Source organism: Arthrobacter glacialis (assembly GCF_002909415.1).
GTDB lineage: Bacteria > Actinomycetota > Actinomycetes > Actinomycetales > Micrococcaceae > Specibacter > Specibacter glacialis.
In genome coordinates, this window is sequence record NZ_PPXB01000009.1 from 115343 (window position 1) to 172594 (window position 57252).

At 60.4% G+C, this 57252-nt stretch carries 57 protein-coding genes (2 of these 57 only partly in view); 26 read left to right on the forward strand and 31 right to left on the reverse strand.

The features are described from left to right. From ftsZ to nrdR, 12 genes are all read left to right on the forward strand, one after another. Positions 1–135 carry the final stretch of a cell division protein FtsZ gene (gene ftsZ, locus CVS28_RS12325; protein ID WP_103466233.1) on the forward strand. It extends 1035 nt beyond the left edge of the window, so only the last 135 of its 1170 coding nucleotides appear in the window; its start codon lies off the left edge, out of view; it ends in the stop codon at positions 133–135. Positions 136–194: 59 nt separating this feature from the next. Beyond that, the gene (locus CVS28_RS12330) at positions 195–992 is read left to right on the forward strand and encodes a laccase domain-containing protein (RefSeq protein ID WP_103481685.1); all 798 of its coding nucleotides are present in this window, start codon (positions 195–197) and stop codon (positions 990–992) included. Further along, on the forward strand, positions 989–1738 hold the full coding sequence (locus tag CVS28_RS12335; protein WP_103481686.1) for a YggS family pyridoxal phosphate-dependent enzyme: 750 nt from the start codon (positions 989–991) through the stop codon (positions 1736–1738). Before CVS28_RS12330 ends, CVS28_RS12335 begins: the two co-directional genes overlap by 4 nt. A gap of 106 nt (positions 1739–1844) precedes the next feature. Next, positions 1845–2372 (forward strand): cell division protein SepF, encoded by a 528-nt coding sequence (locus CVS28_RS12340; RefSeq protein WP_103466230.1) that lies wholly within the window; start codon positions 1845–1847, stop codon positions 2370–2372. A 177-nt stretch (positions 2373–2549) separates the two neighbouring features. Next, on the forward strand, positions 2550–2840 hold the full coding sequence (locus tag CVS28_RS12345) for a YggT family protein (RefSeq protein WP_103466229.1): 291 nt from the start codon (positions 2550–2552) through the stop codon (positions 2838–2840). 145 nt (positions 2841–2985) lie between these two features. Continuing rightward, positions 2986–3663, forward strand: coding sequence for a DivIVA domain-containing protein (locus CVS28_RS12350; protein ID WP_103466228.1), 678 nt, complete (start codon positions 2986–2988; stop codon positions 3661–3663). A gap of 145 nt (positions 3664–3808) precedes the next feature. Further along, the gene (gene lspA, locus CVS28_RS12355; protein ID WP_103466227.1) at positions 3809–4438 is read left to right on the forward strand and encodes a signal peptidase II; all 630 of its coding nucleotides are present in this window, start codon (positions 3809–3811) and stop codon (positions 4436–4438) included. After that, a complete protein-coding gene (locus CVS28_RS12360) occupies positions 4431–5354 on the forward strand; it encodes an RluA family pseudouridine synthase (RefSeq protein ID WP_103481687.1) in 924 nt (307 codons plus the stop codon). Before lspA ends, CVS28_RS12360 begins: the two co-directional genes overlap by 8 nt. Before the next feature lie 80 nt (positions 5355–5434). Beyond that, positions 5435–9001 (forward strand): DNA polymerase III subunit alpha, encoded by a 3567-nt coding sequence (gene dnaE / locus CVS28_RS12365; protein ID WP_103466225.1) that lies wholly within the window; start codon positions 5435–5437, stop codon positions 8999–9001. A 30-nt stretch (positions 9002–9031) separates the two neighbouring features. Then, positions 9032–9709 (forward strand): hypothetical protein, encoded by a 678-nt coding sequence (locus CVS28_RS12370; RefSeq protein ID WP_103481688.1) that lies wholly within the window; start codon positions 9032–9034, stop codon positions 9707–9709. Between the two features lie 45 nt (positions 9710–9754). Then, the gene (gene hisD, locus CVS28_RS12375) at positions 9755–11119 is read left to right on the forward strand and encodes a histidinol dehydrogenase (protein ID WP_103481689.1); all 1365 of its coding nucleotides are present in this window, start codon (positions 9755–9757) and stop codon (positions 11117–11119) included. A gap of 110 nt (positions 11120–11229) precedes the next feature. Beyond that, on the forward strand, positions 11230–11739 hold the full coding sequence (gene nrdR, locus CVS28_RS12380; protein ID WP_103466223.1) for a transcriptional regulator NrdR: 510 nt from the start codon (positions 11230–11232) through the stop codon (positions 11737–11739). Between the two features lie 270 nt (positions 11740–12009). Here the strand turns inward: nrdR and ppgK are convergent, their stop codons facing one another. Together ppgK and map are read right to left on the reverse strand one after the other, a co-directional pair. Continuing rightward, the gene (gene ppgK, locus CVS28_RS12385) at positions 12010–12804 is read right to left on the reverse strand and encodes a polyphosphate--glucose phosphotransferase (protein ID WP_103466222.1); all 795 of its coding nucleotides are present in this window, start codon (positions 12802–12804) and stop codon (positions 12010–12012) included. A gap of 92 nt (positions 12805–12896) precedes the next feature. Further along, the gene (map, locus tag CVS28_RS12390; protein ID WP_103481690.1) at positions 12897–13775 is read right to left on the reverse strand and encodes a type I methionyl aminopeptidase; all 879 of its coding nucleotides are present in this window, start codon (positions 13773–13775) and stop codon (positions 12897–12899) included. Between the two features lie 70 nt (positions 13776–13845). Between map and CVS28_RS12395 the strand changes: the two genes are divergently transcribed. After that, positions 13846–14076, forward strand: coding sequence for an SPOR domain-containing protein (locus CVS28_RS12395; RefSeq protein WP_306418496.1), 231 nt, complete (start codon positions 13846–13848; stop codon positions 14074–14076). Positions 14077–14214: 138 nt separating this feature from the next. Here CVS28_RS12395 and panB read toward each other — a convergent pair whose 3' ends face one another. Then, entirely contained in the window at positions 14215–15120 is a 906-nt protein-coding gene (panB, locus tag CVS28_RS12400; protein WP_103481691.1) for a 3-methyl-2-oxobutanoate hydroxymethyltransferase, read from the reverse strand. A gap of 164 nt (positions 15121–15284) precedes the next feature. Between panB and CVS28_RS12405 the strand changes: the two genes are divergently transcribed. From CVS28_RS12405 to CVS28_RS12420, 4 genes are all read left to right on the forward strand, one after another. After that, on the forward strand, positions 15285–16625 hold the full coding sequence (locus CVS28_RS12405; RefSeq protein ID WP_103481692.1) for a glutamine synthetase family protein: 1341 nt from the start codon (positions 15285–15287) through the stop codon (positions 16623–16625). Positions 16626–16633: 8 nt separating this feature from the next. Beyond that, complete coding sequence (locus CVS28_RS12410) at positions 16634–19708, forward strand: bifunctional [glutamine synthetase] adenylyltransferase/[glutamine synthetase]-adenylyl-L-tyrosine phosphorylase (protein WP_103481693.1); 3075 nt, start codon at positions 16634–16636, stop codon at positions 19706–19708. A 522-nt stretch (positions 19709–20230) separates the two neighbouring features. Further along, a complete protein-coding gene (locus tag CVS28_RS12415) occupies positions 20231–21640 on the forward strand; it encodes a Gfo/Idh/MocA family protein (RefSeq protein ID WP_103481694.1) in 1410 nt (469 codons plus the stop codon). A 30-nt stretch (positions 21641–21670) separates the two neighbouring features. Beyond that, entirely contained in the window at positions 21671–23101 is a 1431-nt protein-coding gene (locus tag CVS28_RS12420) for a hypothetical protein (RefSeq protein ID WP_103481695.1), read from the forward strand. Between the two features lie 128 nt (positions 23102–23229). On the opposite strand, the gene CVS28_RS12425 is transcribed toward CVS28_RS12420, so the two are convergent. Further along, positions 23230–24717 (reverse strand): arylsulfatase, encoded by a 1488-nt coding sequence (locus tag CVS28_RS12425; RefSeq protein ID WP_103481696.1) that lies wholly within the window; start codon positions 24715–24717, stop codon positions 23230–23232. 304 nt (positions 24718–25021) lie between these two features. Here CVS28_RS12425 and CVS28_RS12430 point away from each other — a divergent pair, with 304 nt between their 5' ends. The 5 genes from CVS28_RS12430 to CVS28_RS12450 all read left to right on the forward strand — a co-directional run bounded on the left by CVS28_RS12430 (position 25022) and on the right by CVS28_RS12450 (position 29088). After that, positions 25022–26452: an amino acid ABC transporter substrate-binding protein/permease gene (locus tag CVS28_RS12430; RefSeq protein ID WP_103466321.1), complete on the forward strand. Its 1431-nt coding sequence runs from the start codon at positions 25022–25024 to the stop codon at positions 26450–26452. Then, positions 26449–27201, forward strand: a complete 753-nt coding sequence (locus CVS28_RS12435) for an amino acid ABC transporter ATP-binding protein (RefSeq protein WP_103466213.1) — start codon at positions 26449–26451, stop codon at positions 27199–27201. Before CVS28_RS12430 ends, CVS28_RS12435 begins: the two co-directional genes overlap by 4 nt. A 95-nt stretch (positions 27202–27296) precedes the next feature. Continuing rightward, positions 27297–28208, forward strand: a complete 912-nt coding sequence (locus CVS28_RS12440; protein ID WP_103466212.1) for a glutaminase — start codon at positions 27297–27299, stop codon at positions 28206–28208. A 68-nt stretch (positions 28209–28276) separates the two neighbouring features. Continuing rightward, on the forward strand, positions 28277–28813 hold the full coding sequence (locus tag CVS28_RS12445) for a GNAT family N-acetyltransferase (protein ID WP_103466211.1): 537 nt from the start codon (positions 28277–28279) through the stop codon (positions 28811–28813). 74 nt (positions 28814–28887) lie between these two features. After that, positions 28888–29088 carry a transcriptional regulator gene (locus CVS28_RS12450; protein ID WP_103466210.1) on the forward strand — a complete coding sequence of 67 codons (201 nt, stop codon included), beginning with the start codon at positions 28888–28890 and terminating at the stop codon, positions 29086–29088. A gap of 572 nt (positions 29089–29660) precedes the next feature. Here the strand turns inward: CVS28_RS12450 and CVS28_RS12455 are convergent. Next, complete coding sequence (locus CVS28_RS12455; protein ID WP_103481697.1) at positions 29661–29975, reverse strand: MerR family transcriptional regulator; 315 nt, start codon at positions 29973–29975, stop codon at positions 29661–29663. Positions 29976–30044: 69 nt separating this feature from the next. Here CVS28_RS12455 and CVS28_RS12460 point away from each other — a divergent pair, with 69 nt between their 5' ends. Then, the gene (locus CVS28_RS12460; RefSeq protein ID WP_103481698.1) at positions 30045–30236 is read left to right on the forward strand and encodes a MerR family transcriptional regulator; all 192 of its coding nucleotides are present in this window, start codon (positions 30045–30047) and stop codon (positions 30234–30236) included. Positions 30237–30680: 444 nt separating this feature from the next. On the opposite strand, the gene CVS28_RS20445 is transcribed toward CVS28_RS12460, so the two are convergent. The 3 genes from CVS28_RS20445 to CVS28_RS12480 all read right to left on the reverse strand — a co-directional run bounded on the left by CVS28_RS20445 (position 30681) and on the right by CVS28_RS12480 (position 33514). Beyond that, positions 30681–31307 carry a helicase associated domain-containing protein gene (locus tag CVS28_RS20445; protein ID WP_103481700.1) on the reverse strand — a complete coding sequence of 209 codons (627 nt, stop codon included), beginning with the start codon at positions 31305–31307 and terminating at the stop codon, positions 30681–30683. 63 nt (positions 31308–31370) lie between these two features. Next, complete coding sequence (locus tag CVS28_RS12475; protein ID WP_103481701.1) at positions 31371–33041, reverse strand: hypothetical protein; 1671 nt, start codon at positions 33039–33041, stop codon at positions 31371–31373. 200 nt (positions 33042–33241) lie between these two features. After that, positions 33242–33514 carry a hypothetical protein gene (locus tag CVS28_RS12480; RefSeq protein WP_133159122.1) on the reverse strand — a complete coding sequence of 91 codons (273 nt, stop codon included), beginning with the start codon at positions 33512–33514 and terminating at the stop codon, positions 33242–33244. A 64-nt stretch (positions 33515–33578) separates the two neighbouring features. Between CVS28_RS12480 and CVS28_RS19720 the strand changes: the two genes are divergently transcribed. Both CVS28_RS19720 and CVS28_RS12485 read left to right on the forward strand, forming a co-directional pair. Next, on the forward strand, positions 33579–33728 hold the full coding sequence (locus tag CVS28_RS19720; RefSeq protein ID WP_165788142.1) for a hypothetical protein: 150 nt from the start codon (positions 33579–33581) through the stop codon (positions 33726–33728). 84 nt (positions 33729–33812) lie between these two features. Next, the gene (locus tag CVS28_RS12485; protein ID WP_103481755.1) at positions 33813–33998 is read left to right on the forward strand and encodes a CsbD family protein; all 186 of its coding nucleotides are present in this window, start codon (positions 33813–33815) and stop codon (positions 33996–33998) included. A gap of 295 nt (positions 33999–34293) precedes the next feature. Here CVS28_RS12485 and CVS28_RS12490 read toward each other — a convergent pair whose 3' ends face one another. Then, positions 34294–35700 (reverse strand): CHAP domain-containing protein, encoded by a 1407-nt coding sequence (locus CVS28_RS12490; RefSeq protein ID WP_103481703.1) that lies wholly within the window; start codon positions 35698–35700, stop codon positions 34294–34296. Positions 35701–36198: 498 nt separating this feature from the next. Between CVS28_RS12490 and CVS28_RS12495 the strand changes: the two genes are divergently transcribed. After that, complete coding sequence (locus CVS28_RS12495) at positions 36199–36708, forward strand: HNH endonuclease (protein ID WP_165788143.1); 510 nt, start codon at positions 36199–36201, stop codon at positions 36706–36708. 5 nt (positions 36709–36713) lie between these two features. On the opposite strand, the gene CVS28_RS19940 is transcribed toward CVS28_RS12495, so the two are convergent. From CVS28_RS19940 to CVS28_RS12600, 22 genes are all read right to left on the reverse strand, one after another. Further along, positions 36714–37160, reverse strand: coding sequence for a hypothetical protein (locus CVS28_RS19940; protein WP_207797203.1), 447 nt, complete (start codon positions 37158–37160; stop codon positions 36714–36716). Beyond that, on the reverse strand, positions 37157–38077 hold the full coding sequence (locus tag CVS28_RS12505; protein WP_103481705.1) for a hypothetical protein: 921 nt from the start codon (positions 38075–38077) through the stop codon (positions 37157–37159). Before CVS28_RS12505 ends, CVS28_RS19940 begins: the two co-directional genes overlap by 4 nt. 40 nt (positions 38078–38117) lie before the next feature. After that, positions 38118–38765: a collagen-like domain-containing protein gene (locus CVS28_RS12510; protein ID WP_103481706.1), complete on the reverse strand. Its 648-nt coding sequence runs from the start codon at positions 38763–38765 to the stop codon at positions 38118–38120. Continuing rightward, positions 38752–39012, reverse strand: a complete 261-nt coding sequence (locus CVS28_RS19725) for a hypothetical protein (RefSeq protein WP_103481707.1) — start codon at positions 39010–39012, stop codon at positions 38752–38754. Before CVS28_RS19725 ends, CVS28_RS12510 begins: the two co-directional genes overlap by 14 nt. 40 nt (positions 39013–39052) lie before the next feature. Beyond that, positions 39053–39199 carry a hypothetical protein gene (locus CVS28_RS19730; protein ID WP_165788144.1) on the reverse strand — a complete coding sequence of 49 codons (147 nt, stop codon included), beginning with the start codon at positions 39197–39199 and terminating at the stop codon, positions 39053–39055. A 9-nt stretch (positions 39200–39208) separates the two neighbouring features. Next, a complete protein-coding gene (locus CVS28_RS12520; RefSeq protein ID WP_103481708.1) occupies positions 39209–40726 on the reverse strand; it encodes a phage tail fiber repeat family protein in 1518 nt (505 codons plus the stop codon). Beyond that, a complete protein-coding gene (locus CVS28_RS12525) occupies positions 40719–41699 on the reverse strand; it encodes a hypothetical protein (RefSeq protein ID WP_133159124.1) in 981 nt (326 codons plus the stop codon). Before CVS28_RS12525 ends, CVS28_RS12520 begins: the two co-directional genes overlap by 8 nt. 120 nt (positions 41700–41819) lie before the next feature. Next, the gene (locus CVS28_RS12530) at positions 41820–42881 is read right to left on the reverse strand and encodes a hypothetical protein (RefSeq protein ID WP_103481710.1); all 1062 of its coding nucleotides are present in this window, start codon (positions 42879–42881) and stop codon (positions 41820–41822) included. A 10-nt stretch (positions 42882–42891) separates the two neighbouring features. Continuing rightward, a complete protein-coding gene (locus CVS28_RS12535) occupies positions 42892–43635 on the reverse strand; it encodes a phage tail family protein (protein ID WP_133159125.1) in 744 nt (247 codons plus the stop codon). A gap of 125 nt (positions 43636–43760) precedes the next feature. Beyond that, the gene (locus tag CVS28_RS12540; RefSeq protein ID WP_103481712.1) at positions 43761–49196 is read right to left on the reverse strand and encodes a peptidoglycan DD-metalloendopeptidase family protein; all 5436 of its coding nucleotides are present in this window, start codon (positions 49194–49196) and stop codon (positions 43761–43763) included. Positions 49197–49276: 80 nt separating this feature from the next. After that, a complete protein-coding gene (locus tag CVS28_RS12545) occupies positions 49277–49660 on the reverse strand; it encodes a hypothetical protein (protein WP_103481713.1) in 384 nt (127 codons plus the stop codon). A 32-nt stretch (positions 49661–49692) separates the two neighbouring features. Then, positions 49693–50043, reverse strand: coding sequence for a hypothetical protein (locus tag CVS28_RS12550; protein ID WP_103481714.1), 351 nt, complete (start codon positions 50041–50043; stop codon positions 49693–49695). A gap of 82 nt (positions 50044–50125) precedes the next feature. Beyond that, positions 50126–50293 (reverse strand): hypothetical protein, encoded by a 168-nt coding sequence (locus tag CVS28_RS19735; RefSeq protein WP_207797204.1) that lies wholly within the window; start codon positions 50291–50293, stop codon positions 50126–50128. Between the two features lie 90 nt (positions 50294–50383). Continuing rightward, entirely contained in the window at positions 50384–51043 is a 660-nt protein-coding gene (locus CVS28_RS12555; RefSeq protein ID WP_103481715.1) for a hypothetical protein, read from the reverse strand. Between the two features lie 54 nt (positions 51044–51097). Further along, positions 51098–51523: a hypothetical protein gene (locus tag CVS28_RS12560; protein ID WP_103481716.1), complete on the reverse strand. Its 426-nt coding sequence runs from the start codon at positions 51521–51523 to the stop codon at positions 51098–51100. 633 nt (positions 51524–52156) lie between these two features. Continuing rightward, complete coding sequence (locus CVS28_RS12570; protein ID WP_103481718.1) at positions 52157–52546, reverse strand: hypothetical protein; 390 nt, start codon at positions 52544–52546, stop codon at positions 52157–52159. Positions 52547–52548: 2 nt separating this feature from the next. Then, on the reverse strand, positions 52549–52857 hold the full coding sequence (locus tag CVS28_RS12575; RefSeq protein ID WP_103481719.1) for a hypothetical protein: 309 nt from the start codon (positions 52855–52857) through the stop codon (positions 52549–52551). A 63-nt stretch (positions 52858–52920) separates the two neighbouring features. Beyond that, positions 52921–53940 (reverse strand): major capsid protein, encoded by a 1020-nt coding sequence (locus CVS28_RS12580; RefSeq protein ID WP_103481720.1) that lies wholly within the window; start codon positions 53938–53940, stop codon positions 52921–52923. 11 nt (positions 53941–53951) lie between these two features. Beyond that, positions 53952–54323 carry a head decoration protein gene (locus CVS28_RS12585; RefSeq protein ID WP_103481721.1) on the reverse strand — a complete coding sequence of 124 codons (372 nt, stop codon included), beginning with the start codon at positions 54321–54323 and terminating at the stop codon, positions 53952–53954. Positions 54324–54352: 29 nt separating this feature from the next. Next, the gene (locus tag CVS28_RS12590) at positions 54353–54952 is read right to left on the reverse strand and encodes an FtsB/FtsL family cell division protein (RefSeq protein ID WP_103481722.1); all 600 of its coding nucleotides are present in this window, start codon (positions 54950–54952) and stop codon (positions 54353–54355) included. An 80-nt stretch (positions 54953–55032) separates the two neighbouring features. Continuing rightward, positions 55033–55941 (reverse strand): VG15 protein, encoded by a 909-nt coding sequence (locus CVS28_RS12595; RefSeq protein WP_103481723.1) that lies wholly within the window; start codon positions 55939–55941, stop codon positions 55033–55035. Continuing rightward, on the reverse strand, positions 55941–57252 hold the 3' portion of the coding sequence (locus CVS28_RS12600; protein ID WP_103481724.1) for a phage portal protein. The gene runs 275 nt beyond the window's last position; only the last 1312 of its 1587 coding nucleotides appear in the window; its start codon lies off the right edge, out of view; the stop codon is at positions 55941–55943. The genes CVS28_RS12595 and CVS28_RS12600 overlap by 1 nt, the downstream gene beginning before the upstream one ends.

Sequence of the window (57252 nt, forward strand, 5' to 3'; positions counted from 1 at the left end):
AACCAGTGGGGCCAGCAGTCAGGGTCCCACGTGCCTGCCGACGGTGGCTTTGACGTTGAACTGCCTGCCATTGTGGAGCCGGACCTCACAGGCCACCGTGCCGATGATCTGGATGTTCCGGACTTCTTGAAGTAAATAGCACGCGCGCCTGCTGATCTTCAGCACAGGCACCCTTGAATGGTCAGGTTGACGGTATGTGGTTTTCTGAACAAGTACGCCCCGGAGTATGGGTGGGCTTTACAGACACCACAGCCGGCAATCTGGCCTTTCATGTTGGTGATGACAGTGTTGAGGTGACACGACGCCGGGACGCCCTGGACAGTGAATTGGCTGCCTTGGGCAGTTCCACGGCGAGCCTGCCCCTGGCCTACATGAACCAGGTTCATGGGGCTGTCGTTGCACACCCGACACCACCTCCACTGGGTGAGGCCAATGCTGCGGATACTGTTCCCACGGCTGATGCCATGGTCTCGTTGGACCGGGCCTTGGCCGTGATGGTGGCCGACTGCGTCCCGGTCGTGTTGGTGGGTGAGAAACCCGGAGGGAGTCCCGTGGTGGCCGTGGCCCATGCGGGCCGGCCCGGGGTGGAAAGCGGCGTGATAGCTGCCGTTGTAGCCCAAATGCGCAGTGCCGGTGCCGAAGGAATTGAGGCATGGCTTGGGCCCAGCATTTGCGGGCAATGCTACGAAGTCCCCGATTCCATGCGGGCCGCAGTGTCCGCGGTGGTGCCGGCCGCCTACGCCACCACCTTATGGAACACACCAGCCCTTGACCTGCCCGCTGCAGTGCTCGCCCAGCTGGCCGCCGCGGCAGTGCTGGCCCACCCGGCGGGCGTGTGCACCCTGGAAGACCCCCGGTTCTTCTCTCACCGCCGTGCAGTACGGGACGGGGAGGTGGAGGGCCGCTTCATTGGCTTTGTCACCACAGACGCCACCAAGCAGGGCAAGGCCGCCCCAGCGGACACAGCAGCAAAAAAGGAATCCACAGTATGACCTCGCACGACCCCCGCTTCGAGCAACTCTCAGAACGACTCGACGTGGTTCAGCAGCGCATTGCGGCAGCCGCCGCAGCAAACTCCACGGTGAAGCCCACGCTGATAGTTGTGACCAAGTTTCATCCAGCCGCGGATGTGCTGCGCCTGCGCCAGTTAGGCGTTGGTGACGTTGGTGAAAACCGTGACCAGGAGGCCGCGGCAAAAGCGGCGCAGGTGGCGGATCCGGATCTGCGCTGGCACTTCATTGGACAGCTCCAAAAGAATAAGGCTAAATCTGTGGCCGCCTACGCCCATTCGGTCCACTCGATCGACAGGGCCTCTCTGGTTGGTGCCTTGGGCAACGCCATGGCGCAGCAGCAGGACGCTACCGGCCGAAAGCCCCTGGCCTGTTTCCTGCAGCTGGACCTTTCCTCCGTCTACCCGGCCCTGGCCGCCCCCGATGGCGACGCCAACAGCGGCCGGGGAGGGCTCGCGCCGTCGAACATGGCGGCGCTGGCAGACCTCATTGCCGACACGCCCGGCCTCACGCTCGCTGGATTGATGGCGGTGGCGCCCCTTGGTGTCAGCCCCGAACCGGCCTTTGAGCTGCTGGCCCAGCTTTCCGCCCAGCTCGTGGCGCAGCATCCGGGGGCCACGGGAATTTCCGCAGGCATGAGCCACGATCTTGAGGCTGCCATGGCTGCCGGGGCAACACACCTGCGTGTCGGTTCCGATATACTCGCCCCGCGTCCCGTGGTGCTGTAGCGTTTTGAGTGTTGAAAACAACTGAAGTTTCGCGCACCTGCCTGTGGTGTCCTTGAGTTCAAACGTTCAAATGGTTTAGTGTTTTCCAGACAAATGAGGAGCTACCATGGCTGGCGCTATGCGCAAGACAATGATCTTTCTTGGGCTCGCCGACGGTGACGAGCACTATGACGCTGAGCATGCTCCGTCTGTCCCCAAGGACGAAGAGTATGCCGAGGTGTATGAGCGCGAACCAGCGCCGGCCCCGACTCAAGTAGCAGAATCGCCCGCACCCAAGGCTGGCGACGAAGAATACCGGGCTCCGGTGACCCCCATTAAACGTGCCGCATCAAACCGGGAAGAGGCTGTCAGCTTGCGTCAGATCACCACCGTTCATCCTCGCTCCTACAATGACGCGAAGATCATTGGCGAGAGCTTCCGCGATGGCATTCCGGTCATCATGAACGTGACAGACATGGGTGAGGCTGACGCCAAGCGCCTGGTGGACTTCTCAGCTGGCCTGGTTTTCGGCTTGCGCGGGTCCATTGAACGAGTCACCAACAAGGTGTTTCTTCTCTCGCCGTCATATATCGAAGTCCTTGGCGATGACAAGAAGCTCTCCGACACACAGGCAAGCTTTTTCAACCAGAGCTAAATCACTGCGCAAGCAACGTTTTTTAACGGCCCGGGCACCAAGTGTCCGGGCCGTGCGTTATCTACAGTGCGGGATAAAAAAGTCCCGGCTCCAAAGCTGCCGACCCGGCCGCCTTGGACTGGTTTATTCTTAGATTCAAAGCTCCGGTATTTCTCTACCTAGGGATTGTGTGCACCCGTGTCAATTGTTTTCGTTCTTCTGTACCTGTTGCTGCTGCTGTACTTTCTTACGCTTTTGCTACGCATGGTGTTCGATTGGATACAGGTATTCGCCCGGGATTGGCGGCCCAAGGGTGCGGCCCTGGTGGGCGCCTCGGTCGTCTACCGCTTGACCGACCCGCCGCTGCGCAAGCTCCGCGCCTTGATCCCGCCGCTCCGGATCGGCTCCATGGCGCTGGATATTGGCTTCATATTATTGCTCGTCGGCGTGGGTATTGGGATGAGTGTCACAAAAAGTTTTGTGAATTAGCGCCGCGTCGTTAGTTTTCAGGCACGAAAAGTTATATTGTAAAAAGCGATAGACCCCCAGTGCAGATCGCTAGATTTGTATTCGGTACCGTAGTCGGTAAGGTTTCGGCCGGTTCCAGACTCACTAAGACCAATGAGGTGACTAGATGGCGCTTACGCCAGAAGACGTTGTCAACAAACGGTTCCAGCCGACCAAGTTCCGTGAAGGCTATGACCAGGACGAAGTCGACGATTTTCTTGACGAAATCGTCGTAGAGCTTCGCCGATTGCATCAAGAGAACGACGAACTGCGCAAGCAGCTCGCAGACGGCTCACCAAACACTGCAGCAGCCCCTGCGCAGGCAGCACCGCTGCTGGCCAAGGCTCCTGAGGCAGTGGTTGAAGCCGCTCCTGCTGAGCCTGTTGCCAAGGTGAAGGAGAAGGCCGTTGAGCCGGCACCGGTTGTTGAGGAAGTTGTAGTAGCTGCGCCAGCGCCGGCCGCCACCGCATCCTCTGCCGATGCAGCTTCGGGTGTTATTGCCTTGGCCCAGCGCCTCCACGACGAATACGTCGGTGCAGGCATGGAGCAGCGCGACAAGATCATTGCAGAAGCACAGATCGAGGCCAGCACCTTGGTCAACGATGCCCAGGAGAAGAGCCGCAAGACGCTCGGTGCCCTGGAGCAGCAGCGGTCAGTGCTCGAACGCAAGGTTGAGCAGTTGCGCGGTTTCGAACGCGACTACCGTTCACGCCTGAAGACCTACATTGAAGGTCAGCTGCGTGACTTGGATGCTCGCGGTTCGGTGGCAGCACCGGATTTCTCTGAGAGCAACACCGATTCTTAAAGCACCTAACTAAAAGCCGGTGGCCCAAGGAAACTTGAGCCACCGGCTTTTAGTTCTTTAACGCCCCATGCTTGCTGGGCCGGGCCGGCTGCCAAGCAACCTATGATTGAATCAATCCTTTTGTCCAAGAACAAATGAAAGCGTCATGAGCGAGAACTCTCTGTCTGGCCAGGTGGCCGCCCCCAAACCCTTCCGTAGATCCGCATGGTTGTTGTGGCTCGGCGTTGCCGCCTTCGCTTATGTATGCGACCAGTTGACCAAGTGGTGGGTCACCTCCACCATGGTGGAAGGCCAAACCATCCCCGTCATTGACGGATTGCTGCAGTGGTACTTCATCCGGAACTCCGGGGCTGCGTTCTCCATCGGCGAAGACTTCACGTGGTTCTTCACCCTGATCATGGCAGCTGTTGCTGTGGCCATCATCGTCATGTCACGCCGCATTTCCTCCCTGTGGTGGGCCATCGGCTTGGGCCTGGTCCTGGGTGGGGCCTTGGGTAACCTGACCGACAGGCTGTTCCGCCCGCCGTCGTTCGGTATGGGCCATGTGGTTGACTTTATCTCCTTCCCCAACTTTGCCATCTTCAACATGGCCGACATGGGTGTGGTGGGCGGCGTCATCGTCATCTGCATCCTGACCCTGCTGGGCATTGGCCTGGACGGTTCCCGCACTACGGCCAAGGAAATGGCCGCGAAGGAAACTGAGCAGGCAACCACTGAGCAGACCACTACTGAGCAGACCACCGAGGATCAGGGCAAGGGTGCCAAGAATGACTGAAACTTTTAGCGTCCCCGAGGACGTTGCCGGACGCCGGGCCGACGCCGGATTGGCAGCCCTGCTGGGCATCTCCCGTTCCGCCGCAGCATTGCTGTGCGCCGAGGGCAACGTGTTGCAGGACGGTGCGGTGCTGGGCAAGAGCGAGAAGTTCAAGGCCGGTGCCAGTGTCGAGGTGACCATCCCCGAGCGCCGCGACCCGCTGGAAGTGGTGGTGGAGCCCGTTGAAGGCTTGAACATTTTGCTCGACGACGAAGACTTTGTTGTGGTGGACAAGCCCGTGGGCGTGGCAGCGCACCCGTCCCCGGGCTGGGTTGGCCCCACAGTGGTGGGTGGGCTGGCCGCGGCCGGCTTCCGCATCTCCACCTCGGGCGCGCCGGAACGTGTGGGCATTGTGCACCGTTTGGATGTTGGCACTTCCGGGGCCATGGTGGTGGCCAAGACCGAGCACGCCTACACGATTTTGAAGCAGGCGTTTAGGGAACGCACGGTGGAGAAGGTGTATCACGCAGTGGTCCAGGGTCTGCCCGATCCCCTCCGCGGCACCATTGATGCGCCCATCGGCCGGCATCCGGGCTTCGACTGGCGTTTTGCCGTGATCGAGGATGGCCGGCCTTCCATCACCCACTACGAAGTGCTCGAAGCGTTCGGCAAGGCGTCCCTGGTGGAGGTGCACTTGGAAACCGGGCGGACCCACCAGATTCGCGTGCATTTCTCAGCCCTGCGCCACCCCTGTGCCGGGGATCTCACCTACGGGGCTGATCCCACGCTGGCAGCAGAACTGGGCCTGACCCGCCAATGGCTGCACGCCCACAAGCTGGGCTTCACGCATCCGTCGTCGGGGGAGCCGGTCATGGTTACCAGCCCCTACCCCCAGGACTTGATCTATGCCCTGGACCACTTGCGTGGCGAGCACTAGGGCGCGTTTAAGCATCAAAGCACACACCGCCCCGACCCCGTGTCGGGGCGGTGTTGTTTTTTGAGCACTAGAATGGTTCGGTGGCTAGCTCATCGACTGACAGTTTTGTCCATCTCCATACGCACACCGAATACTCCATGCTGGACGGTGCTGCGCGCCTGACCGAGCTGTTTGAGGAAGCCAAACGCCTGGACATGCCGGCGCTGGCCACCACGGACCATGGATATCTGTTCGGTGCCTTCGACTTCTGGAAGAAGGCCACCGACGCCGGCATCAAGCCGATCATTGGCGTTGAAGCCTATGTCACTCCCGGCACGGCGCGCACCGACAAGACCAGGGTCAAGTGGCGCACGGATGAGAGCCAGCGCAAGGACGACGTCTCCGGCGGTGGCTTCTACACGCACATGACGCTGCTCAGCTACAACAACCAGGGCATGCGGAACCTGTTCAGGGCTTCCTCCCTGGGTTCCCTGGATTCGCCCATGGGCAAGTACCCGCGCCTGGACCGGGAACTGCTCAACCAGTACCACTCGGGTTTGATCGCCACCACGGGCTGCCCCTCGGGTGAGGTGCAAACCAGGCTCCGCCTGGGTCAGTACAACGAGGCCAAGGCTGCGGCGTCGGAATTCCAGGACATTTTCGGCAAAGAGAATTACTTCTGCGAGCTCATGGACCATGGCCTGGACATTGAGCGCCGCGTCACCAAGGACCTGCTGCGCCTGGCCCGGGAACTTGAGATCCCGCTGGTGGCCACCAATGACCTCCACTACACCCACGAGCATGACGCCAAGGCGCATGAGGCCCTGCTGGCCCTGCAGTCGGCGTCGACCCTGACCGAACCCACCTATGACGAGGGCGGCAAGCGTTTTGCCTTTAGTGGCAGCGGCTACTACCTCAAGTCGCCGGCGGAAATGCGCCAACTGTTCTCGGAGCTGCCTGAGGCCTGTGACAACACGCTGCTGATCGCCGAGCGCTGCGACGTTTCCTTCAACACCAATGCCAACTACATGCCCAAGTTCCCCTGCCCGCCGGGCGAGGACGAAACGTCCTGGCTGGTCAAGGAGGTGGACACGGGCCTGCGCTACAGGTACCCGGGCGGAATCCCTGACGCCGTACGCAAGCAGGCGGACTATGAACTTGATGTCATCATCAAGATGGGCTTCCCCGGCTACTTCCTGGTGGTGGCCGACTTCATTAACTGGTCCAAGGACCACGGCATCCGCGTAGGTCCCGGGCGCGGTTCCGGTGCCGGTTCCATGGTGGCGTACGCCATGCGCATCACCGACCTTGACCCGTTGCGCCACGGGCTGATCTTTGAGCGTTTCCTCAACCCGGAACGTGTGTCCATGCCCGACTTTGACGTGGACTTCGATGATCGGCGCCGCCATGAGGTCATCAAGTATGTGACGGAAAAGTACGGTGACGAACGTGTTGCCATGATTGTCACCTACGGCAGCATCAAAACCAAGCAGGCGTTGAAGGACTCCTCGCGCGTGCTGGGGCACCCCTTCAGCATGGGTGAAATGCTGACCAAGGCGCTGCCGCCGGCCGTCATGGCCAAGGACATTTTGCTCAGTGACATTGAGAATCCCGAGGCCAAGCGCTACGGCGAGGCGGCGGACTTCCGCAACCTGATCAACACTGATCCCGAAGCGGCCAAGGTCTTTGAACTCTCCAAGGGCCTGGAAGGTCTCAAACGCCAGTGGGGCGTGCACGCGGCCGGCGTGATCATGAGCTCGGATCCCATCATCGATGTCATCCCCATCATGCGACGCATCCAAGACGGCCAGGTCATCACTCAGTTCGATTACCCCACCAGTGAGGGCCTTGGCCTGATCAAGATGGACTTCTTGGGGTTGCGAAACCTCACCATCATCACCGACGCCCTGGAGAACATCAAGGCCAACCAGGGCTTTGAGCTAGACCTTGAAGGTTTGGAGTACGACGATGTCGCCTCCTATGAACTCATGGCGCGCGGTGACACCCTGGGTGTTTTCCAGCTCGACGGCGGACCCATGCGGTCGCTGCTCAAGCTCATGCGCCCCGACAACTTTGAAGATATCTCCGCCGTCTTGGCTCTGTACCGGCCCGGCCCCATGGGTGCCGATTCGCACACCAACTATGCCCTGCGCAAAAACGGGCTCCAGCCCATCACCCCCATCCACCCCACGCTGGAAGAGCCCCTGGCGGACATTCTTGGCGGCACCTACGGGCTGATCGTGTACCAAGAGCAGGTCATGTCCATCGCGCAGAAACTGGCCGGCTACTCCCTGGGCCGGGCAGACATCTTGCGCCGTGCCATGGGCAAGAAGAAGAAATCCGAGCTGGACAAGCAATACGCGGGCTTCCACCAGGGCATGATCGACAATGGCTACACCGACGAGGCCGTCAAGACCCTCTGGGCCATCCTGCTGCCCTTCTCCGACTACGCCTTCAACAAGGCCCACTCGGCCGCCTACGGCGTCATCAGCTACTGGACGGCCTATCTCAAGGCGCACTACCCGGCCGAATACATGGCCGCCCTGCTCACCAGCGTTGGTGATGACAAGGACAAGCTGGCCCTGTACCTGAATGAGTGCCGCCACATGGGCATTACAGTGCTGGCCCCGGATGTCAATGAATCGGCGCTGAACTTCACGCCCATTGGCACTGACATCCGCTTCGGCATGGGTGCCATCCGCAACGTAGGTGCCAACGTTGTCAACGGCCTGGTGGAATCCCGGCTGGAGCGCGGGAACTTTGAGAACTTCTCCGACTTCCTCATGAAAGTCCCGGCCGTGGTCTGCAACAAGCGCACCATCGAGTCCTTGATCAAGGCCGGCGCCTTTGATTCCCTGGGCCATCCCCGGCGCGCCCTGGCCATGATCCACGAAGAAGCCGTGGATTCGGTCATCACCATCAAACGCAACGAGGCCGTGGGACAGTTTGACCTCTTCGCCGGAATGGGCGGTGATGTCGAACCAGAATCGGCCCTCATTACCGAGATCCCCGACCTTCCCGAATGGGAGAAGAAGGACAAGCTGGCGTTTGAGCGCGACATGCTTGGCTTGTACGTCTCCGACCACCCGTTACGTGGTCTGGAGGGGGTGCTGAGCCAAAACGCGGACATTTCCATCACGCAGCTGCTTTCCGACGACGGCCCCCAAGATGGCCACATCATCACCATTTCGGGAATGATCACCAACCTGCAGCGGCGGATAGCCAAGAGCAGCGGAAACCCCTATGCCCGCTGTGAAATTGAGGACCTGGGCGGCTCCGTTGAAGTCATGTTCTTTGGCCAGGTGTACGGGCCCATCGCCACCATCCTGGCTGAAGACCTCATTGTTGTTGTCAAGGGCAGGTTGCAAAAGCGCGACGACGGCGCCATCACCTTGAACGCCATGGAATTGACGGTGCCGGATCTCAGCGAGGGTCTGGCCGGCCCGCTGGTGATTTCCATGCCCGAGCACAAGGCCAATGAGCAGGTGCTGCTGGCCCTGAAATCAATCCTGGGTGATCACCGCGGAAACACCGAAGTCAAAATGCACCTGTCCGGCAGCCGGTCGGTGAAGGTCATGAAGCTGCCACTGCACCACAGGGTCAATCCGACGCCATCCCTCTTTGGTGACCTGAAGGTCCTCCTGGGACCCACCTGTCTGGAAGGCTGATGAGCAGCCAACAACGGTTACGGTTAATCAATGAGTGAGATTCTTCCGCAGGTCCCGCCAGCCCTCCCCACGCCACCGCCAGTTCCGGCTGAGCTCTCCCGCAGTGAGTTGCGCAGGGGCTACCCGGCACGTCGCAAAAGCGCATGGAGCCACGCCCCGCAAGCGACAGATTCCAGGACGCACTGGCGCCACGGGCTGGGCTTCTCGGCCGTGCTGGGCGCCGTGCTCGGTGTCGCTTGGTGGCTGCTGGCGCCGGGAGGAGCCTTCTACGGTGACGGGGAGGACTACATGGCGTGGTTCCCCAGGGACGCGGTCCTGGCCGTGCTGATGGTGGCCGGTGGCATTCTCAGTGCCGTGTGGCTGCTGCGTCAGCGCCGGGCATCGGCCCACGGCCCCTTGCCCGTGGCTGCCTTTGCGGGGATGGTGGTGGGCGGCTTTGTGGGCTCGGTGATTGCCTGGCGGATGGGTGTCTTCGCGGGGGACTTGTTTCACACCCCGGCCAACAATTTGCCGCACCCCAGCATGGTGTTTTCGCTCAGGTCCCCAACAGTGCTCATCCTGTGGCCGTTGGCCAGCGTCATCACGGCGTTCATCGCGCAACTGTTTAGCTACGCGACTTACCCGGCCACTCCCACACCCGCACAGGGTGCGACCGAGCAAACGCTGCCCAGCCATACGCATCAAAACCAGCCAGTTCCCACATGGTGAAATGATGCGGGGTGCGTGCATCAGCTACGGGTAAACTGGGCTGTTGTGAGCAATCTTGAATCTTCAGTGGCCCCCCTGACGTTGAACCGTACAGACCTGCGCGGCCGCACCCTGACCCTGGCGGAACTCAAAAAGGCCGTTCCCCGCACGGCCCAGTCAACTGTCACCACGGCTGAGAACGCCGTTGCCGGCATCATCGCCGATGTCCGCCAGCGCGGCCATGCAGCCCTGGCGGAGTTGGCGCAGAAGTTCGACGGCGTCACCCAGGAACACCCGCGCGTCCCTGCCGCTGCGCTTGCGCAGGCGCTTGAATCATTGGACCCGGCGGTTCGGGCAGCCTTGGAAGAGTCCATTGCCCGGGCGAAGGCCTTTGCCCAGGCGCAAAAGCCTGCAGACGTTGATTTCCCCGTGGCGAACGGAGCCGTGGTTTCCTCCCACTGGATTCCCGTCCGCCGTGTGGGTCTCTATGTACCCGGCGGCTTGGCTGCCTACCCGTCCTCGGTGATCATGAATGTGGTTCCCGCCCTCGCAGCGGGTGTGGGATCGGTGGCCCTGGCATCGCCGCCACAAAAGGAATTCGGCGGACTGCCGGATCTCACCGTCCTGGCCGCAGCCGCCCTGCTGGGCATTGACGAGGTGTACGCCATGGGCGGTGCACAAGCCATTGCGGCCTTTGCCTATGGCATTGCGGCCGGCACCACGGCCAGCGGCGGGGGAGAAGCCCTGGAGCCGGTGGACGTGGTTACAGGTCCCGGAAATATTTTCGTTGCCACGGCCAAGCGCCTGGTCAAGGGCGTGGTGGGAATTGACTCCGAAGCCGGTGCCACCGAAATAGCCGTCTTGGCCGATCACACTGCCAACCCTGTCTTCGTGGCAGCCGATCTGATCAGCCAGGCCGAGCACGATCCCAACGCCGCCTCCGTCCTGATCACCACATCCACCGCCCTGGCCAACGCCGTCGAGGTTGAATTGGGCCGCCAGGTAGCCCTCACGGCTCACCGGGAACGGGTGGAAACAGCCCTTGCGGGCGTTCAGTCAGGCATAGTTCTTGTTGACGATCTGGCGCAGGGCGTGGCCGTGTGCAATGCCTATGCCGCCGAGCACCTGGAAGTGGTTACCGAGAACGCTGCCGCCGTGGCTGCCCGGATCACCAACGCCGGAGCCATTTTTGTGGGGGACTACAGCCCCGTGAGCCTTGGCGACTACTGCGCAGGGTCCAACCACGTGCTGCCAACCAGCGGAACTGCAGCCTTCTCCTCGGGCTTGAATGTCACCACGTTCCTGCGTGCCGTTCAGGTGATCAACTACAACAAGGATGCCCTGGCCCAGGTGGCCGAACACGTCATCACTTTGTCCAAGGCGGAAGGTCTGCCGGCCCACGGTGATGCAGTGGCCGTGCGTTTCCCTTAATCCCTGGCCGGAATCTCTAGACAGGTCGAGTCGGGTGTGGTAGTTACACGATTGTAGTTTCACCGCCGTTGGTTCTACACTGGGACTAATTAGGACCTGAAGGGATATGCATGTACTGCCCGTTTTGCCGTAATCCCGACTCACGCGTGGTTGATTCCCGCCTGTCCGACGACGGTTCCTCCATCCGGCGCCGCCGCCAATGCACCGAATGCGGCCGCCGGTTCAGCACCATGGAAACGGCCAGCCTGTCCGTGACGAAACGATCAGGGGTGGCCGAGCCCTTCAGCCGCAGCAAGATCATCAGCGGCGTGCGCAAGGCATGCCAGGGCCGGCCTGTCACCGATGACGACCTTGCCAAGCTCGCCCAGGAAGTGGAAGAGTCCATCAGGGCCAGCGGCGCGGCAGAAATTGACGCCAATGACGTGGGTCTTGCCATTTTGGCACCCCTGCAACGTCTGGACCTGGTGGCGTATTTGCGGTTTGCCAGCGTCTATCAGGCCTTTGAGTCCCTCGAGGACTTTGAAAGCGCGATTGCAACGCTGCGCTGCGAATCTAAGGCAGGGGCCCAAGGCTCGGGACCGTTGGCCCAGACCTCCAGCACCACCACCTTAAACAACTGACCCGTAAAAAGGGTGAGTTGGGCAGCTCATGCGCCAGCCTGGGAGTTGGTGTGGCGCATAAGCCGGGGCGGCTTTGGCCATGCGCAGTGCTGATACCGGGCATGGCGCCAGTGTCAAAGCTGCGCAACACTGGCTCCTTGCGCGAGGCACAGCCAAAGCTGCACACCAACTGACCCGCAGAAATCGCCGAAAATCGCGTGAAAACCTTCAATTTTCGGCGTTTTCTGCGGGTCAGTTGGTTGGCCGGTGGTGCAGGCTGCCGCGGCTGACTTATTTGGTCAGCTTGAAATGCACGGCTGCCTGCAGCGCGCCGCCCACAATGCCTGCATTGTTTGCCAGCTCGGCAGGAATGATCTTCGTGGCCAGATTCAACTGCGGCAGGTAGTCTTCGCTGCGCTTGGAGATGCCGCCGCCAATGATGAACAGCTCGGGGGAGAACAAGAATTCCACGTGGGAGAAGTAGCGCTGGAGGCGAACGGAGTACTCATCCCAGCTCAGCTCGTCGCGTTCACGGGCACTGGCTGACGCCTTGGTTTCGGCGACAAAGCTGTCCAATTCCAGATGGCCCAGCTCAACATTGGGGATCAACTTGCCGTTGTAAATGAACGCCGAACCAATGCCCGTGCCCAAGGTGATGACCAGGACGGTGCCCTTGACATCCTTTCCGGCGCCATAGCGGGCCTCGGCCAGTCCTGCCGCGTCGGCGTCATTCATGACCTGAACGTCGCGGCCCAGTTCCTCGGTGAAGATGGCATCCACGTCGGCATCGATCCAGGACTTGTCCACATTGGCTGCAGAGCGGGCCACACCGTGGGAAATGATGGCCGGGAACGTGATGCCCACAGGGGCGTCTTCGCTGGGGGCGTGGGGGCGGGTCATCAGCTCGTCAACGATAGCCTTGACCACTTTGGCCACTTCCTGCGGTGTGGAAGGGCTGGGTGTGGGGATCCTGTACCTGCTACCCACCACTTCGCCGCTGTGCAGGTCAACAATTCCGCCCTTGATGCCCGTGCCGCCAATGTCGACGCCAATAACTGTGGTGCTGGGTGAGTGCTTCTTAGACATGCATGCTCCAAACAAAATAGAAAGTGACAAGGCTGGTTCAGGCTGGCGGGTTACGCCAAAGCAGTACAGCAGCCGGCCGCACGGGTGCAGCCTTACGGCAGGGTGAGAACTTCGGCACCGGTGGCAGTAACCACCATGGTGTGCTCAAACTGGGCTGTACGCTTCCGGTCACGGGTGACAACTGTCCAGTCGTCAGCCCACATGTCCCAGTCAACGGTGCCAAGAGTAAGCATGGGTTCGATAGTAAACACCATTCCCTCTTCAAGCACAGTGTTGTAGGCCGGAGCTGCGTCATAGTGCGGAATAATCAAGCCGGTGTGGAAAGCTTCACCCACGCCGTGGCCGGTAAAGTCGCGCACTACGCCGTAGCCAAAACGCTTGGCGTAGGACTCGATGGCCCGGCCAATAATATTGATTTCACGGCCCGGAGCTACCGCTTTGATGGCCCTATTGAGAGACTCTTGGGTCCGCTCCACCAGCAGGCGTGACTCTTCATCGACGTCGCCCACTGTGAACGTCCAGTTGGTGTCGCCGTGGACACCGTTCTTGAAGGCCGTGATGTCAATGTTGATGATGTCGCCATCTTCAACAACCGTGGTGTCGGGGATGCCGTGGCAAATGACTTCATTGATGGAGGAGCAAAGGGATTTGGGGAAGCCCCGGTAGCCCAGCGTGGAGGGGTACGCCTTGTTATCGAGCAGGAACTCATGACCTATGCGGTCAAGGGCGTCAGTGGTGACTCCGGGGACAATGTGTTTGCCCACCTCCACAATGGCCTGGGCCGCAATTTTGGCGGAGATGCGGATCTTCTCCAGCGTTTCAGCGTCCTTGACCTCCGAACCCTTAAACGGGGCAGGGCCAGCCTTGCCCACGTATTCGGGCCGCGGGATGGTGTGGGGGACGGGGAGCTGCGGGCTGATGGTGCCCGGGACTAGCTTGCCCAGGGGAGCCGTAAGTGCTGTGGAAGACATAAAACCATTCTATAAGTGTTTGTGCACTGCCTGTGTTGGCGGGTGCTTCCGGGGCCGGATTCAGCCTAAGATGAGCGCTAGGTGCCGAACCCAGCGGCGCACCAACATTGAGGATTACGCCATGGCGCAGTACTGGTACAACGTGGAGACCCACCAAGTGGAGAAGGACGCCCAATCCGGCTGGCGTTCACTCATTGGCCCCTACGAGAGTCGCGAAGAGGCAGAGGGGGCATTGGCCAAGGTGCGCGAACGCAACGAAGCAGCCGATGCCCTGGACCAGGACGAGGACGACGCCGAGTAGCTTCACCACAAACTCTGCTGGGCCCACGCGTCCGAGGGTTCCCGGGCTGAGCGAAGCGAGGTTAGGGAGGACGTGGGTGGGCCCACGCGTCCGAGGGTTCCCGGGCTGAGCGAAGCGAGGTTAGGGAGGACGTGGGGATTAGAAGGTGTGTTCCGGGCCGGGGAACACGCCGGTCCGGACTTCCTGCGCATACTCCTTGGCGGCGTCGGAGAGAACAGTGCGCATGTGGGCGTACTGCTTCACGAACTTGGCCATCTTGCCCGTACGCAAGCCCGCCATGTCCTGCCACACCAAAACTTGGCCTGTGGTGCTGTTGCCGGCGCCAATCCCGATCGTGGGGACCGCAATTGCGGCTTCCACGGCAACAGCAGTGGTGGCCGGAACCATTTCCATCAGCACGGCGAAAACGCCAGCCTCGGTGAGGGCAACGGCGTCGTCAATCATGCCCGCCGCGGCGTCTCCCCGGCCCTGTACCCGGTAACCGCCCAGCATGTGTTCGCTCTGCGGGGTGAAGCCGATGTGAGCCATGACGGGGATGCCCGCCTGGGTCAGGGCCCGCACGGTGGGGGCGTAGTAGGCCCCGCCCTCCATCTTGACGGCATGCACCAAGCCCTCCTTCATCAGACGCACCGAGGAGGCGATGGCCTGTTCGGGAGACTGTTCGTAGCTGCCAAAGGGCAGATCCGCCACCACCAAGGCGCGTTTGGATCCGGCTGTGACTGCGCGGGAGAAGATGATCATTTCATCCAAGGTGATGGGCAGTGAAGTCTCGTTGCCCAAGACGTTGTTGGAGGCTGAATCCCCCACGAGCAGCACCTCGATGCCTGCCTCATCAAAAATTTGTGCCGTGTACTGGTCATAGGCAGTCAACATGGCAAACTTCTGTCCTGCCAGCTTGGCCGCCTGCAGGTGGTGGGTGCGCACTTTGGCTGTTGTCGCAGGGATTCCTGCGGCCGGAGACGCGCTTGCGTCCTTGGCGCCGGAGCCATAAGGAGCTGCCAGCTCGGCGGACGCGGACGAATCAGGGGTACTTGTGGGAGCCATGGCACCCAGCTTATTACGAGTCGGGGCTCGAATTGAGCAAACGGGGGCGCAGTCCTTAGTAGAGTATGCACTGCGGGCAACATACGTGCCCGCTAACCCGTTCGCTGCGGGCCGGCTCTCCGGTGTGCTGCTGTGCGAGAGTTCAAGAGGGAAGAGGCACATACGTGGACCGTCAGCAGGAATTTGTGTTGCGCACCATCGAAGAGCGCGACGTGCGGTTTGTGCGCCTGTGGTTCACCGACGTGGTGGGCAGCTTGAAATCGGTGGCCCTGGCTCCGGCCGAAGTGGAGGGCGCCTTCGAGGAGGGCCTGGGCTTTGACGGCTCAGCCATTGAAGGCCTGGCCCGTGTCTTTGAATCGGACATGCTGGCACAGCCGGATCCGTCCACCTTCCAGATCCTGCCCTGGCGCGGTGCCACCGAGCAGACCTCACGCATGTTTTGCGATGTTCTGACGCCCGACGGCGAACCCTCCGCAGCTGACCCGCGCAACGTGCTCAAGCGCACCCTGGCGAAAGCCGCGGACATGGGCTTCACCTGCTACACCCACCCGGAGATTGAGTTTTACCTGCTCAAATCGGACCGGCCGGGACCCGACGGCGTCCCCGTCCCCGTGGACCAGGCCGGCTACTTTGACCATGTTCCAGGGGGTGTGGCCCAAGACTTCCGCCGCACGGCCGTGACCATGCTCGAGGATGTGGGCATCTCCGTGGAGTTCAGCCACCACGAAGGCGGGCCCGGGCAAAACGAGATTGACCTGCGCTACGCGGATGCCCTGCAGACAGCCGACAACATCATGACCTTCCGCACAGTCATCCGCGAGGTCGCCATCCAGCAGGGCACCTACGCCACGTTCATGCCCAAGCCGTTCTCCGACCACCCGGGTTCGGGCATGCACACACACTTTTCCCTGTTTGAGGGCGACAGCAACGCCTTCCACGAACCAGGTGCCGAGTACCAGCTGTCCAAAACGGCGCGGCAGTTCATGGCGGGCATTCTCAAGCACGCCCCCGAATTCACGGCCGTCACCAATCAGTTTGTGAACTCCTACAAGCGACTCTGGGGTGGGGGAGAAGCCCCCAGCTACGTATCGTGGGGCCACAACAACCGCTCCGCCCTGATGCGGGTTCCGCTGTACAAGCCGGGCAAGGGCCAGGCCGCGCGCTTGGAATACCGGGGCATTGACTCCGCAGCCAACCCCTACCTGGCTTACGCTGTGCTGCTGGGTGCCGGCTTGAAGGGGATCGAGGAAGGCTACGAGCTGCCGCCGGCCGCCGTGGAAGACGTCAGCCTGCTCACGAGTGCCGAACGCCGGCTAATGGGACACCATCCATTGCCATCCAGCCTGCACGACGCCGTACGCCAGATGGAGGATTCCGAACTCATGCCGGAGATCCTGGGCGAGCAGGTGTTTGAAAACTTCCTGCGCAACAAGCGCGACGAATGGCAGGACTACAGGCTGCAGGTCACCCCGTACGAGATCAACCGCTACCTGGGGATACTCTAAGTCCTGCCATGAGCTCGCTCACCCGCACCCTGATCTCCCGTGGCTTCTCCGACCTGGAAAAATGTGAAAGGTTCCTGGGTTTCGCCGAACTGGCTGACCTGGACCAAACACAATTGCTGGAGGCACTCGCTGTTGCCGACAACCCCGATCTGGCGCTGCAATCGTTGGTGAGGCTGCTCAGTGCAGTCCCCGAAAGCCGTGACAAGCTCCGTGTTCTGGACCCATCCTCAGGCCGGTGGGTTTCCAATGAGCCCATGTTCAGGCTTTTGGGTGCCTCGGAGGCCATGGCGGATTTCCTGATGAGGCATCCGGAGCATCTTGATGTTTTGGACGCTGCCCCCTCCCCGGAACCCGTGGCCGTTCCTGCGCAGCATTTCCAGGCGTCGCTGCTGCGTGCCGTTGGTGCCGAGCCGTCCTCGAGCATGCCAATAGCGGCCTTGGGTGGCACGGAGGCGCGGATAGCCTTGCGGACGGCGTACCGGCGGCACTTGTGTGAATTGGCCATGCGGGATCTTGCTGCCGCGTCACCCCAGGCTGTCATGCCGCTGGTTGGGGCGGAGCTGGCGGACTTGGCTTCAGCAGCCCTGGACGCTGCGCTGGCCGTTGCCCGGCACGAAGTAGGCGCCGCCATGGGGGAGGAGCTGGTGGCCCGGGTTCGCTTGGCCGTTGTGGGCATGGGCAAGTGCGGGGCGCGGGAATTGAACTACATTTCCGACGTCGATGTCATGTACGTCATTGGCATCAGCAACCCGCCAGGGCTGGGCGACGTCATGCAGGCTGACACCGTGGACGAGGCGCGGGCCGTCACAGTGGGCAATGCCCTGGCGGGTGCTGTCTCGAAGATCATTTACGCCCCCGAACGCGAGCCCGGCTTGTGGGAGGTTGATGCGAATCTGCGTCCCGAGGGCAAGGACGGCCCGTTGGTGCGCACCCTGGATTCTTTCCTGGCGTACTACCACCGCTGGGCGCAGAGCTGGGAGTTCCAGGCACTGCTCAAGTCCCGGGCAATCGCCGGGGACCAGGCCCTGGGCTTGGAGTTTGAAGAAGCGGTCTCACCCCTGATCTGGGCCTCCTCCGAACGTGAGGGTTTTGTGGAGTCGGTGCAATCCATGCGCCGCCGCGTCACGGCAAATATTCGTGATGCCGACGCCGGCCGCCAGATCAAGCTGGGCAGGGGCGGCCTGCGGGATGTTGAATTCACTGTTCAGCTGCTGCAGCTGGTTCACGGAAAGACCGATCCGCGCATCCGCGTCCCCGCCACCACGGCCGCCATCAAGGCGTTGACCCAGGCCGGCTACATTGGCCGCACGGACGCCGCGAAGCTTCTGGACCACTACACGTATCTGCGCGTTCTGGAGCACCGAATCCAGCTGGTGCAAATGCGCCGCACCCACCTGATGCCCACTGCGCAGGACCAGCTGCGCGCGTTGGCCCGTGCCGTGGCGGGTCCACTGAGCCTCAAGCGGCCCAGTGCCGACTCTTTGCTGGAGGAGTGGGCCAAGGTCAAGCGCTCAGTGAGTTCCCTGCACGAGCGGATTTTCTACCACCCCATTTTGGCTTCCGCAGCGCATCTGAGTGTTGAGGACGCAACCCTGACCACGGATGCGGCCAAGGCCAGACTTGCTGCCCTCGGCTACCGGGACGCAGCGGGGGCCGCGCGGCACATTGCGGCCTTGACAGCCGGTGTCAGCCGCCGTGCTGCCCTGCAGCGTCAGCTGCTGCCAGTCCTCCTGGGCTGGTTGGCCGACGGCGTGGATCCCGACGCCGGATTGCTCGCGTTCCGCCGCGTGAGCGACGCGCTGGGAACCTCACACTGGTACCTGGGCATGCTGCGTGACCACCAGGCCGCGGCCGAGCGACTGTGCCATCTGCTGTCCAGTTCACGGCTGGTGTCTGATTTGCTGGAAGTCTCCCCGGAGGCCACGGCGTGGCTGGGCAATGATAAGGAATTGCTGCCGCAGACTTTCGAGCAGCAGTGGAGCGAAATTCAGGCCACCATTTCACGCCACACTGAATCCACGGATGCCATCCGGCTCATCCGCCTCATCAGGCAGCGTGAAATTTTGCGCGTTGCCATCGCCGACAGCTGCGGGCTACTGAGCCAGGAAGCCGTCGCCGAGGCTCTCAGCGACGTTGACAGGGCGGCGGTTCTTGGGGCCCTCATGGTGGCCGAGGCCGCGGTCTATGCAGGAGCCGAGGTGCTCACGCAGGTACTGGTGGTGGCCATGGGCCGCCAAGGCGGGCGGGAGATTGGCTACGGTTCCGACGCCGACGTGCTGTTTGTGCACCGGCCACTTGAAGGGCTGGCTCCGGAGCTGGCGGGGGAGGCGACCGCGCAGGCCAAGGCGATCGTCCAAAAGATGACAGCTCTGCTGACAGCTCCCGTGCGTCCTGCCATCCAAGCCGAACGGGTGCTGAAGGTGGACGCGGACCTGCGCCCCGAAGGACGCAACGGTCCGCTGGTCCGCTCCTTGGCGGCCTACCAAGAGTACTACACGCGCTGGTCCTCAGCCTGGGAGGCGCAGGCGTTGTTGCGTGCACGGCCCATGGCAGGGTCGGATGATTTGGCGCGTGAGTTTGTCGCCATGGCCGATCCCATCCGATACCCGCTGGTGTTGAGTGAGTCTGACCTGCGCGAGATCAAGCGCATCAAGGCCCGAATGGAATCCGAACGGCTGCCACGGGGTGCCGATCCGGCCAGACACGTTAAACTGGGCCGCGGGGGTCTGAGCGACGTGGAATGGCTGGTCCAGCTTTGGCAACTCCAACACGCCCATGAGCATGCTGCCCTGCGCACCACTCATACCTTGCCTGCGCTCCATGCCGCCCATGCACTGGGACTGGTGGATGACGCCGACGCCGCACTTTTGGAGGCCGCTTGGCGGTTGGCCGGCAAAATACGCAATGCCAATGTGATGTGGACGGGAAATACCTCCGACCTTTTACCCCTGGCGCGCCGTGATTTGGAGGCGGTGGCCCGTTGGTGCGGTTATGAGCCGGGCCATGCCGCGGCTTTCGAGGAAGAGTATCTTGGCTTGACTCGTCGTGCCCGAGCTGTTTTTGAGCGCCTCTTCTACGGCTAGTACCGGCGTCCGTGCGCTGACACCCGGGTCATTGGAACCGGGCGTCGCCGCACGTCATGATGACGAAACATCGGATGAAGTTTCACCCAATTTCAATCATTTACACACAATTTGCAGCAGGACTGCGTCGAAAATTGGGCCAATTTCGGCGCTGGAGCCGAGGGTAATCACCGCGCTCATCAACTGATCATTGCCTCAGGCAATCATATTCCCTCGGCACTGAATTGCCCGAAAATTTGTCGGGACGCAAAAGTCGCCAAATGCATGGGTTATCCATAACATTCATGTCATTGCCGGAATTCCTTCGCGCCCCGCAAGAATGGCGACCTCGGGGTTCCTGTGCGGAAATGTGTAAAACGCGATGATTGCTTGTGACCGTTAACACTTAGTGACGATCATGAATTGACAGTCTCGAATCAGCGTTGGAATTATGACTCATATCACTTTGATAAGCATCACTACACCAACCCGGCCCCCTTGAGCAGCTACGCTGCGGGCTGGATTCTTGCAGGAGGATTGCGCATGGTTCAACTATCCACAGCTTCTCGACGAACAGTTCTGGGAGGTGCGCTGGCAACCGGACTGATGGCCGCAATGGCGCCAAACTCCCTGGCAAACAGGAGCGCACAGGTTCGGCCTCCCGGCCAGGAAACAATGATAGGTGTGCCGTTCGAACGGCATCAAAGTGTCCGCGTGGGCATTATCGGCGTCGGAAACCGGGGCAATAGCATGACCATCGGCTGGGCCGCAGTCCCCGGGGCGAAAGTGGTGGCCGTCTGCGATATCCGCAAGGCCCGCGCCACCAACATAGCCAACAGCCTGGTCTCCAAGGGGCGTGAACGCCCCGCCGAATACGGTGGAACCGCCGACTCCTATAAGCAAATGCTCAGCGACATGGACCTGGATTTGGTCTACATCGCCACGCCGTGGGAATTCCACCACGAACAAGGCAAGGCCGCCATGCTGGCGGGCGCCCACGTCATGGTGGAACTGCCCGTGGCCACGGAGCTGGCTGAACTGTGGGATCTGGTCGACACCTCCGAGAAGACCCGCAAGCACCTGATGCTGGCCGAAAACTGCAGCTACGGGCGCAACGAACTCGCCATGCTTAAGATGGCCCACGAGGGTGTCTTTGGTGACGTGACCAACGGCCATGGCGGCTACCTGCACGATCTCCGGGAGCTGCTGTTCGCTGACGGCTACTACACCGACGACTGGCGCCGCAAATGGCACACCCGCAGCACCGCCAGCTTCTACGCCATGCACGGTCTGGCCCCCATAGCGGCAGCCATGGACATCAACCGCGGCGACCGGATGAAAACCCTCTCCGCCACAGCAACACCTCCCAAAGGTCTGGCGGACTACCGTGCCCGCTTTGTGCCCAAGGGCCACAGATCCTGGAACGAGGAATACCTCAACGGTGATCTGGTCACCTGCTTAATTAGCACCGAAAAGGGCCGGATCATCAGGGCCGAACATGATGTCTCCACCCCGCGCCCCTACAGTCGCATCAACAGCCTGGCTGGCAGTCGCGGACTCTTTGAGGACTACGCCGGCGGTGGCAGCACAGGTGCGCGCGTATACCTGGAACCGGACCACGGCGGCCACGCCTGGAAGGACTTTGCTCCGTCCCAGCAAAAATTTGACCACTGGCTTTGGAAAAAGGTGGGTGAGGACGCGGCCGCCAACGGTGGCCACGGCGGCATGGACTACATCCTGCAGTGGCGCACCATCCAGTCCATGCGCACAGGCACCACGGCCGACATCGACGTTTATGATTCAGCCGCGTGGTGTGCTCCGGTACCCTTGAGCGTTTTGTCGCTGGCCGACGGCGGTGCTCCAGTGGAGATCCCCGACTTCACCCGCGGCGGTTGGGTCCGTCCCCGCGTTGGCCTGGATTCAGTTGCGCTCGACATGCCAGCAGTGGTCTAACAATTTATCGCAGGAAGGAGTAACCAAGAAATGAAAAAAATAAGAGCAATCATTGCCATGCTGGCCACTGCGCTGGTATTCGGTGGCGCCATGACAGTTATCAGTACACCGGCAGGTGCAGAAGGCACCAACTCCGCACTGGTCATGAGCATTGCCGAGGTTGGCCTGGAAGGGCCAGCCATTTCCGACATTGTAGTAGCCCTGAAAAACACCTCAGCAGCGTCCATGACGGATGTTAAAGTCAAGGTCACAGGACCCATCAACTGGTCGCTGTACCCGGACACCCATACCCTCGCAGCCCCCTTGGCTGCCGGGGCCACCACAACCGTGACCACCGAGATTCACGTGCCCAACAATCCCGCCGGTTCAGTCACACGAAACTTCAGCGCCACGGCCTCCTACGCTGGCGGTGACGGCGTCAAGACCTCCTTCGAAGAGCGCAACCAGTTCTCAGGCCCCGTTCCGGCAACCCTGGCCGAACTGTTCAACAACGTGGGCACCACAACCATTGCCACCCTGGCCCAAGGCAACTACGACGGCGAGAAGAACAGTTTCTCCCGTGAGCGCCTTGCCGAACAGGGCGTCACTCCCGGTGCCAAGGTCGCGGCCGCGGGAACGGAATTCACCTGGCCCGCCGCCGCGGCAGGCGCGCCGGACAACGTGACGGGCAGTGGACAAACCTTCAAGTTCGCCGGCCAGGGCAGCAAGCTGGCCTTCCTTGGTGCAGGTGTCGCCAACGGCGCCTCGGGTGAAGCCACAGTGCACTACACCGACGGATCAAGTTCAAAGGGTACCTTTGGTTTCCCGAACTGGGGCTTCCAGGAAGTCACAGCCCACGGTGCCAAACTCGAAAAGACCACCAAGGGTCGCAACACGCCCGCTGGCTACGCAAATGCCGAATTCGACTACCGCCTGTTCAGCAACACCATCGCCATCGATCAGACCAAGACTGTCAGCATGGTGACCCTGCCCAACAACGCCAATATTCACATCTTCGCGATGGCGTTTGTTCCGGCTGTGGTGCTCCCGCCAACAACGGCGCCAGCAACTACGGCTCCGGCAACGACTGCTCCCGCTACGTCAGCTCCTGCTACGACGGCGCCGGCCACCACGGACCCTACCGTGGCTCCGTCGACTAATCCGACGACGGAGCCTAGCGCCACTACAGTACCCACCACGGCTGCCCCAACCATGCCGCCGGTGACCAGCGTTCCCCCTACAGTGCCGGACTCAACCACTGTGCCCCCCACGGTGCCGGGTGCAGGCACGGCCCCTCCGGCGGTAACCACCACGGCCACAGCACCGAAGCCCAGCGGTATCACAGCTGCTGGCGCTGAACTGTCCGAGACCGGAAGCAACAGTGCTCCGCTGCTCGGCGTGGCAGGCTTGCTGCTGGTGGGTGGACTTGCCATGACTGCCATGACAGTTATGCGCCGACGCCACCGCGCCAGCCACAGCTAGCGCAGAGGCCTGGCCGGAGATCACGGCCAAGCAGGACAGTGCCGCGCCCGTCCCCGCTTTTCGCACCCGTCCCTACGGGTGCGAAAAGCGGGGACGGGCGCGGCTGCTTTAACTTTCCGGACACACCACTAGGACTTCACGAGCGCGCGGGCGTGGGCCAGCATGGTGACAACAGCGGCGCCCTTCACCAAGTCGCCGTCGTGCACAAAACCCTCCTCACGTCCCGTGAGATCGGCAATGAGCCTGCCTTTCCACAGGGCCAACAAGCTGGCATGTTCGGGCAGCGGTGCAAGGTTGTGCATCTCCCCGGGATCGGCGTCGAGGTCAAAGAGTTCTTCCGTGCCCCAGCCGGACGCCCACAAGTACTTGATGTGGCCGTCAGTGACCCACTGCAGCGACTGGCCAAAGTAGACGTGCTCCCCGTGCAGCCAGTCACGCCACGGCTCAGGCTCAGGTGTGCCGGCGGGGGGTTCGCGCACAAAGCGTGCCAGTGACTTCCCGTCACAGGAATCCGGCACCGGGACGCCGGCCAGCTCCAGCAGGGTGGGCATGATGTCGCGCAGTTCCACCACCTCATCCACCACGCCGCCACGCTTCGCAGCAGGATCATTGGGTGCGGGAGTCACAATGAACGGCACCCGCGCGGAACCCTCGAAGCCCACGGCCTTGCGGTAAAAGTCGTGGTCGCCCAGCATTTCACCGTGGTCGGAGGTGAAGGCGATGATGGTGTCATCGGCCAGGTCAAAGTCGTACAGAGCCTCAAAGAGCCGCATGAGCTGCATGTCGATCTGCGTCATGAGCCCGTAGTAGCCGGCCCGGGCCCGGTGGGTCACGGCCTCGGACAGGGTGCCGAAAGCCAACTGGTGGTTACCGTCCGTGCGCACCGACTCGTAGTGGTGCTCCCAATCGCCCAACCGCCGCTTGAAGGCCGGCAGGTCCAGGTACATGTCCATGGCCCACGACGGCGGATCGTACGGCGGGTGCGGGCGGTGGAAGGACAAGTAGAGGAAGAAGGGAACTGTGGGGTCCCGCCGGTACAGCCATTCCACGGCTTGGGAGCCCGTCCATGAGGTGGGGTGCAGGCGCTCGGCCTTATCCCATGGCCTGGCCACGGTGGAATTGCAGCCGACCCCGTGGTCAAAGTACTCCTCATCGGCGGTCACGCCGGGCTGACGGCGCAGCCACGGGACGTAGTCGTCAAAGAACTTAAAGTCCCGGCGATGTTGCTTGCGGGCAAAGTGCAAGAATCCGTCGTGCAGCATCACATCGTCAAAACCAACCCGGTTGCGCTCCGGGTAGACATGCAGCTTGCCAATGGCCTGGGTCTGGTACCCGGCCTTGCCGAACTCGCCAGCGAGCGTGACTGGGTGGACGTCGTCGAACTTCACGCCTTCCTGATAGCCCACCCGGCCGTGACGTTCCTGGGACTGGCCGGTAAACAAGGCCACCCGGGCTGGGACGCAGGTGGGGGTGGCGGAGTATGCGTGCCGGAACCGTGTTCCCTTGGCGGCCAGCTCATCCAGGTGTGGCGTTTGAACATGCGGGTGACCCTCCGCGCCCAAGCAATCGCCACGCCACTCATCGACACAGATCAGTATCACATTGGGCCTATTCATGTGCTTCTTTCTCTTGGCGGCAACGGCTGCAGGGGGAGAAGTAACTCAAACCACATCCACAATACTCGAGATGTTCGTCTTGATTGCTGAACTCAGCTGGTACAAAGGTGGGTGTAAATGGTAGGAACAGTGGCCTTCGTCTCGCATGATTTCGCTAAAGGCTGTAACGTCGAGGGGTACTTGATTCGGCCCAGGAGGGGCGAAGAACCGTTGTAAGGGAAAATTAATGCGAAAGCTACCACCCATACGGCGGCGTAGAGGCGGCTCATTTGCCGCTCTCGCCGCCTTTTTTACTGTTGTCATCATGTTCTTCGGAATGGGCGGCGCGACAGCGCTGAGCATGCCGGCTCCGGCCAGCGCGGTCTCGGCCGGCGTCCAGGCCGCCGATGTCAATGGTAAGACGTTCGCGATTGCCACCGACACCACGTTTGCGCCGTTTGAGTTCCGTGATGGCAGTGGCGAGCTGGTGGGCATTGACATGGACCTGATCCGTGCCATTGCCAAGGATCAAGGCTTTGAGGTTGACATCAAGTCCCTCGGCTTTGACGCAGCGTTGCAGGCATTGCAGTCCAACCAGGTGGCTGGCGTCATTGCCGGCATGTCCATCACTGACGAGCGCAAGAAGATCTTTGACTTCTCCGCCCCGTACTTTGACTCCGGCGTCCAGATGGCTGTTGCCAAGAATGACCAGGACATCAAGTCCTACGAGGGACTGACAGGCAAGACCGTAACAGCCAAGCGTGGCAGTGAAGGCGAAACGTTCGCCAACTCCATCAAGGACCAGTACGGCTTCAAGGTCAAGGCCCTTGCTGATTCCGCGACGATGTACGACGACGTCAAGGCCGGCAATTCTGTGGCCGTCTTTGACGACTACCCGGTGCTCGCTTACGGTGTCAGCCAGAACAACGGCCTGAAGATTGTTACCGAGAAGGAACAGGGAAGCTCCTACGGCTTCGCCGTCAACAAGGGTGCCAATGCGGACCTCCTGACGGCCTTCGATGCTGGCCTGGCCAATCTGAAGGCCAACGGCGAATACGACAAGATCCTGGACAAGTACCTGGCCAAGGCTGAGTCCACGGAGCAAGGCGGCTTCTTCGAGTTGGTCAAGGACAGCTTCCCGGCCCTCATGAAGGGCCTGTGGCTGACCATTGTTGCCACGGTTCTTTCGCTGGCCGTCGCCCTGGTATTGGGTGTTCTCTTTGGTTTCTTCAAGGTCTCCGAAAGCAAGATTCTGCGTGGCGTTGCCACCACCTATGTGGCCATTTTCCGTGGCACGCCGCTGCTGGTTCAGGCCTTCTTCTTCTACTTTGGCCTGCCGCAGATGACCGGTCAGCCCATCGATGTTCTCACCGCCGGTGTGCTCACCTTGAGCCTCAACGCCGGTGCCTACATGACGGAAATTGTCCGTGGCGGCATCCAGTCGGTGGATCCTGGCCAGCTGGAAGCCAGCCGCAGCCTGGGCTTGAGCTACGTCACCTCCATGCGCCGGGTAGTGGTTCCGCAGGCGATCAAGATCATGACGCCGTCGTTCATCAACCAGTTCGTCATCACCTTGAAGGACACCTCCTTGCTGGCCGTCATTGGCTTCGCGGAGCTGACCTACCAGGGCCAGCAGATCTACGCGTCCAACTTCCGTACGGGTGAAACACTGCTGATCGTGGCAGCCCTGTACTTCATTGTGATCACCGCCTTGACCCAGCTTTCCAACGTCCTGGACAGGAAGTTCAACAAATGAGCGCAACCGCAACTGACAAGTCCGCAAAGATCAGTGTCCGCGGCCTGAAGAAGTCATTTGGCTCCAACGAGGTGCTCAAGGGCCTGGACGTTGACGTTGCCGAGGGCGAGGTGGTGTGCGTCATTGGCCCCTCAGGATCGGGCAAGTCAACGTTCCTGCGTTGCTTGAACAAGCTGGAGGACATCACCGCCGGCACCGTCACTGTCAACGGCTTTGACCTGACGGACGCCAAGGTTGATTTGAACACTGTCCGCCAAAACATTGGCATGGTGTTCCAGCACTTCAACCTGTTCCCGCACATGAGCGTCATCCAAAACATCATGCTGGCTCCGGTTGAGCTGAAAAAGCTGGACAAGGCCGGTGCCCGCGAAAAGGCCATGGAACTGTTGCGGCGCGTGGGTCTGGCTGAGAAGGCTGACGCCCGTCCGGCGTCGCTCTCGGGCGGCCAGAAGCAGCGTGTGGCGATTGCCCGCGCGCTGGCCATGAACCCAGGCATCATGCTCTTCGACGAGGCCACCAGTGCACTGGACCCCGAAATGGTGGGTGAGGTGCTGCAGGTGATCCGCGACCTCGCCGCCGAGGGCATGACCATGGTTGTAGTGACCCACGAGATGGGCTTTGCCCGCGAAGTTGCCGACCGCGTCATCTTCATGGATGCAGGGTACATTTGCGAGGAAGGCACCCCCGAGGCCATCTTCAGCAATGCTCAGCAGCCGCGTTTGCAGGAATTCCTCGCGAAAGTCCTCTAAAGCGCTGTGAGGGGTGGCCGGCCTGGGGGCTGGCCACCCTTTCTGTTTAAGTTTTCAATGGCCCACGCCGGCCCAAGAGTAAAGGAGCGTACGTCATGGATCTGCAAGGCATCCTTGAAGACATTGTTACCCACGTTGCGCCGCTGTGCCGTCAGGGTGAGGTTGCCTCCTACATTCCCAGTCTTGGCGTTGTTTCGCCGGACAATTTTGGCATTTGTGTGGCCACGGCTGACGGTGCGATTTACGGTGCGGGGGACTGGCGCAAGCCCTTCTCGATCCAAAGTATTTCCAAAGTTTTTTCGCTGGCACTGGTGATGTCGTACGACTACGACTCCATTTGGAAGCGTGTGTTCCGTGAACCCTCCGGGACCCCCTTTAACTCGATGATCCAGCTGGAAGCTGACCGCGGCATTCCGCGAAATCCTTTCATCAATGCCGGCGCCCTGGTCGTCACGGACAGGCTGCTGACGTTGACGGGGGATGCGGCCGGAGCTGTGCGCGGACTCTTGCGGCAGGAGGCAGGGAACCCGTCCATCGACGTCGATGCCGAGGTGGCGGCCTCCGAAGCCGACCATGGGCACCGCAACGCGGCCATGGCCCATCTGTTGGCAAGCTACGGGAACCTGGAAAATCCCGTTGAGGACGTCCTGGCCAACTACTTTGCCCAGTGTGCCCTGGAGCTGTGCTGCGAGGACCTGGCCAAGGCGGCGCTGTTCCTGGCCCGCGACGGCGTGTCAGCCGGTGGGAGCCCGTTCCTGCAGCCCAGCCAGAGCAAGCGTGTCAACGCCGTCATGCTGACCTGTGGCACCTATGACGCCGCGGGGGAGTTCGCCTACCGTGTGGGCCTGCCCGGCAAGAGCGGGGTGGGCGGCGGCATCGTTGCCGTTGTGCCCGGACGCTGCGTTGTCACAGTCTGGGGTCCCTCGCTAGGCCCCAACGGCAACTCGGTGGCGGGCATGGCGGCCCTGGATGAGTTCACCGCGAAGACCGGCTGGTCGATCTTCTAGGCGCTTGCTGTGAGTGCCCGGCGGCTTCTCCAGCGCCAAGTGTCCTAGCGTACAGAGAGGCTTTTTCCATGACGAATTCTTCGCCGACCGTGGTGTTGGTTGCTTTGAAATTTGCGCCTGAAGCCCAGCGCGACGCCTTGCGGAACGGCATCGCCCGGCTCGAATTGGCGCTCGGTCAGGAGGTATTTGTGGGCAACCCGTTGCAGATGACGCAGGTGGCGTTGGACGATCCAGCACGCCATCCCTTCGCTGTCGTGTCTACAGGAATGGATGTGCGGGTTATCGGCATGGGTATTCTGCACGTTGGTGCGGCTACCGATGCCGGATGGCCGGACGCGCAGGGTGCCGTGCTGCTACGCGGGTTCCTCGTGGATCACCGCCAGCAGGGTCAAGGGTACGGCAGCGCGGCGACCATGGCCGCCGTCGAACTGGCGCGGGAATTGACGAGTGCGCTCCAGCTGCCAGCCAAGGGTGTGGTGTTGGGAGTCAGCGTGGACAACAGGGTGGCCCATGACGCCTACTTGAGGGCCGGGTTTGCGGTCAAGGGACGTTTTCTGGGAGGTCGGTCCGGGCCTCAACACATAATGTACAGCCCGTTCTCATAGCTCCTGAGCACCCACGTCAACATTAGTTGACGGCACTGGCGGCGTCAACTAATGTTGACGGTGGAGGTATTGCGATGAAGACACTGGTTGGCAATATGGATGGAATGGGCCCAGCTGAGGCCTTGTATGCGGTTGCGCAATGGCGCAAGGAGCTGGCCCGGACCGAATCCGAGATGGTGGCGCGGGCGCGGGCGGCAGGGCTCTCCTGGGAGGCAGTCGCCTTGTGCCTGGGCGTGAGCAAGCAGGCTGTTCACAAGAAATATGGGAAGCGTTAGTCCCCACACCCTCCCACCGCTCGCAAGCTCGTGGCGGGACCCTCGGGCGCGTGGGCCCAACCACGCCGTGCCACCTGATCGCAAGCTCGTGGCGGGACCCTCGGGCGCGTGGGCCCAACCACGCCCTGCCACCGTCGAGCCCTTAAACAGTGACGGCGTGCAAAACTGGCGGGGACGCATGAAATTTCATGGGTCCCCGCCAGTTTTGCACGCCGTCACATGGAGCCGGCCTCAGGCCGGCGTGTGTGGCTTAGCAGCCGTAGTACAGCTCGAAGTCCCCAGGGGTAATTGGGTGAGGTTGAGATCTGCTGGGTGCCGCGTGTTCTAGGGCATTTTGTGGTTGATAGTCGTTGGCTGAAACTGCCCCGAAATGGACCTCTTGCGGACTGTTTGCGGACTGAACACTATGCGAATGGGTCATCTTCGGGTTCAGTCAACCACTGGTCTGCCATGTCTTGGTGTTCACGGATCCAGACCACGAGCTTGGCGACATCGTCGTCGTGGAGCATTACGCGGCGCATGCTGAGCTTTGTGTAGTGGCTCGACTCTTTGCAGTAGCGGCGCGGTTCGGTTTATGTCAAGCCCAGCTCCGGACCTACCTCTTCGGGTGTTCGGACGAGCGACTTCGTTGGCACGGGATCCTGTACTTGGCGTTTGGCAATTGATTCTTCGGTTGCTCGTTCCACTCCGAAGTCATGTCCACCCACGGGCTTGGTTGGCAGAGTGTCCAGCCACGCTGCGAGGACGGCGTGCCGAATGGCGCTTTCGCGGCCTGCTTGACGGGCCGCCAATCGTCCTGAGTTGACCTGGGCCCTCAGGTTATTGACGGTGAATCCGCTTTGCTCAGCGGCTTCCTCGAGGGTATATGCGAGTTTCTCGATCGTCATATGATCGATGCTAGTGCCGGGGTAGTTGTAAGTTGGCCTGTACGTTCAACTGCGGCTTAGGAGATCCGAATGACGGAAAAGATTGCGTACAGCCTCAAGGAAGCCTGTGAGCAGGCAGGAGATATAAGTCTCTCCACCCTTCGCCGAATGATCGCCAACAACGACATCAGCGTCAAGTACATCGGCTCCAAGCCGGTCATCCTTCATTCGGAGTTGGTTTCTTGGCTCGAAACGTTGCCCGAGGAGGCACCCATCAAGTAATGCTCGAACGGCCGCGTTTGGAGCGCTATTGGAGGCAGCGTTGCTTACCGCTTCAAAGCAGCTCGAGTTTGTGCGTCACGAGGCCGGCCGAGCGTTCGGTAAGACGCCTATAAGTTTCGACTAGCGCCCTGTTCGACGAGCTGTCGCAGCGCTATGGCGATACGATCCTTGTCATATGCTGGCCGTCGCCCAACGGCGACGATTTGCGCGATCTCTTCTTGCTGGGCGGGGGAGAACCGATAGAGTCGGCCGATACGATCACAAGGCCATTCCCCCGACTGCGCCTTACTGCGGACGGTTTCGTCTGCAATCCGGTACTTTTCGGCCATCTCTTGGGCTGTAGCGTACGCCTGCGGTGAGTGGGTCATGTCAGGTTTTGCCTCTCCATGGTGCTGATGGGTGGTCAGTACCGATTCTAAGCACGGATCCTTGGGCTGGTTCAAATCACTCCCGGCTCCGCCACCTCGGCACCGCCTCCTCCAGTTCGCGTTGGCGCCAGGGGAGTAGTCGACCTTGTGCGCGTCGTTGGGTTTGGATGTGTAGCCATACGCCGAGGGTGTGTTCTCGTTCGGTGGTGTATCGGCGATAGTGGGGGAGTTCACCTGTTCGCTCAACAAACGCAACGAGTTCGCGGGCCCTTGATCGCCACTGCTCGTCAAGTGTTTGCTGCCGGGGCGGTGTCTTCCAATCACCAAGCCAGTCCAAAGCTTGCACTTGTGATGGGGTGAGTGTTCCTTCGCTGTGGGCTTTGCGTTGCCGGGCGAGCCAGTGGTGGAGGGTTTGTTCGTGGCCGCGTGATTGTGGCAGGGGTTGCCGGCCGGTGCTCGCGATGAAGTCTTGGACTGCTTGCACTTGTTGGAGCCAGTGCTTGGCGGCTTGGTGACGTTGCCGCAAGGCTAGGGCATTGCTGTGGATGGCGCGTTGGCCGGGCTCGCGCTCCTCCCATGTTTGGAGGTGCCGTTGCACTGTGCTGAGAGGTGCGTGGCAGTGCTCGGCAATCTCGGCCACGGTCAGACCTGCGGCGTACATGAGGTCCCATTCGGGGTGTCGAGAATTCTCCCAGCCGGCCATGCGTCCACAATAAACGACCCCGGCTCCATTGTCAGGAGCCGGGGTCGGGAGGTATATGGACTTCTATCCCCGTGGGGTGATGACTGCGCCCACTTGTTTCTGGAAATTAGTCGTTATCGGCACATCTTCCGGCAGAGTTGGAGGATATTCAACCCAGAGACCGAAACTGAGAAGCCCAATCACTTTAGGGTGAGAGGCTGCCACTCTCAGATACATACGTTGGTAGTCAGCTACCGCTGCGTCTCGAGCCGGAGTTGAATTGGCGCCCTCGACTTCGTCTATGTAGCTGTGAACATTTGGTGGCATGAGGAACGTCCGGTCCGTGGCTTCGGTCATCTCGTCCAGTCTGAGAGCGGCTCGGTCAAGTTCATACTCGCCGAGTGAGTAGTGATCGAAGCCTAGCCAGTCGACTTGTTGCGGAATGGGGCGCCATTCGCCGAGATCCTTGTAGGTGAGGTTCAGCATGATTGGCCGAGTTTGGATTTGTCCACTGATCATAGACTGCTTAATCACTCTCGCGGATTCTTGAACTTCTGCGACTGTGGCTCCGTTGAAGTGAGGCTCGTCTTTCATATAGTAGGCCAGGATGCGGTCTTGATACGGCGCTATAGCGGCTAGGAACGTGTTCCAGCGCGAGTAGGCGGGGTCGCCGTACCATCCTGTCGGTGTGTTGCTTTGGGATCGTTCTGGATTCCAGAATTCATTGCCCGTGTACACGATGCATGACCCGATGGGGCACGACTTCAGGGTTTCCAGATCGTATTCGACGGCCCCGGAAACGGGATTTTGGGTTGGGGATAGGTTCACCCAATGGGCGTTCATGTACGACTCAACTTCACGAATGTGGTTACCGTGCTTCGTTTCGGCGCCATTTTTGGTCGCATATGTTCCGAAGTACTGCAGGTTGGGGTACGGCTTGGTGTTGCTGAGCGCGAGGTCATCTATCGTGCTGACTTCTTTGTATGGGGCTGTTGCGCTGCCGTTGCTGATGTAGGCACCAAGGTACGGGTACGGCGAGGGTAGCTTTTTGCCCAATGCCTGGCTGCGGCTAACACCATTGACAGTGACCGTCGCCACGGCGTTCACCGTCGAAGCCTGAGTAACGGTGATCTTGACCTTGTAGCCGTCAGCTCCCTTTGTCGCCACTAGGGGCTGGGACCACTTGGACTGGCCACTGAGGAAGAAATCTACCTGTCCACTTCGGCGTACTGTCACACCCAACTGGGTGCTGGGATCTGCGACGTAGCCATTGACCTCTGCGCGGTCAGCAGAATTGGCGAACATCAATGAAACCCAGTCGCCACTGGTGGTCCCGAAATTGCCGACATCCGGATTGACTGTCGCGGACATCGAGTAGCTGTCTGTGGCGTCGGGAACCAGCTGTGTATCAACTCGGACAGCTGAGTGCCTCACCCAAAACGACAACTTGTTGGGGTAGGCATTGTTGTTGACCTGGCTGTACTCCTTAGGCGGATCATCCCTCGTTGTCCAAGTTCCGGAGACACGTGTATAGCCCTGTGTCAGGTCTGCTCCCTGTCGAGCAACCAGGGCATCATTCAGCCCATACAGCGGCGCCATGTCCGATGCGCCATTGAAGTTGTCCTGGAACGGGTAGAGCGCCGCTGTAGTTAAAGCTTGCGCCGGCACAGCCCCGAGGATGGCAGCGGAAGTCAGCGCAATCACCCCGACGGCTGCTGTCAGGACTCGTGGTAAATAAATGGAATTTGACTTCATTATGTCCCCTGCTAATTCATGGTCGCGGGGAAGCCGACGCAGATTCTCGCCCATCGCTACAGCCCCCCAAGCGCTGTCATAATGCAGGCTACAGCAGGCTGCGACCCATAAGCCGATGCTAACAACTCGCGAAGCCTAGGTCTGTCCAAAAGGGCAGGCCCCTCGACCACAGGCAGGGCGCGGGCCTGGCCGTGCGCCTGTCAGTAGCCGTGCCAGTCGCTGCGGGCCACGCGTTTGATTTGGTTGGCGGGGAACCATTCAAGGTGGTGGGTCTTGGTCTCGTCCCACCAGGCTACGAGCCCGTACGAGTGCGTGTATGCGGCGGCACGGCCGTATACGTCACCAACTTTCACCCATGGTTTGGCCCAGATTGAGAAGCGTGTCACGGGGCCGTCGCCGGGGTCCGGGTGTCGGGCCTCGGCTTCGATGATGGCAAGCATGATTTCGGTGGAGTCAGGATCGAACTTATTCACGAGAACAGTATGCGCCCATGTACTGACATAGAACATGGCTCGAAGGATGCCCTATCCTTGATCCATGATCATCGCCGCAACTTTAGAGAATATCGAGACCGGGGCTGTTGAGGTCACCGAGGTGGAATGCCAGAACTACACTGACGGATTCGCGCAATTGCGCCGAACCGTGCAGGAGGGCATGCGCCTGCCGAGCGTGCTGCCGAAGCGGTAGGGGCGGGTGGCGCTCAGTAAACACCCAGACTCGTTTTCTAGGGTTGCAGGTGTTCTAGTTGACTTCGAATTGAGGGAGGACCATTTGGGTCTCGGAGACAAGATCAGCAATACTGCCCAGGAAGTCGCCGGTAAGGCCGAGGAGCTGTTCGGAGTGGCAACGCACAACGAGGACCTCCGGGCTGAGGGTGACCGGGTGCAAGACGATGCGAAGGCCAAGCAAGCTCGCGAGGATGCCAAAGACGCCGCAAAGGACGTTTTCGGCAAGTAGCCACACCTAGTCCCAGCCAGGGTTGGCCCCCACCTTTCAGTGGGGGCTTCTCTGCGTTCAGGTCGAGTTGAGGTTTTGATTGTCGCAAAGATAAGAGGGTGCGCGTCGGCGTATTAGCGCTTCGTCTGGACTCTAGCTGGAGCTGATGGTGTGACGGTCTCTTTTTTGGGCCCGAAGGGTTGATGCGTGTCGGAACTGTGCACACCGCAATCGCTAAGAACTGTCAGATGAAAGTTGCGCCCCACCAGCAGATGGTGGGGCGCAACTTTCCTAGCCGTCGAAGAGCCCTAACGGTCTACTGGGTGTTGAACAGCTTGAAGCTCGTCCAGCCGGGGCCAATCGCCACCGGGTTTTGGAATGCACCGGCTGCGCTGAGTGGGTAGTAGTTCAGAAGCCCGGCGGCAGTTCTGAACAGGAGTCCCTTGCTGCCTGAGCCGTTGAAGCCGGTGTTGGCGATGAGCCCAGTCTTGTGGAATCCGTGACCAACGACTGACTTGGCGCTAAATCCTCCAGTTCCCGTACCGGGGTACAACAGGAGCTGGCCCGTCGAATCCTGCGCGATGATGTCCGCGTTGGCATCACCGTTGAAGTTCATCGAATTCAGGCTCAGGCCGGACCATCCAATGCCGATCTTGATTGATGAGCTCATCGCGGCACCACTGACGTTCGGGTAGTAGTACAAGTCGCCGTTCGCTAGTTTGGCGATCATTCCTGGCCTCGTGTCCGTGGAGCGCCAGCGAGCTGGGACAATCTCGATGTTGGTCCAGCCCTGGCCAATTACGCTGTAGGTGCCGAACCCTCCGTTGGCGCCTCCGGGGTACAAGCGAATGGTCCCGTCGCTCCACTTGATTACCATGTCCAAGATGCCGTTTCCGGTCCAGTCAACTGTCCAGCCGGAGACCATACCAATCCAGCCGCCGCCAATCATGATCTTGGTGCCGAATCCGCCGGCTCCCGTTGCGGGGTAGTTCCAAAGCACGCCTGCGCTGTCGACAGCCAGCAGGTCGGCCTTGGATCGGATGCTCGGGCGTCCTCCTGAAGGGCCGCCTGGCAGTGACTTCGGACGGAGGTAACCCGCCAGGCCGGCCTTGGTTAGGTTTTGTTTGATCGATGGGCCCGTAGACATGCCCGGGTAAGGGTTACCTGCCACCGAAGGGCTTGAGTTCTGAGACAACACATTGACATTTCCACCAGCGTCACCGATCACAATCGCTACGTGTGAGTACGGGTAGTACGGGTGCTGGCCGTACTTCCAAATGGCAACGTCACCCTTCACTGGTGTCGAAGACGCTGAAACCTGTGTGAAGTAGGAAGAAGCTCCGTTGCGGGCGTACCCATCCCACAAGGCGCTTGCGTAGCCGGGGTTGGGTGAGAATTGGGTGCTAATGCCTGAGCATCCGATAACGCTGCGGCAGTACTTCTCCCATAGGTCCCAGCATTGGGCGCCGTAGGAGCCGTCTACGTCGATGTATTTGTTGTTCCACTGGGTGATAAAAGCATCCACAGTTGACAGCGGGCTGCCGGCAAGCGGGGTGGCGATGTTATCGCCAAGTGCTGACTCGAAACCATTGGTCGAACCGTCAAGGGAGGCCTGGAGTGCTTCCTCATTCACCTGAGGGCCCGCAAGCGATTCCGGGTCCTCAGCAACGGCGTAGGCTCCGGAAACTCCAGCGAATGCTAGGCTGCCTGATACTGCCGCCATTGAGAGAATAGTCCTGCGTGAGATCGTATTGCGCAATTCAGCATCCTTCAGTTTTTAAGGTTAGTCCCCCAAATGGTCTAACTGAAACTCATCTTATACACGCGAGTAGGCCAAGACTAAACGTCAGGTGAACGTGTGAAATAGAACGAATTACAGGCATCTAGCCGAGTCAATTGTGGTATTCGTCACTCTGTGAAATTGCCTTCGCGGCACAGGCGGATTCTCCGCAGTCAATGGATGACGCAGCAGGATTGTGTTGGAGCGTTAGGTCTGTTCTGGCTCGACTCAATCTTGGGGTGTGGCAGGTGCAGGCGAGGATTGGTCATAACCAACGCAGCCCGTTAGTGACCTTTGAGCTGGTGCTGGGGCAGGACGGGTCTACGTGGTGCGTGCGGTCGATGGTTGCTGTTGCTGCCTGACTGTTAAACACGAGCAAGCCCCCACCCGTGAAGGTGGGGGCTACTTTGAATAGCGGGCTCGTTGCTCTAGCTTATGAACATGCCTGAAAATCGACCAGCGATCCCCGTTGCCATGCAAAGATCCGTAAAAGAAGAGGCTGGCTACCGATGCGCCATACCCACTTGCGGTCAGACAGCCTCGCTCGAACTTTGCCACATTATTCCGTGGTCCAAAGTACGAGAGCATACTTTCGATAATCTGATCTGCTTATGCAGCATCTGCCACTATCGCTTCGATCAAGGCCAGATCCCCAAGCAATCAATCCTAAATTTCAAGCACAATCTAGGTTTGCTAACACACAGATACTCGCAAGTGGAAAATCAGCTATTGAACGATTTTGCCAAGAACGGAATCAACCGCTCACCTTTGCAGATCCACTCAGGGATGCGATTTATGCTGACAAACCTCTTACTCGATGGGATGTTGACCACGGTGGACATGGGCGCGAACATATACGTCAATGGCGTCCCCTCGAACGTGGCGATCGCACTGACACCGAAAGGTGGCGACCTCGTAAGAAAGATGGCTGCCGCCGACACGGTTGAATAGTGCCGTCAACCATCGATGGCCTCTAGGAGCGACTCCCAAGAGCCGGGTACCCATACGCCGTCAACGGCTTTGGAGTAGGTCACTGATTCCTTGTCGCGGACTTCATAGATACGGATTGCGGCGGCGCTGTGGACAAGGATGCTTGTTATGGAATTGTCCCCGGCCGGGGCGGGCACTTTCCCTTGGTCGGTTCCTTTTGGTTCCGCGCCTAGCCCGACACGTTGCAGGAGCTCGTTGATGTAGGGGACGGCCATGAGTCGGGTGATGGCTGCGGAGGCTGTGATGAACAGGGCCAGCGCCCCGCCTGCCGCATTTGCCGAGTTTCCCGTGATGGCTGCGGCAACGAGGGGGGCTGCTGCTGCCAGGCCGATGATGAGCTGCAGCACCGTCCTTGCCACTGCCCGCCACGGGTACTTCTCCTGCGTGGACACCGCCACTCGCCGCCCCGTCACTTGGCCACCTCTGCAGACGTGATTGTGAGTCGGAGCCCCTCGACCTCGGCCAGGAACGCTGCAGCTGCACGCTTGCCCTGCTCTTCCGGACTGATGCCAGACTCGGTCTTGATAGCCGCCACGGTCTTAGCCACAGCCGCCGCCGTGCTGGTAACCACATCACGAGTCAAGACCACGTTGGCATCGTGCACGCCAAGGACACTGCTCAGGGTAGCCGCGCCCCCCACCTTGCCTTCCTTGGTGATGCGAGGAAATTCCTTGTCAACCACAGCGCCGGGCAGTTTCGTGAGCTTGTCGTGCGTCGTGGTGACGTGCGGGCGATACTCGGCGAGCAGATCGCGAAGAGTCATTTTGCCTCCGCCCACCTGCGTAACTTGGGTGTCGAGCATGGCTGCAACAAGTGCGGTACGGTCTTCGGGTGTGATCACGTCATCCTCCTGGATGGGTTGAATTGTGCCGGAGCTTTGCCCGGTCGTGATGGTGGTGATGCCCCAGCTAGAGGTGTCGTTGAAAATGCTGGCGGGGAGTGTGCATGGTCCGCCCCAGTACCCGTCCCATACGCTGAGGTGTGGGTGGTCCCAGTGTTCCCACCCGGACCCGGCGAAGTGGTAGCCGGTGGATGGTGATGCGATCTGTCCGGCGTAGATGACGTAGCCGACGCGATTGTCTCCGGCTCGTCCGCGTGCTGCTAGGTGGTCTGCCGCCCAGCGGTTTTGTTCCGGTGTCATGAAGATGTCTACGCCGTGGGTGATCCCGTTACTATCCGGGTTGTGGCCGGACACATTGTCGGGGTCTTTCCAGCCAGTGACGAACTCGTAGGGTCGTGCGGGTGCGCCGAAGCGTGCGGTCAGCTCATCCGTGACTGATCTGGTCGCACCGTCAGGGCCGCGATACCCGACGCTTGGGTTGTAGCTCATGGGGCCTCCTAGGGCAAAGAAAAACCACCCGGTCAGGTGGCTAAGGTTTGGGGGTGGTGCATGTATATGTTTGGGATCCGGGCGGGTCTGGCGTGCAGGAGTAGGTCACGCCGTCTTGGGATGTGAACGTGAATGATTCGACGGAGGATCCGGCTGGGCCTTGGGGGCCGGGGACGTTGGAGTCTGCGCCGTCTTTACCGGGCGCCCCGGCGGCACCTTCTTTGCCTGCTGGGCCTTCTGGGCCGGGTGGTCCTGCCGCACCATTGAGCCCCGAGGTTCCTGACGTGCCGGTGAGTCCGTCAACGCCGTTGGTTCCTGCGGCGCCTGTCTTGCCGAGGGCACCCGTCGCACCGTCGTTGCCGTCATGACCGTCAGCACCGGGCAACCCTCTCGGACCAGCCGGACCTTGAGGGCCCTCCACCGTCACCGGCTGCTGGGCGATACTCTCCGCCCTGGCACACAAGTCAACACCCGCCACCGACTTGAGGACCTCCCCCGCCTGGCATGCGCCGGCGACTTCCTCAGCGAGGTTCTTCTTCTGCTGCGCCGAGGTTTGGGCCGATGACTGCGCCTCTGTCCGGTCTTTGTCAGCTTGAATGTTCTGGAAAATGAGAACAATCATCAGGACGATGGCCAGCGCGATCACTGCCCAACCGATAATGCTTTTCTTGCGCTCAAGCCTGCTCATTATTCACGCCCCCGTTTCGGTTAGGGAACCTGCAGTCAAGGAGAGCTTCTTTGAGCGCGTCACGTTCGACGGTGAGCTTATGGATGTCTTCCCGCAGATCCGTGATGACGTCGCGCTTCTCTGTGCGGAGGTCTTTGGATGCTTTGAGGTACCAGCCGGCCCCGGCAATGAGGATGGCAAGGACAAGACCGGCGACCCCGAGTTGGGCGAAGAGTCCGGTAAGGGTTGACGCTGCTGCTTGCTCCACATTTAGCCCTCCCGGGACGGTCCTTGGGTGCGGCGCCGGTTCATTCGGTGTCCGTCACTGCGGCGCTGTCGGTGAGTGTGTCGAGTATTTCGCGGACCTTAGCGAGGGTGGCGGGGTCGGTTACTGTGCCGTTCGCGGAGGACGAGCCGCCTGTGGTGTTGCTGATGCTGATTTGAACCTGTGCCATGGGGGTCTCCTAGAGTGCGATGTAGGGGCTGATCGTGACCTGAAAGTACGTGTCGGTCGCGTTGGTTGAAAGTGTGGTGGTGTTGTTGTAGAGCGGTGTCCACTCGTAGGTCACTGTCGATGCCGCCCCGGTAGGTACAAGGACGGAGACGATATTGAGGTTGGTAAGCAACCGCCCAGCCACATCTGCGCGGGGTGTATAGCTTGTGTTGAAGCCATTACCGTTGACCTTGCCGACGGCTTGGCAGATTCCACCAGCTGCTCCGGCAATTGCGATTACCTGACCAACAAAGTCGATCTTGTAGCCCACCCCAGCACCGTAGGGGTTCGCGGGGATGTTAATTCCTAGGCCGATGTTGTTGATGGAGTTCCCGGCGTAGGGTCCGGATCCGAGCGTGATGGGCTGGTTCTTGAACCGGGCCGGGGCGGCGGAAGCGTCGAGCCTGGTCTTGTCTGCTGCGGACATGAACCCGGCCGCGCTGGTGGTGGCGTCTGGGTGGGTGTGGGTTGTGGCTGCTTTCCCGTTGAGGGCGGTCTGCAGTCCGGTCACGTCAGTGATGCTGTGGGTGTGGACCGTCGCGGCTTTCCCTGACAACGCCGTGGCGGTTGCCGTACTGACGGGCTTGGCGGCGTCACTGGTGTTATCAACGGATCCAAGCCCGACATCGCCCTTGACCAGTGTCACAGCGCCAGTCTTGCCAGCCACGGACGTTACAGGCGCGGTAATAGGCAGGCCGTTGACGGTGAAGCTACCTTGCACATTGACGCCGTTGCGCCCGTACAGTTCCAGGACGGCGTCTTCGAGCGTGCCACTGATGGACAGGGCCAGCCCGTCGGGGATCTCGGTCGTGCCTCCCGTCTGGTTGCCCAGCCAGATTGACATGTCATGAGGACGCATGTAGATGTACGAGAAACCTTTGTGCCCGGCAAGGCCGCTGCCACCGCCGGGGTTTATCGCGTCATCCCATGCGTTGGTCCCAAGGTAAGCCGAACCGGGCCGCACAATTGCGGATGATTCAGAGACTATGTTCGGACCAGCTTGTGGGCCATATTGCAGCGGATCGAAGGCGGAAGATATCTCCACTCCTAGGCCGTCCGAAGATGCAACTCGCGGGTCCCGGTCACCACGCGATTCCGTGAGTCCAAAGTAAAGGCCAGCCTTCAAGATCACGGCTCCCACCCATGAATTGAAGCTGGGGCGATTTGCCATCGATGCCCGCACGGTGACTGGCTCTTGAGTCAGTAGCTCTTGGCCTTGCCCGATGACGTTGATCTGCCCGTCGTCCACGATGTCCATGGACCCGCCACCCTCGACACGGAAACTGCCACCGTCGCGGACCCGAGTTTTACCACCGTTGAAGATGTCAAGGTCACCGCCGTCAAGGTCGAGCCGCCCACCGCTACCAATGGTGGTTGAGCTGGTGTTGCGTGCTGATGATCGCTGCTCTGCGAGGCGTGCGAATTCTTCCCTCTCACGCTTAGCTTGGCGCGGATCGAAGGCGCGGGGGATACCAGAGAAGTCATTCACCAGGCTCTCCAATCTTTGCCAGCACAGGCTTATAAATACCCGTCTCCGGGGTGAGTGACCAGCCAACGACAGGCCACGCTTCATCAAGCTTGAGTTGTGGGGTGTCGATGATGGCGCGTGCCGTGTCACCCAGGGTCAAGTCGCCCAAGCGGGTGAAGTCTTCGGCGCCGGTCGGGTTCCTGGCGGTGAGTGTCAGCACTTCTTGTCCACCGAACAGGTAGCCAGCCACGGCCCGGGCATGCGAGTCAATGGTCGACTGGACGGTGACGCCAGAGAACGTCCGGCGCTCCTCCGTGCGTGGCCAGCCCGCAGCCTCACGCGCCGTGTCGATGATCGGGGCGGACATGAGCTTGGTTTCTCCTTCACCATCACCAACAGCCCGTACGTGGGTTGCCGCGTCACCTTCTCCCCATGGTTCTTGAAAGTCGAAGTCGGTGAGGTTCTGCCCGGTCTCGAAAGTATGGGCAGGGTTCTGTGTGCGGTTGCCCAGGTGCGGGTAGCCTGTGCGGGCGATCTTCCGAACGAACGTGTGCGCGTCATCGCCCCACACCACATCAATGGTCCAGTCGAAGCCGTTGGATACAGCAGAGAGTTCATTGATGCGGTCGTACACACGGGCGTTCTCGTCGTCGTTGTACGGACGGTCACGAATCACGCCAGTGTCCGGGCAGTCGTAGTCCAGACCAATGCCGCCCTCGGTGGTGGTTTCCAGTATGGACTGGAAGATCCGCGCCTGATCCATGCCCACATAATTGCGGGTCGGCATGTAGCGGCGAATCAGTGACGCCTCAGCAGTGCGACACGGGAAGGGCACTGAGTGGCCGGTGCTGCGGCCGCGAGACTTCGGAACACCATGCCACACAATCCGGTCAGCATCATCAACCACCAGGATCAGTGAACGCCCCGGCAAGATCGACTGCTCCCACGTATCCGAAACCAACTTGCCGCGCCCATCAAAAAGGGGAAGAGACAAAGTCCCTTCCCCGCACATTTTCAGATACCTTGTCAGGTCTGACGTGATGACCATCGGTAGCTCGTCCAGCGCCTTGCCAGTAATGTACTCGCAAATTATGAAGCGATACACGGGCGCCTCCTAACCGATGCGTGTGATTTTGACCTTGCCAGCGGCCGACGTGGTGCCGCCTGAAACCTGCTTGATGCGCAGCCACAGCGTGGTGTTGGCCGCTGTGGTGCGGATGGGTGCGCAGACACTGCCCCAGAACTCCACCGCAGCGCCCGAAGCGTGGACCACATCATCGTTTGCATTTTTGATCTGGAACCACGAGTTGCCACCCACCCCGGCCCCGAAGGCGCCGCCGAACCAAATTAGGTACAGGCCCGCCTTGGGCAGTGTGATTTTATCCGCTGCGGGAGACGACGCCACGGTCAGGTCAGTGGACACTGCCCCGGTGTCCAAGGTCAGGGTGCCGGGGCCCCACTTGGCGTTATTGGGGAAGCCTGAACCCACGTTGTAGTCGAACTCTATGTGGGCGGCTGTGGGGGCTTCCTCCCAAGTGGTGCCGTTGCAGTAGTCCAGCCCGTTGCGGTCTAGGCGGTAGGCCATGCGCCCCTTGCGCTTGGTCAGGGCTTCACGCTCGGCCACGTTACGCACAGGCACCGGGGCGCCTATGGCTGCGGTGTACGGGGCGGTCATGGTGAAGGTGGGGCTGCCCGCACCGGACTTGGGCACATCCACATATCCGATGGTCAGCACCGGGCCGCTGGGTTCTGCGGGGTAGCCACCACCTGTAGCTGCCGACGCGTTGGGCGTTCCTGCGATAACACTGGCCTGCCCCTTGCGCCCAGCGATACCACCGTTGTCCGGGTCAAGGATGCGGATAACCACCCGGTCGCGGCGGGGGTTGGTAACATCCGCGGCAACTAGGGTGTCTACGTTGGTCACGACGCTCAGCCCGGTAACGTAGGGGCCCTTCGCGGTCTCAACCACACAGCCACCAGGGCCCAAGCGCACCGTGGTGCCGGAAAGAGAGATGTCCAAATCACCCACGGCCAACAGGCCCCCGCGTGCGGAACCTGTAGTTGCGCTGCGCTCCAAAGCGAACCCCTGATTACGGCGCAACTCTTCTGAGTCATAAGAGGGGCCAACACCACCAGGGGCATTGATCCAGGTGGGGTCCAAAGTATCTACAGGCACGTGGCCCTCCTTAGTAGCTTGCGTCGGTCCAGAAGACCGTCATAGAAGTAAGCGGGTCATACACTGCAGCGTCCAGGGACAGGACCATGCCTGAACGGGGAACGATCCACGGGCCACGCAGTAGATTGCGGCGGTTCACGGTTGAGTTGATCTTGATCGTTCGGGCATCCAAGTCCACGTCCAACCACTGGCCGGCGTCGAGACTAATGTCCAGCAGCATTGATCCGCCGTCCTGATCACGGATGATCGGCTGCACTGCTGGCCCATTGATCCTGACCAGCACGGGCGGCGGCGCGTCACCAGTAGCAGTGACCGTCACCGACCCGTTCACCACCGTTGCGCCGATACTGAACGGGACTGTGAACGGCGCCTGCAGACCACCCGTAGTTGATGGCAAGAACGCTGTGGCCGAGAACTGATATGCGGCGCTGCCATCGCCGCCCAGCTTGCGAGCCTTAGGGGCCACTAGCTGCACGGAAAAGGTGAACTCATAATCCGACACCAGACGTACGTCCGGGTCTCCCTCTTGCCTAATCAGACGGTGGCAAACATCGCCAAAGTCAGAGAGCACCAAAGGGGCAAGGTCACGCACGGGGATGGTTGCATTGAATGCAGCCATCGCCGCCTTGATTAATGATCGACTCTCCCGAAGCGGGCGCCCAGAAACGAGCGCCCGCCCCTCAAGGATCATCGGATGCGACTGCAGGTAGGCAGGTGTCATATGCCCGCCGTCGGAGAACTGATTTTGAGTCACCGAGCCATTAGAAGCAGGTGGGCTATCCCACCGTTTCACGTCCCGGGTAAGCCACCGCACACCGTCAGGGTCAATCCCTGAAAGGTCGAAACCTCCCAGGGACCAGCCAATGCCACGATCTATCCTCATCCCACTCCTTCCAACTGCTTGGCCAGCGCAAGTGCGCGGGCACTGTCCGAAGACATATCGGGGATGATGATCTGCCGGGCACTCTTCACAGCCTCGGTGAGTCGATCTAGGGCAGCAGAGTTCAAGCCGCCACCGTGCGCACCCCGAGCAGCCAAGGCTTGTAGTGCCCGGTCCTGCTCGTTGGTGTAGATCGCTTCCGGCTTGCCCGTGGCGTTCATGACCTGAGACAGGCCCGGACGTAGAACGCCTCCCTGATCGTAGAGAATCGGGTTCAGGTGAGCGCCCTGAGAAGCGCCAGTTACGGCGCCGAAGCCGAGCTTTTCCTTCGCCCAATCAATGACCGTGCTGAACATTTTCTTGCCCATCCCAGTCACCGCGTCGATCATGAAACCGCCCATTGGGAAAGCCCCCTTGATCTTGCCGACAATGCCCTCAGCTAGGTCACCCAGTGCGGAGAACGGATTGAACCCGCCACCAGCAGGAATGCCAGCCCCACCCAAGTAGCCCTGCGGGTCGATGTCGTTGGGCCAACCACCAGTGAAAGCGCCAAAGTGAAGGTGCGGGCCACTGGAAATACCGGTGTTGCCTGAGAGCGCTATCTGCTGCCCAGCACGCACCATGTCCCCAACCTTCACCGCCATAGACGACAGGTGAGCGAACCAAGTCTGGATACCGGAGGCACCGTCAACATGGATTTCGTTGCCGCCCCACACGCCCGGTGCCGAAGCTCCGGGACCCGAATGAGACACACGCCCGTTCTCCGATGCGAACACCGGAGTTCCAACACTTGCCGCAAGGTCGATGCCCTTGTGCACACGGTTGTAGCCCTGCGTCAGCGACATGCGCTTGAGCGGGTTTACGATGCCACCCTTGGCGAAGCCCTCGCCCACAAGGGATCGGGCCTCACGCATGGAGCGGCCGGCCAATGCCGCCTTGTTCATGGCGTAAAGGCGCGCACGCTCGAACGGGTCACGCATGACCTCAGACATGAGCACGCCTTCACCCTTGCGCATCGGCACCAACTGATCGTCTCCATTGCGCCAAGACGACTGACCCGGCAGTACGCCGCCACGAGCAAAGCCTGGCGGCTTGGCAACTTCGTCCAGAGTCTTTATGCCCAGCATGCCTGCGAGTTTGTTGAAGGTGCCAATGAGGCCTTGGTTGATGACGGTGTCAATGACGAACCTGACGGGAGCCTTGGCTATATCCAGGATTCCATCCCAGATCTTCTTGATCCCGTCCACACCCTTCTGGAAGGCGTTCGGAACGTCATTCTTGATCGCGTTCGACAAGAAGTCAAAGACCGGCTTGATCCCGTTGTTCCACACGTTGCTGATCGTGTCCCGGATGCCGTTGAACACCGGGCTGATGATCGAGTCACGCAGCCAGGTGAAGGCGGTGCCCAGAGTGTTTCGGATGAAACCAATCACCGTGTTGAAGATGAGCTGAGTGCCAGTCCACCACAGGGAGATAGCGGTTGTGATCCCGTTGAACACAGGCATTATGACCGCATCACGCAGCCACGTAAACGCGGCTGAGAGAACGGTTCGGATGAATGTGTTCGCGGCCAGGAATGTGCCTGACACTGTCGCCCACCACCATCCGATGTAGCCGACAATGAAGTTGAACACTGGCATGATGACGGAGTCGCGGAGCCACGTAAACGCGGCGCCAAGGACTGTCTGCATGAACGTCACAGCAATGTTGAAGATGCCGGAAACCGTAGCCCACCACGATGTCAGCGTGCCGACAATGCCGTTGAAAACAGGCTCCACAACGCCATGCCAAAAGTTCATGAACGCCGGGGCAATGATCTCAGTGAAGATCGCCACCACCAACTGGAAGATGCCACGAAGCCCAAGATACAAACCGTTCGCAATGACGAGTATGGAATCAAAAACTGGCTTGATAATGGACGTGTAGATCCATGTGAAAGTTTGAGCTACGGCAGCAAAAACAGATTGAACCACCGCGGAGATCTGCGAGAAGTTCTTCACAACCCACTGGATGATGAAACCCAGCGGGCCCAGAATGATCGTGAGTAGCAGGCCCCAGTTTTGCTGGATCCAACCGATCACGTTTCCGATAGCATCCTGAATCCACTTCACAGCAACCTGGACAGCACTTGAGGCGCCATTCCAAACATCCGTGAACCACTGGCCAACAACTTTCAGCACGGGAATGAGCGTGTTATTCCACCAGTCCACAACCGCCGAAATCGCTGTCTTGATCGCAGCAAAAGCAACCTGAACAATTTTCTGTCCAAGCTCCGTCTGAGTGAAGAACCAGATCAGCCCAGCAACCAGCGCCGCAATGCCGATAATGATTAGCGCAATCGGATTAGCTGACATCGCAGCATTGAAAAGCCACTGAGCGCCCGTCGCAATACCGGTAGCTATCGACCCCGCAACCATCGCGACCCGGTAACCGACCATTGCGGCACGGTTAGTGACAATCGCCGCGGTGCCCCTGCCAAATGCGGCAGCAAGCAATCCCTGAACCACCGAAGCCGCAACGGTCACAATAGACCAGCCGGCCATCGCGATTTTCTGGATGTTGCCCGCCGCCGTCAAGGCAGCAGCAGCGCCAGCAGTTGCCGCGAATGATGCGATCAGCAAGCCCAGAATGAGCGGGCTCCCAGCAATCGCCACCAGCAAAGGCTCGAAAATGTCCAGCAAGAACCCAAGCGTGTGCCCAAATCCGGTGAAGACCTGCACCAAAGACGGGCCAAGGGACTCAACAATCGGGGCCATCGAAGTCAGGAAGGATCCAAAGCCGCCAGTCAGCCCAGGCAGCAGTGGAACAATCTGGTTCACGCCGCGCTGCACACCCTCAAGGAACGTCACTAGCCCAGCACCAAATTCAGGATTCGACAGGGCCGTGAAAATGCCGCCGATGAAAGTACCGGCGATCTCCCCGCCAAGACGCAAGAAATCAGCCAGCGCCGGTGCGCCAACAACGAACGCCTGACCAATTGCACCGAGCGCAGATAGCAAGCCTTGCGAACCAGCCTCAGCACCAGCAAAGATCGTCGTCATCGTCTTCTTGAACGTTTCGCCCTGCATGGCCGCATCGATCCCGCGCAAGCCCTCAGCCAGCCCACCCAAAGTGGACACAGCACCGCCAGCCTCAGCAGCCGCAGTCAGAGAACCGAAGATGCCCACTGTGCTGCCAACAATGGACCCCAGATCCTTGAAGCCCTGAATCCCAGCGTCAATCCATCCAACAAGGCGACCATCAGCCGCGCTGCCCTGAATGAAGGTGTTGAAGCCGGTAGACATGTTGACGATGGCCTGGGAGAGCCGGGGCATGTAATCCATACCCACGACACCCAGTGTCACGAAAGATTGCACCATCGGATCAATGGCCCTATTCAAGACCTCAACCGACGTTGCAACACCTGTCATCAGACCAGTCAGGACGCCTCCACCGAGGGCGCTGTTCAGTGAATTCATGAACCCCTGAGCGCCGCCACCAAGTGCCGTAGCGATGGCGGCCGTACCAACAGCAAGCTGCGGCATGATCGTCTTCGCAAGATTCAGCAGTGGTGAAGCGAACCCCGTGAAGAAGCTCTCTTGAGCAATCCGGCGAATGTTCCCCAGTTGCCCATACACATCCAGAAGTGCGCCAACTGCCGTCCGAGCGGCCGGAGTCAGGGACTCCATAGCCAGCGCGGCAGCTGCGCCAGACGCCGCGGCACTGTCGGCCTGCTGAATCTGTAGGCGCTCCATGTTTCGGTACGCGTCAGACACGGAACGAGCCGCATCAACCTGGGCCGAAGCGGCGTCCCTAGTCGCGTCAGCGATGGCCTCCTGCGCGTCAATGATGCTCTGCGCGCCCTCGGCTTCAACCTTGGCAACTTCCTTGATGGCGTCTTTGCGGTCGCGCACAGCCTCAGTCGCAGCCTCACGAGCGTCCATGAGGGACTGCTCAGCGGACTGCACCCGTTTACTGCCTTCAACGCCCTCTGTGGCCGCCTGCTTCTGCTCCTCCGTGAGCGAAGCGGTTTCCTCCTTGGCCGACTGCAAGCCAAAGGCTGCCTGATCCAGATCAAGCTTCAGTTTGCGCATGGACTTGGAAGCGGGATCGCCACCAGCCGAAACGCCCTGATTGTAGGCAGCCAGGGCATCCTCGTACCGGAGAGCCGCTCCGCGCTCAGAGAGGCCAGCTTGCTCTAGTGAGCGGTTCAGGTCATTGATCCGGTCAACAGCGTCAGTGCGGGCCTGATTCAAGTCCAACTGCGACTGCAACACGTTCCTGTTGGCGCGCTCAACATTCTGCTCAGCGTCCGCAACGCGGCGCAGGGCAGATTCCTGCTGCTCCGCGTTCTGGGCAACAACGGTGAGCAGGTTCCTCTTGGCGTCGGCAACCTTCTTCGCAGAATCAACCTGCACCTCGCCGGCACGCTGCTCAGCGTCACTGATCTGACGGGCAGCGTCCTCCATGGCCATCGCGTCGAGCCTGGCGTTGCTGGTTGCGACCTTCGAAACGTCAGTGGCTGCAGACAGGGCAGCGCCCATGCCATGAAAAGCTGCACCCATGACAGCAGCGGCGCCTCCCATGGACAGCAGACCAGCGGGAACTAGGGCGGCAACGCCAGCCAGAGAGCCCAATGAGGCCCCCAAGGTCAGGGCATTTCCAGCCGCGCCCACGAGAGCCGCACCCGCAGCACCAGCGGCCGGAGTGATGACAGACAGCCCACCCACGACGCCAACGAAAGCCTTCGTGAAAGCGCGCCCGCCACGAGTACCGGACTTGGACACATCGTCAGCCATCTGGTGAAGGTCGAGATTGACGCGCCCAGAATCGCGGCGAATATTCTCAACCATCCCGGCCAGCGGACTGCCCTGAAAGGCCGTCCGCAGCCGGGCGCCAAGGCGGCCAAAGCCACGCTCGGTATTGTCAGACTCAGCCGTAGCTCGCCGCATGTGTGTTTCGAGCTCAGTCGTCGCCCGCGAAGATTCGCGCTGAGCATTGCTGAGGCTGGCTGTTGATTCTGCAAGATTCTGGGTGGCAGTCTGATGGGCCCGAGTCGCTGCAGTGGCCCGCGTACGAGTGATCGAGACGCGCTCTTCGGCCGCAGCAATCTGTGACGCCTTTGCGCCAGCACTGTCCCGGATCTCCTGCAGCTTTAGCTCAGCAACACGCAGCTCACCAAGCGCCTTTGACTCAGCGTCACGCGCCTTAGACCTGCGCTCCCGCGATGATGCAAGATCTTCCTCAGCCTTACTGACAACGCGACCAAGCTGATTGACTTCGGCCTCAAGGCTTGCGGACTCTTCCGCGAAGCCGGCAGCCATGCCACGGCCCAAGCTCTGCCCAGCATCTCTACCAGCGCGGGGCATCATGCGGCCCACCTCACGGGAGATCCGCTGTTGCGTACCGGCAAATGACGGTTCCACAAGGAGTTGAGCGATACCGATAATTGGCACGGGGCCTCCTATTTTGGGGCACAAGAAAGCCGCCCGGTTAGGAGCGGCTTTCGGTGTGTGAAGTTATCAATCCGGCTCGTTCAGAAACCGAACCTGGCTTGCATGTCGTGGAACAGTTCAAGGTCTTCGCGTTCCCGCAGGCGCGTAATGGCCGTGCGAGGCGTCGGGAACGGGGCAACCTTCGCAGGCTTACCCCCAGCTACAGCTACCTGGGTCTGCTGCGACGAAGCGATGCCGTCGGCTATCCGCGCCAAGATCACATTGGTCAATGTGTTATCCGAGACCCGCGGCGACCACGGCTCAACAGGGTCCGGCTGGGATGCCAAAAGCTCTGCCATCTCGGGATCGTTCACGATAGCCTCGTTGAGCCTGCAAGCGTCTGGCAGCATGTCGATTAGCTCGATTAACGCCACCCAGCGGCCCGCCGAATACCAAACGTCCAGGTCCGCGCCGTACTCACTCATGAGATCGGCGCGGACCTGGGGGCGGTACCGCCTTAGAAGCTCTCGGAGGCGCCTTCGTTTCCCAGATCACCATAAGAATCCTGGTAGTACTTCGAGGCGTTCTTGAGCGTGCGCAGAAGGTCAGCGCGAGACAATCCCTCAGCGCGGAGTGCCGCGGCGTCCGCGGGGGAAAGCCACTGCTCCAGCGCCTTCCAAGTGTTCGTGCTACGTGCGTCAATCTTCGCAAGCAGCTCCTCGGACTCCGCTGACTCCATTGCCATCAAGTCAGGGAAAGTGATGATCTTCGAGCCACTGAGTCCAACCTTGAGAACATCAACTTTGGTCGCGTCCTTGCGGATTGAAGCAATGGTGAACTGGACTACGGGCTTATCGGCTACAGCCATGGTGTTACCTCCGGGTAGTGAGTGTTTGGTTTAGGGGGGTGTTACTGCTGCCCTGCAACGGCGTGCAGGGCAGCAGTTGGAACTACTTGCTGGGCTTGGCCTCGACGGCCTTCACATGCTCGACGGACTTCGACTCGACCGTGTCACGCTTGGGTGCGGTCGCTTCGGTGTAGCCCTGGGCGCGCAGGGAAACGATCTCCCGCGCAAGTTCAGTGGTCACGGAATGACCATTTTTGGAAAGTGTTGCCACGATGGGCCTCCTTGCAGGTTCCGGGTGGTGGGGATGTGAAGCGGGCCGCGCCACCACCACCCGGAAAATGGCGCGGCCCGCAGCTTGTGACTAGACGCCAGCAGTGAAGCCGAGCACGTCCTTGTACTTGAGTGCGCCAGTGCCCGCGAGGAAGTGACGGACAGGCGTTCCGGTCTCGTCATCCGTGAAAACATCAAAGGTGAACTCAGTGGAGACCGCATCGGCACCCCACGTCTCATCGCCGGTACCGGCAAGCTTCACCGCACCGAAGCCCTTGCCCATGACCCATTCCTCATCGGCAGGCCCATCCAGGCCAACAACGATCAGGCGGTACTCACGGTTGATCGGCATGTCAGGCTCGTCATAGACAACCTCACCGGTCGTCGGGCTCTGGGTGGCAGTGATGACCAAGCCGTGCTTGAGCTCACTGATCTCCTTGCGGCCCGATTCCAGGACCGTGACAGTGACAGTGCGCGGAACCTTCGTAATGTCGGAGCGGACAGGAGAGGCGTAGCCGAGGCCATCAACCTCTTCCTTCTCCATCTCGCGGCCGAAGCCCCAGCCATCGGGTGTGACGATGCCCAGCGAGACTGCGCCGGGGAGTGCGCCGAAGTCAATCAGCGTGCCAGTCGCGTACAGGGTTGTCGGCAGCGGAGTTGTGTTCGGCAGCAAGAACGCAAAGCTCTTCTGGACCTTCCGAATGAGCTTGCGATTGTCCGCGCCCTGGCGAATTGTGTCGAATGTAGGCATGGTGAATAGACCTTCCTTCAAAGGTTGAAAGTGTTTTGTTTCCCCGAGTGGGGTTTAGAGAGGCCGCGTGGTGACTAAGAAAGTCGCCGTGGCCTGCCGAACATGTTCAGACGGGTAAGGAACATCTACGGGCAATTCATCGGGCTCAATGGCATCCAAATACCCAGAAGGCGTATCGATGCTACGGCCCGTCAAATACGTACTGATCGACTCAAGGACATTGAGTGCAGTCTCAAGCGGCGCGTAAACATCGATGGCCACCCGGTCCACGCGGTCCACGTAGCCTTGAGTGCCAGGAGCCGCGGACCGGACATGAGCGAGCGGAAAAGGTTCCTCGAGTAACCCATGGGCATCCACCGGAAGAGTCGTCACTGGACGCACTGTCACCGTTGAATCAGTGAACGGATCAAAGTGAACCGACCCGCTCAGTAGATCCCAGACCGCCGAACGCGCATCCGGGAAAACTAGACCATCGCTCATCGACGCCTCCGTATGGTCATAGCCGCCATTGAGCGCAGCAGGATCGCGTCCTGCCAGTCCTTGCCGTGCGGCTGAGACTCGCTCACAACTGCACCAGCCCTGCGCTCGTTATTCCAGCCAGCAATCACCGACGCCGGCGCGCCAATATACTTCCCATGCCCGACCGCCTGCGCATTACCCGCAAGCTTCCTAGCGAGACTCACCGACGCATCAGACATCCCCGTAGAATTCATGACCTTCCGCAACCCAGACGGCACCGGCTTGTAGCCATCACGCGCCATCACACACCAGCCTTCACGGGAGTCTCGACCCCAAGCGGGAATTCCTTCGAGCGCCCATCAATCGACCATTCGCCAGCATTCAAAGCACCCGCGGGCACAATGATTCGATCCGCAGGCTGGAATGTGAAGCTCGGGTCAGGATCGCGATACAAGGACATGTCCGAAGATGTAAGACTCGACCCCGGCACAGGCTCACCTGTAGACCGAGGCCCAAGCAAACAGTCAGCCAGCGGAATCGACACTGCAGGCAGTGGGTTACCTTTTTGGTCACGCCCACCGCTCCGCAACACCGTGACACTGGTACGCCACGACGCAGGGAAATGGGAAACGATGCCTTTTCCGAATAGCACGACTACACCCCCGGAATGATCGTGAACGCTTTGCGATTTCGGGACCCGCCACCACTCAGCAGTTGCCTGTGAAGCTTGGTCAGAAAAAGCTTCCCGTCACGATCCTTGAATGTCGCGCTCTGAGTGAATCCGCCAGCACCGAAGGACAGCTGCGTGACATCGGCAGGAACGTCCGTCTCGTCAATGTCCATCGCAGTCTTGACCATGTCGCAAACCACATAAGCGGCAGTGGCGGGATCAAGCGCGCCGGAAGCAATGCGAGCATCAACCGGATACAGCCCGCGAACGATGATGGAGGCCTCGATGAGCTTTTGCTCAGCGTCCGCCTCCTGCTCGGCGGGCAGGGACGGCCAGTGCTTTTTCAGCTCTGCCAATGTCGCCAGAGCATCCACGGTTACGCCTTCTTCGGAGCGCGACCGCGGCGTGCAGCGGGCTTGGTGAAGTCCAGAGAAACATCAGCGGCGGGAGCTTCTGGTGTCGCGTCCTCTTCGGCGTCTTCTGGGTCGGATTCGCTTGGTGTCGATTCCTCATCCTCATCCGCGTCGGTACCTTCCGGATCTTCGCTCACTTCGGGCAGGAGCAAAATGCAGTGGTCGCCAACCATCGGCTCCACCCATTCGGGAACTTCATCGCCAGGGCTCCACTGATGCAACTGGCCAGCCTCATTGTGCACGGCAAAATGAATGCCAAAAATCTTAGACATGCACCCTCCTAAGGGTGAACCGGGCAGGGCGGTGAGCTTGTGGCTCACCGCCCCATTCCAGTGCTAGGCCAGCACCTTCGCGGCGAGGGTCAGGTTGGTGTTCGGAACCACCGGCAGAGCGATTGCAGACGCCTTGGTCCACAGGCCAACCGGATCCTTGTCGGAGTACGAGCCGACGACAATGCCGGGCGCGTCGGTGGCATCGATGCCGTAGTCAGCATCCAGAGCCTCAGCGGTTACGCCCCAAAGGGTTTCTCCCAGCTTCGAGCCAGCGGGCGGCAAGAAGAGGATCTTCTTCGGGTCGATGACGGACTGAGCCACGCCACCAGCGCCTTCCACCTGAGCCTCGTAGACCTCAATGGCAGGCAGGCCGAATGAGCGGAACAGCGCGTTGATCGCATCCACAGTCACGATCTGCTGAGTCGAGCCAGCCGGGAGCGTGTACTCACGGATCTTGGCGTTACGCATCAGAGCCGACAAGACATCCTGAGACGCCAGCGTTGCGCCGGGGCGGACACCGTTGGTGGCAACGTAAACGGCCTGCCATGCGAGGAAGTCAGCCACGGGATCACCGCCAGCACCCCAGAAGACGCCCGCGGTGACGGTGTGGCTGGCCTTGCGGCCGTAGTCAACCTCAAGGGCCAGGCCATTCTCGGCCAGGGTTACCTTGCCGTCCATCAGCGCCTCGCCACGCGCAATCTCAAGACGCGTCTGAATGGCCTTGGCCAGATTCACGGCGTCATTGAAGAGGGCGTCCTTGATTCCGGAATCGAGCTTGCGCAGCTTGAGACGGTCATACTCACCCAGACGCAACTTCTCCGAAATCGGGGGCAGTGAGCCGGCGATACGTTCGATCCCGTGGCGCTTGCCAATCGGGGATTCGGTGTCGAACGAGCGGAAGGAAGCGGCGCGAGAAAGCCCGCCACCACCAGTGGACACGCGGAAATCAATGTCATCGACAGTGATATTCGGCAGGAAAGCGGAAAGCCCGAAGACATTCTGCGGCAGATCAGCAAGAGCTTCGCGGACGTATCCGGTCAGATCAGCGGGAGTGATGTATTCACTCGAAAGCACAAGTGCCATGTGAAGCCTCCTTAGGCGAAGATGATTCGGCCAGCGGCAGAAGTCTTGCCGCCAGCGTCTACGGGAACGGGGAGCTTGGCTTCAATGACTCGGCCATGCTCATGGAGTGCGCCGCCAACAGGCGTCGCGGTGTTGGCAGGGGCCTTCACCTGAGTGAAGAGGAACCCGGCGAGCTCCTTAGTGGTTACCCACAGGCCGTACTTGCCGCCGGCCAGCTTCTGCAGGGGCAGGCCTGACTTGAGCCAGCCCTGCGGGTAGTGGGTGCCAGCGGTGAACGTTGAGACGTCCAAAGTGATGGTCTGCGTGGACTGAGTGCCGTGCGCAGATCCAAGCCAAGACTGATCATCCTGGCCAAAGGTCTCGCGCTTGATTGTGAGATCCATGTGCCCTCCTAAAGGGTCTAAAGAGTTGGTTACTTCTTGCGGTTTCGGTATGCTTCGCGGCCAGCATCGACGGAGCCAGCTGTAGCTTCAAAGCCACCAGTTCCCGACTTGTGAACGACGCCGGACTTACCCTGGGCTCGGGTGTACAGCTCACTGAGCTTCTTTGCCGATGCAAGGTAGCTGGCCTCATCCGTACCCGTGACAAGGTCTTGGTATTCCTTGGGTACTGGGTGTTCTGCCAGCGCGGAGAGGCGTGCGTTGGTGGCTTTGAGCTTCGCGTTCTCGGCCGCCTGATCGTCACGTTCCTTCTGTGCCCGCTGAACTTCGGAAAGTTCCGCATCAGCAGCCTTCTGCTTCTCGGCGCGGAACTCAGCAAGCTCTTTCTCGGCGGCTTCCCGAGCTTCGCGCTCGGCCTTCAAAGCCTTGATGCCACCTTCGCCAAGCTTCTCGTTCGCAGCAGCTTCGGCTGCAGCGTCCGCAGCCGCTTGGGCCTCAGCAGCAGCCGTAGCGGCGGCTTCCTCGTCGGTTTCCATGACAGCGTCACCGAACATTGCCCGGTGCACTGCAAACAGCTTCTCGATACCGCCAGGGGCAGTCAGGTCAATGCCGTGAATGGTGCGCTTGCTCATGGGTAAATCTCCTTGTGTGAATGCCGCATCGCACGGCGAAAAACCCTGCCCGCATCGCACGGAAGGGAAGAGTTTGGGGGTTATCGAACGTTGAGCTCTTGTCGCATTGAGGCGACGATCATGCTCGTGCGGCTCTCCGGAGTTGTTGCTCCAGCTTCATCGTGGACCCACGTGTACTTGCTCTTGATTGATCCATCGGCGAGCTTGTAGTCCGTTGAGGTAAGCGTTAGGCCGTCGTTGATCTTGTCAGCGGCGTCCCTGTATTGGTCGTAATACCGGTCAGCATCGGCCTGTAGTTGGACTTCGTTTTCCTCAGTCACCACAACCACTTCGCATTGGCAGTGATCGTGGAAGTCTTCGCCTATGGCCTGAGACCCGCGAGGCTTCAACCCGCGCCCGCGACCCCTGGAGCCCTTGCCTCTGCCTTGACCTACAGGGATTCCGCGCCCGCTAACCTTGCCCGCCGACGCCTCCGAAGTGTACGCAGCAAAGCGGGACGCCAGCATCCCGCACCATGCACAGCAACCAGGCTGCGGGACACGCTGGGAGCGCATCGGCGTTGTCTGGATCGCAGCGTTGCCAATCATCGTGTCAGCCGCCGCCATCGACATGCGCCGCGTCAAGCCGCCAGCAATCAGCGAATACATCAACGCGGCGCCGCCTCGCTCAAGCACCCGATCCGACGAGCCCCAGCCAATCAGCGAACGCCAAAACTCAGGAACCGATGGCTCCAACACATCCGGCAGAACCAGCTTCGGCAAATCCTGCATCTCAGCAAGGCCAGAAAAGAATGCCGCTGAAACAGCAGACGTAGCCTGCAAGTGGGTTTCAGCCAGCGCAGGCAGCACCTCGAATATGGCTTCACGCTGCACCGCCGCGGGAGCAGTGATGACTTCCGTCATCAATCCACCGAACTCAGTCAGTAGATTGCTCGTGACCGTGTCGCGCATAGAACGATATTCGGCAGTGACCTCACGACTGATCAGCATCAGCGATCCTCCAAGCCTGCCGCGTCAACTTCCTTGAGTCGCAGCGAAACCGGAGTTGCGCCTGTCATCTTGATGCCATCTAGGCCGAGCCTTTTCGCCGCATCATTCGGATCAACACCAGCACGAACAGCGATACCGAGAGCGTCAAACTTGGCCTTGATTGCGTTGGCATCCTCGCCCACTGTAGGCGACGCCTCCGTGCCCGGCTCAACAGTGGCGCCGGCACCCAGATTCAGACGCGCTAACAACGAGCCCGCGGACTGCGTCGCCATGTATGACATGTTCCGTTGAATCTGCTCATCAGTCAGCCCGTACATCTCCATAGCAATCTTTGGGTCGCCATTCGGGAACGTCTGCGTGTACTTGAGCGCAGCATCAGAGCGGGCCGAAATTGTGGGCGTGCCCGGGTCCGTGTACCGCACGGTTAGCCCCGCCAGCTCGGTGCTCATAGCGTCAGTCAAGCCGCCGTGCATCACAGCCAATGCTTTGCGTGCAAGATTCACGGAAGCGGTCTTGTAGGACATGTCGATTTGGTGACTAATAAGGGCGATCATGTCAGCTTCAGCGGCCTTGATGGCACCCTCAGCGGCCGGCTGATTCTCCTGCACACCAAGGTAGGACATCGGCAACGAAGTCTCCGAAGCAACCTGCAAAGCGATTGACTTGAACATCTCAAAATGCGGGGTCATTGACGCCTGCTGCAACTGCTGGAGTTGCGCCCGGACCAGCTTGCCCTCATCCTCGTCATACACATCAGGGAGAGCCCAAACGCCGCCCGTGATTGCTTTCCACAAGTCGATCTTGTTCCCGGCCTCATCGGTGAAGTGGGATTCGTCAGCGCCCAGCAATGCCCGTTGCGGAGATGAGAAGAACTCGGCCGTGACCTCGCCACGAAGCAAGGTACGAACGCCGCGCTCAATTGAACCAATCAGTGGACGAGAGATACGTGATCGACCAAACGTGCGGTCCAAATCCCAGTCCCACACGAACGGCTCACAAAGGACCAGATCATGAGACTGCTCAATGTCCTTCGCGACCATCCACACGCCATTGACGTTGGTCATCTCAAGAACAGCGCCCTGCACGTACATCAGCGCCTCACGCAGACCCACCATCTCCAACGCCGAAGTAACAACCCCGGTGCGCGGATCCTGAATGCACGTAGCCTCAAGCGCAGACTTGGCCGCAATAACCACCCGAGGATCGCCCTTATCCGTATCCCCAGGCGTCGAAAACATGAAAGCAGGCCCATGCTTCAAACTCGACTTAATCGCCCCATACTCAAGGCGCGAAGCATAACCACTATCGAAT

Bases quoted from the DNA above. Each gene is read 5' to 3' on its own strand.
- CVS28_RS12340 (WP_103466230.1), top strand. From the start codon at position 1,845: ATGGCTGGCGCTATGCGCAAGACAATGATCTTTCTTGGGCTCGCCGAC.
- CVS28_RS12330 (WP_103481685.1), top strand. From the start codon at position 195: ATGTGGTTTTCTGAACAAGTACGCCCCGGAGTATGGGTGGGCTTTACA.
- CVS28_RS12590 (WP_103481722.1), bottom strand. From the start codon at position 54,952: ATGAGCAAGCGCACCATTCACGGCATTGACCTGACTGCCCCTGGCGGT.
- CVS28_RS19730 (WP_165788144.1), bottom strand. From the start codon at position 39,199: ATGGCACAGGTTCAAATCAGCATCAGCAACACCACAGGCGGCTCGTCC.
- CVS28_RS12555 (WP_103481715.1), bottom strand. From the start codon at position 51,043: ATGCCTACATTCGACACAATTCGCCAGGGCGCGGACAATCGCAAGCTC.
- CVS28_RS12435 (WP_103466213.1), top strand. From the start codon at position 26,449: ATGAGCGCAACCGCAACTGACAAGTCCGCAAAGATCAGTGTCCGCGGC.
- CVS28_RS12505 (WP_103481705.1), bottom strand. From the start codon at position 38,077: ATGAGCTACAACCCAAGCGTCGGGTATCGCGGCCCTGACGGTGCGACC.
- CVS28_RS12460 (WP_103481698.1), top strand. From the start codon at position 30,045: ATGACGGAAAAGATTGCGTACAGCCTCAAGGAAGCCTGTGAGCAGGCA.
- CVS28_RS12545 (WP_103481713.1), bottom strand. From the start codon at position 49,660: ATGAGTGAGTACGGCGCGGACCTGGACGTTTGGTATTCGGCGGGCCGC.
- CVS28_RS12425 (WP_103481696.1), bottom strand. From the start codon at position 24,717: ATGAATAGGCCCAATGTGATACTGATCTGTGTCGATGAGTGGCGTGGC.
- CVS28_RS19720 (WP_165788142.1), top strand. From the start codon at position 33,579: ATGATCATCGCCGCAACTTTAGAGAATATCGAGACCGGGGCTGTTGAG.
- CVS28_RS12430 (WP_103466321.1), top strand. From the start codon at position 25,022: ATGTTCTTCGGAATGGGCGGCGCGACAGCGCTGAGCATGCCGGCTCCG.
- CVS28_RS12370 (WP_103481688.1), top strand. From the start codon at position 9,032: ATGAGTGAGATTCTTCCGCAGGTCCCGCCAGCCCTCCCCACGCCACCG.
- lspA (WP_103466227.1), top strand. From the start codon at position 3,809: ATGAGCGAGAACTCTCTGTCTGGCCAGGTGGCCGCCCCCAAACCCTTC.
- CVS28_RS12490 (WP_103481703.1), bottom strand. From the start codon at position 35,700: ATGGCGGCAGTATCAGGCAGCCTAGCATTCGCTGGAGTTTCCGGAGCC.
- CVS28_RS12585 (WP_103481721.1), bottom strand. From the start codon at position 54,323: ATGGATCTCACAATCAAGCGCGAGACCTTTGGCCAGGATGATCAGTCT.
- CVS28_RS12335 (WP_103481686.1), top strand. From the start codon at position 989: ATGACCTCGCACGACCCCCGCTTCGAGCAACTCTCAGAACGACTCGAC.
- CVS28_RS12445 (WP_103466211.1), top strand. From the start codon at position 28,277: ATGACGAATTCTTCGCCGACCGTGGTGTTGGTTGCTTTGAAATTTGCG.
- map (WP_103481690.1), bottom strand. From the start codon at position 13,775: ATGTCTTCCACAGCACTTACGGCTCCCCTGGGCAAGCTAGTCCCGGGC.
- CVS28_RS12350 (WP_103466228.1), top strand. From the start codon at position 2,986: ATGGCGCTTACGCCAGAAGACGTTGTCAACAAACGGTTCCAGCCGACC.
- panB (WP_103481691.1), bottom strand. From the start codon at position 15,120: ATGGCTCCCACAAGTACCCCTGATTCGTCCGCGTCCGCCGAGCTGGCA.
- CVS28_RS12415 (WP_103481694.1), top strand. From the start codon at position 20,231: ATGGTTCAACTATCCACAGCTTCTCGACGAACAGTTCTGGGAGGTGCG.
- CVS28_RS12455 (WP_103481697.1), bottom strand. From the start codon at position 29,975: ATGACGATCGAGAAACTCGCATATACCCTCGAGGAAGCCGCTGAGCAA.
- CVS28_RS12560 (WP_103481716.1), bottom strand. From the start codon at position 51,523: ATGAGCGATGGTCTAGTTTTCCCGGATGCGCGTTCGGCGGTCTGGGAT.
- CVS28_RS12550 (WP_103481714.1), bottom strand. From the start codon at position 50,043: ATGGCTGTAGCCGATAAGCCCGTAGTCCAGTTCACCATTGCTTCAATC.
- CVS28_RS12420 (WP_103481695.1), top strand. From the start codon at position 21,671: ATGAAAAAAATAAGAGCAATCATTGCCATGCTGGCCACTGCGCTGGTA.
- CVS28_RS12510 (WP_103481706.1), bottom strand. From the start codon at position 38,765: ATGAGCAGGCTTGAGCGCAAGAAAAGCATTATCGGTTGGGCAGTGATC.
- nrdR (WP_103466223.1), top strand. From the start codon at position 11,230: ATGTACTGCCCGTTTTGCCGTAATCCCGACTCACGCGTGGTTGATTCC.
- CVS28_RS12410 (WP_103481693.1), top strand. From the start codon at position 16,634: ATGAGCTCGCTCACCCGCACCCTGATCTCCCGTGGCTTCTCCGACCTG.
- ppgK (WP_103466222.1), bottom strand. From the start codon at position 12,804: ATGTCTAAGAAGCACTCACCCAGCACCACAGTTATTGGCGTCGACATT.
- CVS28_RS12475 (WP_103481701.1), bottom strand. From the start codon at position 33,041: ATGAAGTCAAATTCCATTTATTTACCACGAGTCCTGACAGCAGCCGTC.
- CVS28_RS12360 (WP_103481687.1), top strand. From the start codon at position 4,431: ATGACTGAAACTTTTAGCGTCCCCGAGGACGTTGCCGGACGCCGGGCC.
- CVS28_RS12575 (WP_103481719.1), bottom strand. From the start codon at position 52,857: ATGTCTAAGATTTTTGGCATTCATTTTGCCGTGCACAATGAGGCTGGC.
- CVS28_RS20445 (WP_103481700.1), bottom strand. From the start codon at position 31,307: ATGGCCGGCTGGGAGAATTCTCGACACCCCGAATGGGACCTCATGTAC.
- CVS28_RS12450 (WP_103466210.1), top strand. From the start codon at position 28,888: ATGAAGACACTGGTTGGCAATATGGATGGAATGGGCCCAGCTGAGGCC.
- CVS28_RS12440 (WP_103466212.1), top strand. From the start codon at position 27,297: ATGGATCTGCAAGGCATCCTTGAAGACATTGTTACCCACGTTGCGCCG.
- CVS28_RS12580 (WP_103481720.1), bottom strand. From the start codon at position 53,940: ATGGCACTTGTGCTTTCGAGTGAATACATCACTCCCGCTGATCTGACC.
- CVS28_RS12395 (WP_306418496.1), top strand. From the start codon at position 13,846: ATGAGCGCTAGGTGCCGAACCCAGCGGCGCACCAACATTGAGGATTAC.
- CVS28_RS12495 (WP_165788143.1), top strand. From the start codon at position 36,199: ATGCCTGAAAATCGACCAGCGATCCCCGTTGCCATGCAAAGATCCGTA.
- CVS28_RS12595 (WP_103481723.1), bottom strand. From the start codon at position 55,941: ATGCTGATCAGTCGTGAGGTCACTGCCGAATATCGTTCTATGCGCGAC.